The sequence below is a fragment of the Leuconostoc holzapfelii genome, from assembly GCF_012396485.1.
In the GTDB taxonomy this organism is placed as follows: Bacteria; Bacillota; Bacilli; order Lactobacillales; family Lactobacillaceae; genus Leuconostoc; species Leuconostoc holzapfelii.
In genome coordinates this window covers 1-57,671 of sequence record NZ_JAAXPO010000004.1, presented here as the reverse complement: position 1 = coordinate 57,671, position 57,671 = coordinate 1, and the positions used below count along the sequence as shown (strand labels likewise).

At 43.7% G+C, this 57,671-nt stretch carries 53 protein-coding genes, 2 tRNA genes, 1 pseudogene and 1 riboswitch (1 of these 57 running past the window's edge); of the genes and pseudogenes, 45 read left to right on the top strand and 11 right to left on the bottom strand.

The window, feature by feature from the left end:
- From HF966_RS04265 to dnaB, 3 genes and pseudogenes are all read left to right on the top strand, one after another.
- Positions 1-1,246, top strand: a pseudogene (locus tag HF966_RS04265) (DHH family phosphoesterase); it begins 782 nt to the left of the window's first position.
- A gap of 35 nt (positions 1,247-1,281) precedes the next feature.
- The gene (gene rplI, locus HF966_RS04260) at positions 1,282-1,734 is read left to right on the top strand and encodes a 50S ribosomal protein L9 (RefSeq protein ID WP_168676558.1); all 453 of its coding nucleotides are present in this window, start codon (positions 1,282-1,284) and stop codon (positions 1,732-1,734) included.
- A gap of 2 nt (positions 1,735-1,736) precedes the next feature.
- Entirely contained in the window at positions 1,737-3,203 is a 1,467-nt protein-coding gene (dnaB, locus tag HF966_RS04255; RefSeq protein WP_168676557.1) for a replicative DNA helicase, read from the top strand.
- A 34-nt stretch (positions 3,204-3,237) separates the two neighbouring features.
- Here the strand turns inward: dnaB and HF966_RS04250 are convergent, their stop codons facing one another.
- A complete protein-coding gene (locus HF966_RS04250; RefSeq protein ID WP_168676556.1) occupies positions 3,238-3,735 on the bottom strand; it encodes an aminoacyl-tRNA deacylase in 498 nt (165 codons plus the stop codon).
- A 79-nt stretch (positions 3,736-3,814) separates the two neighbouring features.
- Here HF966_RS04250 and HF966_RS04245 point away from each other — a divergent pair, with 79 nt between their 5' ends.
- From HF966_RS04245 to rlmH, 15 genes are all read left to right on the top strand, one after another.
- Complete coding sequence (locus HF966_RS04245) at positions 3,815-4,543, top strand: GntR family transcriptional regulator (RefSeq protein WP_168676783.1); 729 nt, start codon at positions 3,815-3,817, stop codon at positions 4,541-4,543.
- Between the two features lie 219 nt (positions 4,544-4,762).
- Positions 4,763-7,216: a phosphoketolase family protein gene (locus HF966_RS04240; RefSeq protein ID WP_168676555.1), complete on the top strand. Its 2,454-nt coding sequence runs from the start codon at positions 4,763-4,765 to the stop codon at positions 7,214-7,216.
- A 124-nt stretch (positions 7,217-7,340) separates the two neighbouring features.
- Positions 7,341-8,171, top strand: coding sequence for a histidinol-phosphatase HisJ (hisJ, locus tag HF966_RS04235; protein WP_168676553.1), 831 nt, complete (start codon positions 7,341-7,343; stop codon positions 8,169-8,171).
- Positions 8,158-8,823 (top strand): HAD family hydrolase, encoded by a 666-nt coding sequence (locus HF966_RS04230; RefSeq protein ID WP_168676552.1) that lies wholly within the window; start codon positions 8,158-8,160, stop codon positions 8,821-8,823. Before hisJ ends, HF966_RS04230 begins: the two co-directional genes overlap by 14 nt.
- Positions 8,820-9,338 (top strand): NUDIX hydrolase, encoded by a 519-nt coding sequence (locus HF966_RS04225; protein WP_168676551.1) that lies wholly within the window; start codon positions 8,820-8,822, stop codon positions 9,336-9,338. Before HF966_RS04230 ends, HF966_RS04225 begins: the two co-directional genes overlap by 4 nt.
- Before the next feature lie 111 nt (positions 9,339-9,449).
- Positions 9,450-10,682 carry an MFS transporter gene (locus tag HF966_RS04220; RefSeq protein WP_168676549.1) on the top strand — a complete coding sequence of 411 codons (1,233 nt, stop codon included), beginning with the start codon at positions 9,450-9,452 and terminating at the stop codon, positions 10,680-10,682.
- A 146-nt stretch (positions 10,683-10,828) separates the two neighbouring features.
- Positions 10,829-11,644: a Cof-type HAD-IIB family hydrolase gene (locus HF966_RS04215; RefSeq protein WP_168676548.1), complete on the top strand. Its 816-nt coding sequence runs from the start codon at positions 10,829-10,831 to the stop codon at positions 11,642-11,644.
- Positions 11,645-11,683: 39 nt separating this feature from the next.
- Positions 11,684-12,181, top strand: a complete 498-nt coding sequence (locus HF966_RS04210; protein WP_168676546.1) for a thiol peroxidase — start codon at positions 11,684-11,686, stop codon at positions 12,179-12,181.
- 143 nt (positions 12,182-12,324) lie between these two features.
- Positions 12,325-13,305, top strand: a complete 981-nt coding sequence (locus HF966_RS04205; protein ID WP_168676545.1) for a ribose-phosphate diphosphokinase — start codon at positions 12,325-12,327, stop codon at positions 13,303-13,305.
- A gap of 132 nt (positions 13,306-13,437) precedes the next feature.
- Positions 13,438-14,145 carry a response regulator YycF gene (gene yycF / locus HF966_RS04200; RefSeq protein ID WP_168676543.1) on the top strand — a complete coding sequence of 236 codons (708 nt, stop codon included), beginning with the start codon at positions 13,438-13,440 and terminating at the stop codon, positions 14,143-14,145.
- A gap of 94 nt (positions 14,146-14,239) precedes the next feature.
- A complete protein-coding gene (gene walK / locus HF966_RS04195) occupies positions 14,240-16,111 on the top strand; it encodes a cell wall metabolism sensor histidine kinase WalK (RefSeq protein ID WP_168676541.1) in 1,872 nt (623 codons plus the stop codon).
- Positions 16,101-17,420 (top strand): two-component system activity regulator YycH, encoded by a 1,320-nt coding sequence (gene yycH / locus HF966_RS04190; protein WP_168676540.1) that lies wholly within the window; start codon positions 16,101-16,103, stop codon positions 17,418-17,420. The genes walK and yycH overlap by 11 nt, the downstream gene beginning before the upstream one ends.
- Before the next feature lie 12 nt (positions 17,421-17,432).
- Entirely contained in the window at positions 17,433-18,209 is a 777-nt protein-coding gene (yycI, locus tag HF966_RS04185; protein WP_168676538.1) for a two-component system regulatory protein YycI, read from the top strand.
- A 62-nt stretch (positions 18,210-18,271) separates the two neighbouring features.
- Positions 18,272-19,411, top strand: coding sequence for a S1C family serine protease (locus tag HF966_RS04180; RefSeq protein ID WP_168676536.1), 1,140 nt, complete (start codon positions 18,272-18,274; stop codon positions 19,409-19,411).
- 653 nt (positions 19,412-20,064) lie between these two features.
- On the top strand, positions 20,065-20,544 hold the full coding sequence (gene rlmH, locus HF966_RS04175; RefSeq protein WP_168676534.1) for a 23S rRNA (pseudouridine(1915)-N(3))-methyltransferase RlmH: 480 nt from the start codon (positions 20,065-20,067) through the stop codon (positions 20,542-20,544).
- Between the two features lie 92 nt (positions 20,545-20,636).
- Here the strand turns inward: rlmH and HF966_RS04170 are convergent, their stop codons facing one another.
- A complete protein-coding gene (locus HF966_RS04170) occupies positions 20,637-20,780 on the bottom strand; it encodes a hypothetical protein (RefSeq protein WP_168676532.1) in 144 nt (47 codons plus the stop codon).
- 123 nt (positions 20,781-20,903) lie between these two features.
- Here HF966_RS04170 and mutY point away from each other — a divergent pair, with 123 nt between their 5' ends.
- The 7 genes from mutY to HF966_RS04135 all read left to right on the top strand — a co-directional run bounded on the left by mutY (position 20,904) and on the right by HF966_RS04135 (position 25,019).
- Positions 20,904-21,926 carry an A/G-specific adenine glycosylase gene (mutY, locus tag HF966_RS04165; RefSeq protein ID WP_168676530.1) on the top strand — a complete coding sequence of 341 codons (1,023 nt, stop codon included), beginning with the start codon at positions 20,904-20,906 and terminating at the stop codon, positions 21,924-21,926.
- Complete coding sequence (locus tag HF966_RS04160) at positions 21,926-23,029, top strand: AI-2E family transporter (protein ID WP_168676528.1); 1,104 nt, start codon at positions 21,926-21,928, stop codon at positions 23,027-23,029. The genes mutY and HF966_RS04160 overlap by 1 nt, the downstream gene beginning before the upstream one ends.
- 39 nt (positions 23,030-23,068) lie before the next feature.
- Positions 23,069-23,452 carry a DUF6508 domain-containing protein gene (locus HF966_RS04155; protein ID WP_168676526.1) on the top strand — a complete coding sequence of 128 codons (384 nt, stop codon included), beginning with the start codon at positions 23,069-23,071 and terminating at the stop codon, positions 23,450-23,452.
- A 50-nt stretch (positions 23,453-23,502) separates the two neighbouring features.
- Positions 23,503-23,584: transfer RNA gene (locus HF966_RS04150), tRNA-Leu, on the top strand.
- Positions 23,585-23,648: 64 nt separating this feature from the next.
- Positions 23,649-23,721 (top strand) — tRNA-Thr (locus HF966_RS04145).
- Positions 23,722-23,845: 124 nt separating this feature from the next.
- Positions 23,846-24,202, top strand: a complete 357-nt coding sequence (locus HF966_RS04140; protein ID WP_168676524.1) for a PadR family transcriptional regulator — start codon at positions 23,846-23,848, stop codon at positions 24,200-24,202.
- A complete protein-coding gene (locus HF966_RS04135; protein ID WP_168676522.1) occupies positions 24,180-25,019 on the top strand; it encodes a DUF1129 domain-containing protein in 840 nt (279 codons plus the stop codon). Before HF966_RS04140 ends, HF966_RS04135 begins: the two co-directional genes overlap by 23 nt.
- A 39-nt stretch (positions 25,020-25,058) precedes the next feature.
- On the opposite strand, the gene rlmD is transcribed toward HF966_RS04135, so the two are convergent.
- Positions 25,059-26,537 (bottom strand): 23S rRNA (uracil(1939)-C(5))-methyltransferase RlmD, encoded by a 1,479-nt coding sequence (gene rlmD / locus HF966_RS04130; protein WP_168676520.1) that lies wholly within the window; start codon positions 26,535-26,537, stop codon positions 25,059-25,061.
- 260 nt (positions 26,538-26,797) lie between these two features.
- Between rlmD and HF966_RS04125 the strand changes: the two genes are divergently transcribed.
- The 4 genes from HF966_RS04125 (at position 26,798) to HF966_RS04110 (ending at position 31,358) form a co-directional block, all read left to right on the top strand.
- Positions 26,798-27,031, top strand: coding sequence for a transcriptional regulator (locus HF966_RS04125; RefSeq protein WP_168676782.1), 234 nt, complete (start codon positions 26,798-26,800; stop codon positions 27,029-27,031).
- 79 nt (positions 27,032-27,110) lie between these two features.
- On the top strand, positions 27,111-29,237 hold the full coding sequence (locus HF966_RS04120; RefSeq protein WP_168676518.1) for an AAA family ATPase: 2,127 nt from the start codon (positions 27,111-27,113) through the stop codon (positions 29,235-29,237).
- A gap of 105 nt (positions 29,238-29,342) precedes the next feature.
- Positions 29,343-30,335: a nucleoid-associated protein gene (locus tag HF966_RS04115; RefSeq protein ID WP_168676516.1), complete on the top strand. Its 993-nt coding sequence runs from the start codon at positions 29,343-29,345 to the stop codon at positions 30,333-30,335.
- A gap of 84 nt (positions 30,336-30,419) precedes the next feature.
- A complete protein-coding gene (locus HF966_RS04110; protein WP_168676514.1) occupies positions 30,420-31,358 on the top strand; it encodes a DUF1810 family protein in 939 nt (312 codons plus the stop codon).
- 28 nt (positions 31,359-31,386) lie between these two features.
- Here the strand turns inward: HF966_RS04110 and HF966_RS04105 are convergent, their stop codons facing one another.
- Complete coding sequence (locus HF966_RS04105) at positions 31,387-32,382, bottom strand: ketopantoate reductase family protein (RefSeq protein ID WP_168676512.1); 996 nt, start codon at positions 32,380-32,382, stop codon at positions 31,387-31,389.
- 158 nt (positions 32,383-32,540) lie between these two features.
- Here HF966_RS04105 and trpS point away from each other — a divergent pair, with 158 nt between their 5' ends.
- A complete protein-coding gene (trpS, locus tag HF966_RS04100) occupies positions 32,541-33,557 on the top strand; it encodes a tryptophan--tRNA ligase (protein ID WP_168676511.1) in 1,017 nt (338 codons plus the stop codon).
- Between the two features lie 38 nt (positions 33,558-33,595).
- On the opposite strand, the gene HF966_RS04095 is transcribed toward trpS, so the two are convergent.
- Complete coding sequence (locus HF966_RS04095; protein WP_168676509.1) at positions 33,596-34,774, bottom strand: LCP family protein; 1,179 nt, start codon at positions 34,772-34,774, stop codon at positions 33,596-33,598.
- Positions 34,775-34,860: 86 nt separating this feature from the next.
- Here HF966_RS04095 and HF966_RS04090 point away from each other — a divergent pair, with 86 nt between their 5' ends.
- The 9 genes from HF966_RS04090 (at position 34,861) to HF966_RS04050 (ending at position 43,326) form a co-directional block, all read left to right on the top strand.
- Positions 34,861-35,628, top strand: a complete 768-nt coding sequence (locus HF966_RS04090) for a phospholipid phosphatase (protein ID WP_246586663.1) — start codon at positions 34,861-34,863, stop codon at positions 35,626-35,628.
- Positions 35,629-35,645: 17 nt separating this feature from the next.
- Positions 35,646-35,814, top strand: a riboswitch (Lysine riboswitch).
- 77 nt (positions 35,815-35,891) lie between these two features.
- On the top strand, positions 35,892-37,331 hold the full coding sequence (locus HF966_RS04085; protein WP_168676507.1) for an amino acid permease: 1,440 nt from the start codon (positions 35,892-35,894) through the stop codon (positions 37,329-37,331).
- 124 nt (positions 37,332-37,455) lie between these two features.
- Positions 37,456-37,677, top strand: a complete 222-nt coding sequence (locus HF966_RS04080) for a DUF1146 family protein (protein WP_168676505.1) — start codon at positions 37,456-37,458, stop codon at positions 37,675-37,677.
- A gap of 98 nt (positions 37,678-37,775) precedes the next feature.
- Positions 37,776-38,768, top strand: coding sequence for a rod shape-determining protein (mreB, locus tag HF966_RS04075; protein WP_168676503.1), 993 nt, complete (start codon positions 37,776-37,778; stop codon positions 38,766-38,768).
- 1 nt (position 38,769) lies between these two features.
- Positions 38,770-38,979, top strand: coding sequence for a DUF2969 family protein (locus HF966_RS04070; protein ID WP_168676501.1), 210 nt, complete (start codon positions 38,770-38,772; stop codon positions 38,977-38,979).
- Positions 38,980-39,043: 64 nt separating this feature from the next.
- A complete protein-coding gene (locus tag HF966_RS04065) occupies positions 39,044-40,261 on the top strand; it encodes an FtsW/RodA/SpoVE family cell cycle protein (protein WP_168676499.1) in 1,218 nt (405 codons plus the stop codon).
- Positions 40,261-41,268 carry a DUF2785 domain-containing protein gene (locus HF966_RS04060; RefSeq protein WP_168676497.1) on the top strand — a complete coding sequence of 336 codons (1,008 nt, stop codon included), beginning with the start codon at positions 40,261-40,263 and terminating at the stop codon, positions 41,266-41,268. The genes HF966_RS04065 and HF966_RS04060 overlap by 1 nt, the downstream gene beginning before the upstream one ends.
- Positions 41,269-41,326: 58 nt before the next feature.
- The gene (locus tag HF966_RS04055; RefSeq protein WP_168676495.1) at positions 41,327-42,460 is read left to right on the top strand and encodes a D-alanine--D-alanine ligase family protein; all 1,134 of its coding nucleotides are present in this window, start codon (positions 41,327-41,329) and stop codon (positions 42,458-42,460) included.
- On the top strand, positions 42,460-43,326 hold the full coding sequence (locus tag HF966_RS04050) for a helix-turn-helix domain-containing protein (protein WP_168676493.1): 867 nt from the start codon (positions 42,460-42,462) through the stop codon (positions 43,324-43,326). Before HF966_RS04055 ends, HF966_RS04050 begins: the two co-directional genes overlap by 1 nt.
- A 46-nt stretch (positions 43,327-43,372) precedes the next feature.
- Here HF966_RS04050 and HF966_RS04045 read toward each other — a convergent pair whose 3' ends face one another.
- From HF966_RS04045 to HF966_RS04025, 4 genes are all read right to left on the bottom strand, one after another.
- Positions 43,373-43,816, bottom strand: coding sequence for a universal stress protein (locus HF966_RS04045; RefSeq protein ID WP_168676491.1), 444 nt, complete (start codon positions 43,814-43,816; stop codon positions 43,373-43,375).
- Between the two features lie 371 nt (positions 43,817-44,187).
- Positions 44,188-45,471, bottom strand: a complete 1,284-nt coding sequence (locus tag HF966_RS04035; RefSeq protein WP_168676489.1) for a replication-associated recombination protein A — start codon at positions 45,469-45,471, stop codon at positions 44,188-44,190.
- Between the two features lie 25 nt (positions 45,472-45,496).
- Entirely contained in the window at positions 45,497-45,871 is a 375-nt protein-coding gene (locus tag HF966_RS04030; protein ID WP_168676487.1) for a YueI family protein, read from the bottom strand.
- A gap of 38 nt (positions 45,872-45,909) precedes the next feature.
- Positions 45,910-47,154 carry an MDR family MFS transporter gene (locus tag HF966_RS04025; protein ID WP_168676485.1) on the bottom strand — a complete coding sequence of 415 codons (1,245 nt, stop codon included), beginning with the start codon at positions 47,152-47,154 and terminating at the stop codon, positions 45,910-45,912.
- 110 nt (positions 47,155-47,264) lie between these two features.
- Here HF966_RS04025 and HF966_RS04020 point away from each other — a divergent pair, with 110 nt between their 5' ends.
- Positions 47,265-48,953, top strand: a complete 1,689-nt coding sequence (locus tag HF966_RS04020; RefSeq protein WP_168676483.1) for an ABC transporter substrate-binding protein — start codon at positions 47,265-47,267, stop codon at positions 48,951-48,953.
- Between the two features lie 61 nt (positions 48,954-49,014).
- On the opposite strand, the gene rpsD is transcribed toward HF966_RS04020, so the two are convergent.
- Complete coding sequence (rpsD, locus tag HF966_RS04015; RefSeq protein ID WP_168676481.1) at positions 49,015-49,626, bottom strand: 30S ribosomal protein S4; 612 nt, start codon at positions 49,624-49,626, stop codon at positions 49,015-49,017.
- Positions 49,627-49,939: 313 nt separating this feature from the next.
- Between rpsD and ezrA the strand changes: the two genes are divergently transcribed.
- Complete coding sequence (gene ezrA / locus HF966_RS04010) at positions 49,940-51,652, top strand: septation ring formation regulator EzrA (protein WP_168676480.1); 1,713 nt, start codon at positions 49,940-49,942, stop codon at positions 51,650-51,652.
- A gap of 46 nt (positions 51,653-51,698) precedes the next feature.
- Here the strand turns inward: ezrA and HF966_RS04005 are convergent, their stop codons facing one another.
- A complete protein-coding gene (locus HF966_RS04005; protein WP_168676478.1) occupies positions 51,699-53,099 on the bottom strand; it encodes an APC family permease in 1,401 nt (466 codons plus the stop codon).
- A 127-nt stretch (positions 53,100-53,226) separates the two neighbouring features.
- Here HF966_RS04005 and HF966_RS04000 point away from each other — a divergent pair, with 127 nt between their 5' ends.
- The 4 genes from HF966_RS04000 (at position 53,227) to HF966_RS03985 (ending at position 57,422) form a co-directional block, all read left to right on the top strand.
- Entirely contained in the window at positions 53,227-53,811 is a 585-nt protein-coding gene (locus tag HF966_RS04000; protein ID WP_168676477.1) for a nucleoside/nucleotide kinase family protein, read from the top strand.
- A gap of 310 nt (positions 53,812-54,121) precedes the next feature.
- Positions 54,122-55,318 (top strand): aminotransferase class I/II-fold pyridoxal phosphate-dependent enzyme, encoded by a 1,197-nt coding sequence (locus HF966_RS03995; RefSeq protein WP_168676475.1) that lies wholly within the window; start codon positions 54,122-54,124, stop codon positions 55,316-55,318.
- On the top strand, positions 55,311-56,303 hold the full coding sequence (locus HF966_RS03990; protein ID WP_168676474.1) for an NAD(P)-dependent oxidoreductase: 993 nt from the start codon (positions 55,311-55,313) through the stop codon (positions 56,301-56,303). Before HF966_RS03995 ends, HF966_RS03990 begins: the two co-directional genes overlap by 8 nt.
- A gap of 63 nt (positions 56,304-56,366) precedes the next feature.
- The gene (locus tag HF966_RS03985) at positions 56,367-57,422 is read left to right on the top strand and encodes a PTS sugar transporter subunit IIC (protein ID WP_168676779.1); all 1,056 of its coding nucleotides are present in this window, start codon (positions 56,367-56,369) and stop codon (positions 57,420-57,422) included.
- Positions 57,423-57,671 lie beyond the last annotated feature (249 nt).

Genomic DNA, 57,671 nt, shown 5'->3' with positions numbered 1-57,671 from the left:
GATTCGTGAGGCGACTGCCCAGCAAAACTCACCGGTGACCTTATCCATGGGGATTGCCTACGGTGAGCAAGATATTATTAAATTAGCCAAAATGGCGCAAACTAACTTGGATTTGGCCTTAGGACGTGGTGGTGATCAAGTTGTTGTGAAGTCTAATCAGGCTGCGGCCCGCTTTTATGGTGGGGCGACAAACCCAATGGAAAAGCGGACACGGGTGCGTGCCCGCATGATTTCACAAACAGTTGCTGAATTGATGGAACAAGCTGACAATATCATGATTGTCGGCCATGCCACCCCAGATTTGGATGCAGTTGGTGCGGGATTAGGCATCTGGCGGATGGCGCAAACACAAAACAAACCGGCCTTTTTGATTATTGATGAAAAGTCGGTTTATAGTGATATTACTTTATTGCTCGCTGAAATCCGTAAGAACCCACCAGAAATTGTGGCGCCAGGTTCTAATATTAATGATTCAATTGTTGATGAATCACGCGCCATGAAATTGGTGCGGGATAATACGTTGCTCATTTTGGTCGATCATGCGCAAGGGAGCATTACGAGCGCACCCAATCTTTTGGAACGCCTGGCCAATCGTGTGGTTGTCATTGATCATCATCGTTTGTCAGAACAAGGCTTAGATGAAAAGCCATTGCTGACGTATGTTGAACCCTACGCGTCATCAACTTCAGAATTAGTCGTTGAAATGTTGCAATACCAAGACCAAAGTCATGCACCAATTACGAAATTGGAAGCAACGGCTATGCTGGGTGGGATTCAAATTGATACCAAGAACTTTACGTTACGGACGGGATCACGTACATTTGATGCGGCGAGTTATTTGCGTGCTAATGGGGCGGACAGCAATTTGATTCAATCCTTTATGAAGGAAAAGTTTACCGATTTCAAGGCGCGGACGCACTTGATCAATTTGGCTGTCGTTGAGGCGAATCATGCGATTGTTTGTGGTGAAAATGATATGACCTATTCTGGTCTCATTACGGCACAAGCAGCGGATTAATTACTGCAAATTAGTGGTGTGGATGCGTCGTTTGTCATCACAAAACGCGCGGATGGCCGTGTGGGTATTTCTGCGCGTTCCACTGGGCAACGCAATGTGCAACGCATCATGGAAGCGATGGGCGGCGGTGGTCACTTGTCGAATGCGGCAACACAAATTGTTGATGCCACAACAGCAGAAGTTAATGCGCAATTGCTTGAAATTTTGGCAGAAAATGTCGATGAATAGCTGGTTTGAGAAACATATATTTGGAGGAGTAACACATGAAAGTTGTATTTTTAGAAGACGTTAAGGGCCGTGGTAAAAAAGGTGAAATTAAAGAGGTCCCAGATGGCTACGCCAACAACTTTTTGATTAAAAATAAGAAGGCTGAACCAGCTACTGGTAAAAACTTAGGGGCCGTCAAAGGCCGCCAAAAGGCTGAAGAAAAGGCTGCAGCTGAATTATTAGCAGAGGCACAAGCGTTAAAAACAACCATTGAAGATGACGCGTTTGTTGTCGAAATTAAGGGGAAGTCCGGCGCTGACGGCCGCTTGTTTGGTGCTGTTTCTTCAAAGCAAATTGCGGCAGCACTCGCCGAACAAAAGCAAATTAAAGTGGATAAGCGCAAGTTGGAATTGAACCAACCGATTCATGCTCTTGGTTATACAACCGTCCCTTTGAAACTGCACCGTGATGTCACGGCCGACTTGCGTGTTCATGTCAGCGAGGGATAAGTATGGACAACCCAGAAGCCTACGAGTATAGACAAGCCCCACAAGATGTCGATGCTGAACGTGCCGTACTTGGAGCCATCTTCTTTGACGTCAAATCTGATAATGCGATGGTGGCCGCTAGTGCCATTTTAGAAGCCGATGATTTTTATCGGCAAGCACACCAAACGATTTTTAAAGCGATGCAGCAATTGGTTGATGAGCAGCGCCCCATTGACATGCTCACGTTGCAAGATAAACTCAATAGTTTACAGCAATTAGACAATGTTGGGGGCATGGCCTATCTTGCTGAAATCTCTGAATCCTCAGCGTCGTCGGCTAACTTAAAACATTATGCTAACATTGTTCGCGAGAAGGCAATTTTGCGCCGTATGATTGAAACATTAACCCGCAGTATGTCATTGGCCTATGATGCCGCCTCGCCCAGTGAAGAGATTTTAGATACGTTAAGTCGTAATTTGGATAATTTGGCGGAAAACCGTGGCGATGATGATTTTCAAAAGATTAAAGACGTTTTGCAAGCCTTTCAAGCCAATCTCGATCAAGCAGTCGCCAACGACAATGACGTTGTTGGCTTGGCCACGGGCTATCCAGAATTAGATAAATTGACGCATGGCTTTCGTGAGGATCAAATGATTGTCCTCGGCGCACGCCCTGCGGTGGGAAAGACAGCCTTTGTGCTTAATATTGCTAAAAACGTTGCCAAGGCGGAGCAAGTGCCGGTGGTTGTGTTTAGCTTGGAAATGGGCGCCGTTGACTTGGTGACCCGTTTAGTCGCTGCGGAAGGTGCGATTGATTCAAATCATTTGACCACAGGTCAGATGACGCAAGAAGATTGGCAATCATTAACGTTAGCTATGCAGTCATTGGCGAACATGCAAATTTACATGGACGATACAGCGGGGATTAAAATTAACCAGATTAGTGCGAAACTACGCAAGCTGGAAAAGGATCTCGTGAATGATATGTCAGTTGACCAGCGGACCAATAATCCGCATCCTATCGGCATGGTCATTATTGATTATTTGGGTTTGATCGAATCTAATAACACTGAAAGTCGGCAACAGGCGGTGTCTGAAGTGTCGCGGTCGATTAAAAAATTGGCGAAAGAATTACACACACCAATTTTGGCGTTGGCCCAATTGAGCCGTGGTGTTGAACAACGCACAGACAAGCGGCCGGTGCTATCTGATTTACGTGAATCAGGCTCAATCGAACAAGATGCCGATATCGTGGCCTTTTTGTATCGTGATGATTATTATCGCAATGACGGTGGCGATGATGATGGTGATGCTGATCCACGTGATGAAGAAGAAGCGGTGCCAATTGAAATTATTTTGGAAAAGAACCGTGCCGGTGCGCGGGGCACGGCGACATTAATGTTTAATAAGCCAACCTTTAAATTTAGCCCGATGGCACCGTTATATCGTGATGATATGAATGCTGGTCCTAATGGCAATCCTGGATGGTAAAAAAGACAGTCTGCTGACTGTCTTTTTTGTTGGGCTAGTTTTCTAGTAAATCGACGAAAGGGGCGGCGACTAATTGCGCGAGATCAGTCGGGTTGATTTGGTCACTTCGGCCTAACTCACCAGCACTGACCAAAAAATAAGGGGCTGATTGTGCTGTTAAGTCAAGATAGATTGGAAAGTGTTTTGTGTGCCAAATCCCCACTGGATTATTGGCGCCATGAACATAACCGGTTGTTTGTTGCAATACTTTTTGGGGCAGCATGGTCACTTTTTTGTTACCAGAGGCGGCCGCTAATTTTTTCAACGAGAGGTGTTGGGTGATTGGGATAACAGCAATCACGGGGCCGGTTTTATCACCAGTGGCCGCCAATGTTTTATAGATGTCTTCGTGAGCAACACCGAATTCAGCGAGAATAGCATCGCGTTGCGCTGCCGTTTTGTCTAAAACATTGAGCGTCAGCGGTGTATAGGGCACGCCGTGTTTGTCCATTACTTGTTCGGGTAGTGTTTTTTTAATTTTTTTCTTTGCCATGATGTTTCTAGTTTAACATAAATTGGGGTAACCAAAAAGGATTGCGGTCCGACCAATTTGTGTTATACTAGTTTACATGATGTCAGAAGCGATTTATGTGACCGTGCAAGCGGATTTAAAACAGAAAATTTATAACGGCGCCTTTCCAGCGTTGAAATTACCAGATGAACGTACACTAGCAGAACAATACGGTGTGTCGCGTTCGTCCATTAAACGTGCGTTAAATGTGCTGGTACAACAAGGGGTGATTTTTAAAAAGCGTGGGAGTGGTACATTTGTCAATCCACTCTATTTAAAAAATCACGAATTGTTCCAACACGAAGGCTCTAATCTCGGGGTCTCCGATTCATTTCGTGTGGCCGGCCAAGCGCCAAGTATTGAGTTATTAGACTTTCAAGTCGTGCCAGCAACGCCAGTGCAACAGCAAGCGTTGTTTTTAAATGACGGTGATTTTGTGTATGAAATTAAGCGTCTGCGTCGCTTGGAAGGTGTACCGTTCATGATTGAACGTGGCTATGTACCAATTAACGTCTTGCCTGGGTTAAATAAGGAAATTGTGTCAGGTTCCGTGTATGAATACGTTGAAAATACTAAAAACCGGACCGTGACGAAATCCTTTATGACGATCATGGCTGAACCGTCAAACCAAGAAGATCAAGCCTTATTAGAACTCTCAGAAAAAGAGCCAGTTGGTATCATGGAAGGGATTTTCTTTATGGATGATGGGACACCGTTGGAATTTTCAACCATGCGTCTACACTATAAGTATTTACGCTATAATGCCTTTGTCAGTATTGATTCCGAATAAAAACGCCTGTTTGGGGGCGTTTTTTTATGTGTGATTAAGTTGTTGAATTATTGGACCGTACCAATAGTGGTTCTGCACCAACCAAAATTAAAAATAAAATCAACCAATCAAGCGTGCTGTCTTGAATAAATAACCATAATCGGTTATACTTGAAGAGTAAATAACGGAGAAAGATTCGTGGTTTACGATTCTCTCAAAAAATAAGGAGTACTTAATCTCATGGCAGATTTCGATTCAAAAGAGTACTTGGAACTTGTTGATAAGTGGTGGCGTGCAACCAACTATTTGTCAGCGGGGATGATCTTCTTGAAGAGCAACCCTTTGTTCTCAGTTACTAACACACCAATCCAAGCCGAAGACGTTAAAGTTAAGCCTATCGGTCACTGGGGAACAATTTCAGGTCAAACATTCTTGTATGCACACGCAAACCGTTTGATCAACAAGTATGACGTGAACATGTTCTATATCGGTGGTCCAGGACACGGTGGCCAAGTTATGGTTACTAACGCTTACTTGGATGGCGAATATACTGAAGATTACCCAGAAATCACACAAGATTTGGCTGGTATGAGCCGTTTGTTCAAGCGTTTCTCATTCCCTGGCGGAATCGGATCACACATGACAGCGCAAACACCAGGTTCATTGCATGAAGGTGGTGAATTGGGTTACTCATTGTCACACGCCTTCGGTGCTGTTTTGGACAACCCTGACCAAATCGCTTTCGCCGTTGTTGGTGATGGTGAAGCCGAAACAGGTCCATCAATGACTTCATGGCATTCAACAAAGTTCTTGAATGCCAAGAACGATGGTGCCGTTTTGCCAATCATGGATTTGAATGGTTTCAAGATTTCAAACCCAACAATCTTCTCACGTATGAGCGATGAAGAAATCACAAAGTTCTTTGAAGGTTTGGGTTACTCACCACGCTTCATCGAAAACGATGACATTCATGACTATGCTGCATACCACGAAATCGCTGCTAAGGTCTTTGACCAAGCGATTGAAGACATCTTGGCTATCCAAAAGGATGCCCGTGAAAACGGTAAGTATGAAGATGGTACAATTCCTGCATGGCCTGTGATTATTGCACGTTTGCCAAAGGGTTGGGGTGGTCCAACGCACGATGAAGATGGTAACCCTATCGAAGATTCATTCCGTGCCCACCAAGTGCCATTGCCTTTGGAACAACACAAGCTTGACACATTGCCACAATTCGAAGCATGGATGAACTCATACAAGCCAGAAGAATTGTTCAATGCTGATGGTTCATTGAAGGATGAATTGAAGGCGATTGCACCTAAGGGTGACAAGCGTATGTCAGCTAACCCAATCGCTAACGGTGGTCGTCGCCGCGGCGAAAAGGCAACTGATTTGACATTGCCAGATTGGCGTCAATTCACAAACGACATTACAAGTGAAAACCGTGGACATGAATTGCCAAAGACAACGCAAAACATGGACATGACAACACTTTCATCATACTTGGAAGAAGTTGCAAAGTTAAACCCAACTTCATTCCGTGTCTTCGGACCTGATGAAACAATGTCAAACCGTTTGTGGGATCTCTTTAACACAACTAACCGTCAATGGATGGAAGAAGTTAAGGAACCAAACGATCAATACGTCGGCCCAGAAGGTCGTATCATTGATTCACAGTTGTCAGAACACCAAGCTGAAGGTTGGCTAGAAGGTTACACATTGACTGGTCGTGTTGGAATCTTCGCATCATACGAATCATTCTTGCGTGTTGTCGACACAATGGTGACACAACACTTCAAGTGGTTGCGTCACGCTTCAGAACAAGCATGGCGTAATGATTACCCATCATTGAACTTGATTGCAACATCAACTGCCTTCCAACAAGATCACAACGGTTACACTCACCAAGATCCAGGTATGTTGACACACTTGGCTGAAAAGAAGTCTGACTTCATCCGCGAATACTTGCCAGCCGATGGTAACTCATTGTTGGCTGTTCAAGACCGTGCCTTCTCAGAACGTCACAAGGTTAACTTGATTATTGCTTCAAAGCAACCACGTCAACAATGGTTTACTGCTGATGAAGCTGATGTATTGGCTAACGAAGGTTTGAAGGTTATTGATTGGGCTTCTACTGCACCTTCAGGCGATGTAGATATTACATTCGCATCAGCTGGTACAGAACCAACAATCGAAACTTTGGCCGCTTTGTGGTTGATCAACCAAGCCTTCCCAGAAGTTAAGTTCCGCTATGTCAACGTTGTTGAATTGCTTCGTTTGCAAAAGAAGTCAGAATCACATTTGAACGACGAACGTGAATTGTCTGACGAAGAATTTAACAAGTTCTTCCAAGCTGACAAGCCAGTTATCTTCGGCTTCCACGCTTATGAAAACTTGGTAGAATCATTCTTCTTCGAACGCAAGTTCAAGGGTGATGTCTATGTTCACGGTTACCGTGAAGATGGTGACATCACAACAACATATGACATGCGTGTTTACTCACACTTGGATCGTTTCCACCAAGCTAAGGAAGCTGCAGAAATCTTGTCAGCTAACGGCACAATTGATCAAGCTGCTGCTGATACATTCATCGCTAAGATGGACGAAACTTTGGCAAAGCACTTCGAAGTGACTCGCAACGAAGGTCGCGATATCGAAGAATTTACTGAATGGAACTGGTCACCTTTGAAGTAATTCACCCTATGGGCAATCACCTTAAAGTTTATTCATTCAAAGCAAGCGAATCAGAGAAATCTGGTTCGCTTTTTTGTGTGCTTATCGGTAAAATAAAGATAACTATTGAGAGAAGGAGTCCGGTATGACGTTGCAAAAAAAAGATGGTCACACGCACACACCCTATTCACATCAAAATTCAAATGAGCCTTTTGATGCCTATATTGAACGTGCAATTGCCTTGGGGTTTGATACTTACACCATCACTGAACATGCCCCATTGCTAGGAGATTTAGCTTTACCAGAAGATTATGCTGTGGTGAGCGAGTACGATATTGCCCAAGTTAAGGCTGAAACGGCGCGCTTGATGACAAAATATGGTGATCAAATTCAGATTAAGCGTGGCTTTGAGGTGGACTATATCGTCGGCCATGAACGTGAAATGCGCGCATTCTTGCGTGAAAATCAAGATTGGGTGGATGAAATTGTATTGGCTGTTCACTTGCTGCCAGATGATAGCGGCCAAATAGCGCCCATTGATTATTCAGCAGCGCTGTTAATGACCCAATTTAACCAGATGCTCGTTAATCCTCAGGTCTTCTATCAACAATATTTCAAGGTTGTTGCACAAAGCATTGAAGCAGTTTTGGGTATTGATGTGCCTGTTAGGATTGGCCATTTGGGGCTGGTGAAAAAATTTCAAAAGGTATTGGCGCTGCCAGATTATGCCGATGATATCTATCAAATGATTGGGGATATTTTGCAGATTATGGCAGCACGCGGCTATGCACTTGAATTTAATGCGGCAGGACTTGGCGAAGTTGAAAATGGTGCAACCTATCCGGCGTTTGACATTGTGAATGCGGCGCAAGACATGGGCGTTGACATTGTTTATGGCTCAGATGCCCATCAGGTAAGTGATGTGGGGCGGTATTTTTCAGAACTTCGTGAGGTATTAGCAGATGACCAAGCCTAACTATCACGCTATATTTTTTGATTTCGATGGTACGATTGCAAATACTGAAAAGTTATCCGTTTTCGCCACGCAATCAGCCTTTGCCCAACAAGGCTTGCCAGTGCCATCAGCGGCAGAAATTGTGATGTATCAAGGTGTCCCAATCGAAACATCCTTCCCATTGTTGTCAGCAAATGTCTTGGATGAATCAGCGTTGCAAACCTTATTTCATGCGTTTCGAGCGGCGTATGCAGCCGGTGAATCGACAGCAACCATTCAAGCGTTTTCGGGTATGCCTGAACTTTTAGCACAGCTTGTGGACAATAAGCAGCAATTATTTGTGATGACGAGCAAAAAAACAGCCATAGCACAACGAAATCTCGCGATTTTAAAACTTGATCAGTATTTTACAGCGATTTATGGCTCCGACCGCGTGGTTGCTTATAAACCGGCGCCAGATGGGTTACTGCAAGCGCTTGCGGATTATCATTTGTCAGCCGATCGCGCAGCAATGGTCGGCGATGCGACGTTTGATATCGACGCCGGTAATGCGGCCGGCATGACATCGGTTGGCGTCACTTGGGGATCACATGAACCAGCGAAGTTGCGGCAAGCACAGCCCGATTATCTGGTGTCTACGCGAGCGGCCTTAGCGGAGGTGCTACTAAGATGACAACCACACGTGCTGATCAAATAGGTGAACTTTGGGATGTTTATGATGCGCAAAAAAATCCGACTGGACGTACCCATGCGCGGGGCGACCAACTTGCAGTAGGAGATTATCATCTCGTGACTAATGGCTTGGTGTTCAACGCACAAGGTGACATTTTATTGCAACAACGGGCGTTTGATAAGTTGAGTCATCCAGGAATTTGGACGGCGGATACCGGTGGTTCGGTGTTAGCCGGGGAGACAAGTCGCCAAGGCTTGGTGCGTGAATTATCTGAAGAGTTGGGCCTAGCCGTTTCACAAGAACAACTCCGTTTTATCACGACATTATCTTATGCGGATTGGCTTGAGGATTGGTACGCTTTACGTTTACCAGATGCGCCGATGACTTTTAAATTGCAAACCACAGAAGTGGTTGCTGTGCGGTGGGTCAGCCTTGCTGAAGCAATGGCCATTAACACGGCGAATGGCTTTGATGACAATCATTTGTTTGATGCGGCGAAATCCTTGTTATTTTAATGCGTTGTTAAACACGATGAAAGCTAGGAGAAATATGGCGAATTGCGCACGAGACTGGTGTGCTGCCATATTTCTTTTGTGTCTTAATTAAGAACAAAATAGGAGGGCCGAATGGCTGCATTTTTTAAATTGGATCGAAATATTCAACTCCGTATTGTGATGATGTTTATCACGGTGGCCATTGGTTCATCTGTTGGGCCCAACATGACCATCTATTATGTTGATTACTTTGGTGCTTTTTCGACAGGGATATTATTAGTCTTGGTGCAAATTGCCGGCTTTATTGCCGGACTTTACGGCGGTCATCTAGCTGATTTGTGGGGCCGAAAACACGTCATGGTGGTTGGTATTGCAGTCATGTCCCTGGGTTATCTATTAGCAGCCAGCATGAATTCACCGTTTTATATCAATCCCTATGTCACTTTTTTCGGATTTCTCATGGCCACTGTTGGGCTGAGTTTTGCTTCGCCGGCTGAGGAAGCGATGATGATTGATGTGTCAACGGTGAAAAATCGTAAATTTATTTACGCCATGATTTACTGGGTTATTAATTTAGCCGTGATGATTGGGGCAGGTTTAGGTGGTTGGTTCTTTAAAACAGCGCGTTTTCAATTGCTGATTGGCACAGCACTGGGGGCATTCATGAGCCTAGGCATTGTGATAGTGTGGATTACAGAGACATTTCCGAAAGAAAAGCGTCCGGCACATGGGCAGTCTGTCTGGGCTGCCGTTAAAAGCTATCGCACCGTATTTTCTGACCAACGTTATCTTAAATTTATGGTAGCCAGTATTGGGGCAACAATCATTTTTTCATCACCAGATTATTATTTGGCAGCCCATCTAGCAGAACAGTTTCACACCATTAATTTATTTGGCGTGACGATTTTTGGTCAGCGCATGTTATCAGTCGTGACGATTACCAATACTTTGATCATTGTGGTGTTGATGGGTTGGATGACGAAATTATTTGAACAATGGTCGGAAATGAAGGCCAGTGCACTTGGTACGGCACTGCAAGGTGGCGGATTTGCCGTGATGTTTTTGCTCACTGACTTTTGGCCACTGTTAATTGTTGCGGTGATCTTGACGATTGGAGAAATGATTGTCACACCAGCCAGTCAATCGTTACGGGCTGAAATGATGAATCCAGAAAAAATTGGTGCGTATAGTGGCTTTAGTGCGGCAACACGCCCTATCGGGGCGATTTTAGCCTCAGGTATTGTCAGTGCTTCAGTATTTGTGGGTAATGTTGGTGCGGCTTTGCTACTTTTAACGGCAACGGGGATCAGTATTTTATTCACGTATCTGGCTGTCCAAATGTTACGTGAAAATCGCACAAGATGATGTGTTTTGTCGTTGCGGTCTTTGATATAATATTATTAAGCATGACGTCAGGTTGAGGTAACCAGCAAATGACTAGTGTCGCGCTGATTTTAAATGGAGGGAAGCGGCAACAGGAGTAGTAGCGTTGTTGTAGAGACAGTAAATAAATGTCAGAAATTAAAATTGTGTCAATCGATATTGATGGCACACTCATCAATGATCGCCATGAAATCACCCCCGCAGTGAAGCAGGCCATTCAAGCGGCCATCGCGCAGGGTGTGAAAATTGTGATTACCACAGGCCGCCCATTGCCTGGGGTACAAGATATTTTATCAGGACTAAATATTACCGGCGCCAATCAATATGTGATTACTTATAACGGTGGCTTGGTCCAAACCGCAGATGGGCAAAAAACATTGTATCGGCAGCCATTAGCAGTATCAGAATTTCAAAAAATTAATGCCTTTATGACCGCTCAAGACACCTATGTGCAAGTAGAATCGCATGATGCAGCGTACACAACGCATCACCGCATTCATCCTTGGGCAAGCTTTGAAAATAGTTTAGTGAACTTGCCATTATATGTGCTTGATTCTGAAGCTGAGTTGGAAAATGTCGCTTTTATTAAGGCGATTGCCAATGCGGAAAGTGATGCCTTGGACGCCGTCCAAGCGGCAGTCCCTGCCGACATTAGTGACCATGTTAATGTGATTCGTTCAACGGCTAATAATCTTGAATTTATTGCACGACAAGCGTCAAAGGGGCATGCCTTACTTGCGTTAGCTGATGAGCTGGGCGTACCACATGCTGCCACGATGGCGATTGGTGATCAAGCGAATGATTATTCGATGATTGAACAAGCGGGTGTGGGTGTTGCCATGGGCAATGCGATTCCAAGCCTCAAGGCCATTGCTGATTTTGAAACGGCAAGCAATAACGACTCTGGTGTGGCACGCGCCATTGAAAAATTTGTACTCAATTAAGTGGCATAACTTAAAATAATAAATGCGGAGGTCGCAAAAATGGATGTTTTATTAGAAGGTGAAGTAACAGCCCTTGTCGGGGAACCCTTAAAGGTTGGTGAAACTTTGCCACACTTTAAGTTGGAAGACCAAAATGGTGATAAGGTTAAAACGGCTGACTTGGTTGGGCAATTGTTATTGATTTCGGTGGTACCTGATTTAAATACAGGCACTTGCACGTTGCAAACGCGCCACTTTAACCAAACAGTCGACCAATTTGAAGGGATTCAATTCTTAACAATCTCAACTAACACTGTGGCTGAACAAAGCGATTGGTGTGCTGCTGAAGGCGTTAAGAATTTGCGGATGCTATCTGATGAACAAGAATCATTTGGTTACGCTACAAAGCTTTACATTCCGTCACAAGGCTTTGATGCTCGTGCGGTTTATATTGTGGATTCAGAAGGTGTTGTGCGCTATGCACAAGTTGTGCCAGAAGTGTCAGAAGAACCTGATTACGACGATGCTTTGCGTGTTTTGCGCGAATTACAAGCTTAAAATTTAACTTCAAACAGGCCATAATGCAAGTGGGCCTGTTTTTTTAATCCCGTACATTCGGTTGACGGCTGGTGGCTTTTATGCCTTTTTTTTGATAAAATAAACAGGGACATTAAATTTACATAAAACATTTGGAGCCAAACATGCCAGAACCTAAACTGAAACTGTTTTCTTTAAGTTCAAATGAACCACTCGCACAAAAGATTGCTGAATCTGTGGGTGTGCCTTTGAGTGAAATATCTGTGAAGCGCTTTGCGGATGGTGAAGTACAGATTAACATTGAGGAAAGCATTCGTGGGGATAACGTTTTTGTTATCCAATCAACTGCTGCCCCAGTCAACGATAACTTGATGGAATTGTTGATTATGATTGACGCACTACGTCGTGCGTCAGCGAACCAAATTAATGTCGTGTTGCCTTATTACGGCTACGCGCGTCAAGACCGTAAGGCACGTTCACGCGAACCAATTACTGCTAAGCTTGTGGCTAACATGTTGGAACGTGCAGGGGCAACGCGTGTTTTGGCCCTTGATTTACATGCGGCCCAAATCCAAGGCTTCTTCGATATTCCAATGGATCATTTGCAGGGGGCCCCGTTGTTAGCAGATTATTTGATTGAGTCTGGTATTGCAGATAAGAAAAATGCGGTGGTGGTATCACCGGATCACGGCGGTATGACCCGCGCGCGTAATTTGAACAACATGTTGGAATTAGAAGCACCGGTGGCCGTGATTGATAAGCGTCGACCAAAGCCAAACGTGGCGGAAGTCGGTAGCATTGTTGGTGACGTACAAGGTAAGACAGCTATCATGATTGATGACATGATTGATACGGCTGGCACGATTACGCAAGGCGCCCAATTGATTATGGAAAATGGGGCTAAAGAAGTCTATGTTGTCGCGTCGCATGCTGTGTTCTCAGGTCCAGCAGTAGAACGCCTCCAAAACTCCGCGTTTACTAAGGTGATTTTGACAGATTCAATCAACTTACCAGAAGATAAGAAGTTTGATAAATTAGAAATTGTTTCAGTGGGTGAATTGATTGGTGAAGCGATTCGTCGTATCAGTAACAATGAAGCGATCTCATCACTATTTAAAAACCGTTTCCATCGTCGGTCGCATTAAGCTGTGGTTACTGCCGATAGGGTTGATAAAAGTCGATTATTCGGCTTTTTTTGTGCAATATATTACAAAATGGCATAAAAATGATATACTTAAAGATAAATAAACTAGTAAAGACGCGTGAGGAGCATGTCCATGAGTAAAATTTTGGTTGTGGATGACGAGAAACCAATCTCAGATATCATAAAATTTAATTTAACAAAAGAGGGCTATGATGTGGTCACGGCAGCTGACGGTCAGGAGGCCTTGACGCTGTTTAATGACGAGAAGCCAGATCTTGTTTTGTTAGACCAAATGTTGCCTGAAATTGATGGGGTAGAAGTCTTACGCCAAATTCGTTCAAAATCAGAAGTGCCAGTCATTATGGTCACCGCCAAAGATTCTGAAATCGATAAAGTGCTAGGCCTTGAAATGGGTGCTGATGACTACGTGACGAAACCATTTTCAAACCGTGAATTGGTGGCACGCGTCAAAGCTAATTTACGCAGTCGTAAGGCAGTGGCGCAACATACTGATGAAACGGTGGTCAACACTGAAGATATTGAGCTAGGTGATTTAACGATTCATCCTCAGGCTTATATGGTTTCAAAGTCGGGACAAGATATTGAATTAACCCATCGAGAATTTGAGTTGTTATACTATCTCGCCCAACACATTGGACAAGTGATGACACGTGAACATTTGTTGCAACAAGTCTGGGGCTATGACTACTTTGGCGATGTCCGCACAGTTGATGTGACCGTGCGTCGTTTGCGTGAAAAAATTGAAGACAACCCAAGTCACCCCAATTGGCTTGCGACACGTCGCGGTGTTGGTTATTACCTACGCCCTGAAGCGGAGTGAACAGCATGATCGTATCTCGTGCGAGTTATTTTGCTGCGACAAGGCCAGGGTGGTTGCGTAATAGCAAGGAGACAGACGTCAAACGTCAGTAACTATGAACAGTACGATTAACTTTTTTAAATCAATTCGCTTTCGCATCACCCTTGTTTTTGTGTTGCTAATGATTATCGCACTCGAACTTTTGGGTGCGTTTTTTGTACGTCAAATTGAACAACAAAACCTTGCCACTTTTCAGCAACAAATTACCTTGCCAAAGTATGTGACAGATCAAATCACCACCGCCTTAAAAAATCCTGACACCGATGCGGGTAATCATGCCATTCAAGATGTTTTATCTGGTCTCAATAATGGCAATTTACAAGAAGCGCAGGTGATTGACCGCACCGGCACCATCCGAGGCACATTGTCGGTCTCAGGTCAGCAAACGATTGGTCAGAAAACAACGGATTTAAATGCGCAAAAAGCCATAGCTGGTGATCAGTCGTTTTTAAAGTCACGCATGATTAATGATAATGGCGAGCGTAAGGAATTACTGACGACGCCGCTTGGGATTAGTTCAGGGCATGTGAGTGATGTGACGGGCGTCATTGTCGTCAAAGCGAGTTTGGCACCGGTCTATCAGCATGTCAATAGTGTGATGCAGCTCTTTATTATTGCCGGCTTGATTGCTTTAGTCGCCAGCATTGGTTTGGCGTTGTTTTTGGCCCACACCCTCACACGACCCATTGAACAAATCGATGAACAGACAACCAAAATTGCCAGTGGTGACTATTCCATGGTCAATCATATTTATGGCGCAGATGAACTTGGGCATTTGGCACAGTCTGTTAACGAATTGTCAACCCGTGTTGAAGAGTCTACAGAGACTGTGAACGCTGAGCGCAATCGTTTGGATTCGGTGCTGACTCACATGGCCGATGGCGTCTTGGCAGCTAATCGTCGTGGCGAGGTGACGATTATTAACCAAGCCGCGGCTGATTTTGTCGGGGTAGATCGTGAGACTGCCATTGGGCAACACGTGGTTGATTTGCTCCATTTACGCGGGAAGCGGACATTACGCGACATGTTGGAAAATCTAGATGATTTTCAGGTCGATTTATCTGATTCGGGTAAAGAAGTACTTGTCCAGGCTTACGTATCTTTGATTAAGCGGCAGTCTGGTTTTATTTCTGGTTTGGTGGTGGTCTTACATGATATCACCGAACAACAGCGGATTGATTCCGAACGCCGAATGTTTGTGTCGAATGTGTCCCATGAATTACGGACACCGCTCACATCAGTGCGCTCGTATGTCGATGCACTAGCTGAAGGTGCCATTGACGATCCGGATATGGCGAAAAACTTTTTGGGTGTTGTCCAAGATGAAACCCAGCGCATGATTCGAATGATTAATGATTTATTGGAATTATCGCGCTTGGATCAAGGCACGATGGATGTGAAACTTGAAGTCGTGAATTTAAATAGTCTGTTCAACTTTGTATTAAATCGGTTTGACATGATTATCGAAAATGATGCGAAAAACGCCGATACGCCCAATAAAAGTTATAATATCAAACGTGAATTTACGCATGAAGATGTGTGGGTAGAAGTTGACCCTGATAAGTTTACGCAGGTGCTAGATAACATAATGAACAATGCGGTCAAGTATTCACCTGATGGTGGGACCATTACCGCACGATTAATCAAAACCAAAACACGGGCCATTCTCAGTATTTCAGATCAGGGACTCGGGATTCCCAGAAAAGATTTGGACAATATTTTCAATCGTTTCTTCCGCGTGGATAAGTCGCGTTCACGCGCCCAAGGGGGGACAGGCTTAGGGTTAGCGATTTCCAAAGAAGTGGTTGAAAAGTTTAACGGCCGTATCTGGGTTGATTCAGTTGAGAATAAAGGTTCAACCTTCTATATTTCCTTGGCGTATGTCGATGATGCTGAGCTAGAGGAGGATGATTGGGATGCGGAATAAAAATTTTTTTGTGCAGCATACCATTTTGAATTTGCTGTTAGTCTTGGCCATTGGCATATCCGTTATCTTGACCGGTTTTACGTTTAAGTCATTTGGCCAAGCCGAAGCGCCAAGTCAAGCGGTGGCGCAGCAGTCCGATCAACAATTGTTAAAAGTCTTTCGACCAACACAATACGTGGTGACTCAAGCCAGTGGGCAACAAAATGTGATATTGAAGACGGATGCGGTGAACGTGAAAGATATCAAGAATGCGTTGACGTCAGCAGACTTTTCTGATGCACAAACCGAAACCGTCAGCACCGAACAAATTGAGAAAGTGCTACGCTTAAAGTCCTCGTTTACCTTACGCTATCCAGATGTGGTGCCATTGGCCTATTTTAATATGCGATATAGTCAACAGGTTGATCCTCAGTCCTTTAACTTCAATTACTTTGTGCTGGCGATGGATAATTCACATAACGGCTATTTTGTAAACACACAAAAAAGACAAATCATGTCTGTGAAAGTGAATAAACTCAACAATAATAAAGTGTGGCGTTGGGTGAATCAGTTGCCTAAAAGTGCCGTAGTGAATTTTAAGACCTATCAAGGCCAAGCGATGTTACGTTATACGCAACCTTTCAAATTACCGGTCTATTCGTATTTGGTCAATCGTCGCGATCCGAAAACGTATGTTTCGGCTTTGTTAGGGACCTTAAATCAATTAGTGATTTCGCAAGCGGGTGATAAAACAGTCTACACGAATAAGTTAAATCACCAAACGGTAACTTATGATCCAGATTGGGAAACGGTCACGTTTGAAGATCATAGCACCAAGAACAAGTTACCCAAATCTTACTTGGATCGTTTGAATCTGAGTTTTGCGCAGATGAACTTGTTGCAACTGAATTTGAATGACACCAGATTTTATGAAGCACAGGCTGGGGGCCAGCAAGTGACCTACCGGACTTATGTTGAAGGCTTTCCTGTATATTTCCAATCTGAAAGTGGTGCCATTCATATCGATATGGCAGCAGATGGGCGTCAAACCAGCACCTACTCACTCAATGAACTTGGCGTGCCAGTGCCTAATCAGCAACCAGATGTGACGCTACCAGCCACAGACGACGTATTGAAGCAGTTAGAAGCTGCCGGGGTGAAGCCTAGCGATTATGACTTTATTACACCGGGTTATGAATGGTTGATTAGTAAGGAAAGTCAAGCCGCTGTCAATATGGTGCCAACTTGGATGATTGAAACATCAGACGGCTGGCAAAGTGTTGATGGCTATTTGGCCAAACGCACGGGCCAAGCATCACCGACAAATTAAAAGGAGAAGACGATGCAGTTTAAACGCCTGAAAGTGTTAATGTTAGTCTTGTTTATCTTGCTCGATATTTTTCTGTTTAATTGGTGGCAAGCAGGCCGAGTGACGCCAAATCAAGTTGCGGACGCAAATGCCAGTATTATCTCAGAAATGCGCAAGCAAAATATTAAGCTAACACGCTACAGCACCACCATTAGATACAAAAGTTATCTGGCTGCTCAGCATGCTGATAAGCAAGCGATTACGGCGTTGCCAGAGGATTTAACTGTGACGGCAGCGGGAGACAACGAGTCACTTGTTGCGGAGTTTAAAACCAACCGCCTGATGGAAAAAGATGACAATAAACTAGTCAGTCTGACGCCAGCCGGTATCGCTAAGGCGGCTGGGTATCGCTTGAACCCGATTTTAACGGCGAATAAAACAAATGGGGATAAAGTTTACTCACAACAGCTCAATGGGCTGCCTGTGATGACGGACGCTGGGACCATGGTTTTTCAGTATGATAAAAATGACAAGCCAATACGCGTCGTGAAAAGGCAATTGATTCATAGCCAGAAGTTACGTGATGACCGGCCACTAATTTCAGAAGAAGAAGCGATTGTTGATTTGTATCGTTATAATGAAATTGACAGTGGGGATCGATTATCGGCTGGTGGCTTATATTACGATAAGACGCTCAGTGTCAATGGGTATGATATTTATTTACCAGTATGGGCCTTTGAGGCGTATAGTGGCCATGAAAAATACATTTTGAAGATCAATGCGTTTACTGGCGACAATTTATCGACCTAATTTAATTTAATATTAATTTACACTCGGTAAACTAATAAACAATCAAGAGATGGGTGAAACATATGGCAGATAAATCATTAACAAAAGTTATTTTAACCGGCGCAGTTGCGGGTGTTATTGGTGGCGGTGCGATGTTGTATGGACAACGGGGCATTGAAGATATGCAAGCCACACACCAAAAAGTGGCGACCAATGCGGTAAAGACCACCCCAATTGCTGCAGACACCACGGCGACTTCAGCTTATAACAAAGTGTCAGATGCAGTGGTCTCAGTTTTGAACTTTTCTCAAACTGGGAAAGACGCCTTTCAAGAAGCGTCTGAAGGGTCTGGCGTGATTTATAAAAAGGCTGGGGATGGTGCCTATATCGTGACCAATAACCACGTTATCAATGGCGCAGCACAGATTCAAGTTATGTTGCATGATGGGCAGAAAGTCAGCGCTACGCTGGTTGGAAAAGATGCGATGACAGATTTGGCCGTGTTGAAAATTGACCCATCAAAAGTCACTACGACAGCTGCGTTTGGTGACTCAAACAAGATTCAAGTCGGACAAAAGGTGTTAGCTATTGGTTCACCGCTAGGGTCGCAGTATGCTTCCTCCGTAACGGAAGGGATTATTTCAGCTAAAAAACGGTTAGTTGAAGCTTCTTCTGAAAATGGGCAAAATTATGGTGGGTCAACGGTTATTCAAACTGATGCGGCGATTAACCCTGGTAACTCAGGTGGCCCGCTGGTCAACTTTGCAGGACAAGTCATTGGGATTAACTCCATGAAGCTCTCAACATCATCATCTGGCACCAGTGTTGAGGGAATGGGCTTTGCAATTCCATCAGATCAGGTGGTTGATATTGTGAACAAGCTGGTGAAAGATGGCCAAGTTACGCGTCCCGCAATTGGTATTGGATTGGTGGAGTTGTCCGCAGTGACTGTTGATGATCAAAAATCCTTGTTAAAGATCCCAGAAACAGTGACGGGTGGTGTTGTGGTGATGAGCTTGACGCCAAACGGCCCAGCGGATAAGGCAGGCTTGAAAAAATATGACGTTATTACAGGTATTGACGGCAAGACAGTCAACGGGCAAGCAGATTTACGCGAAGAATTATACAAGCATAATCTGAACGATACGGTGACATTGACGTACTATCACCAAGCCGAAAAAAAGACCGTTAAGGTAAAATTGACCCAAAAACTCGCAAGCTAACATGTCAGTTAGCTTTTTTTCTTGACAAAATTGTTACAATTGGCTGGTCGTGAATTTTCTGAAAAATGTTGAAAAACCTGCTGAAAATGTTGATAAATAGGTGCAAAAGTCAATAAAATGTGGATAAGTCAAAGGGTCAGTGTTGAAAACTCACTGTAATATTTAATTTTTAGTTAAAAGGCAGTAAACCCGCCAGATTTGAGTCGCGTTTTTGTAAATATTTTATCCGAATGGCAGGCGTCGGGTTAATGTCCGGTTTTTGTCCGTCATTTGAATAACTATGACACAAATTTAAGGGACTATGGATAAAAAAGGAACATTCGGTCTGGATTTTAGCGGAACATTAAGGGAACAAATGTGCTTATCCACAATTGTGGATAAAAAGGTGGCAAACTGTGGATAAAGTCAGCAACATGGGACAATACTTGTCCAAAAACGGCATATGAGGCGTGGAAAAAGTTATCCACATTTTTGCAAAAATTGGTCTAAAATTGTGGATAAAAAAGGATGCGAACAAGCAGAATGCTGGTATAATAAGCTTATTGCGCGGTGTTATTTCAGCTGTTCGTGTGCATAACTGTGGATAAGTTCATGCAGACAAATGTTTGCATTGTGATAAAAAAGATTAAAAATATATAAAGTTGGTGAATATCATGAACATTAAATTAATAACAGTCGGGAAGTTAAAAGAAGATTATCTTAAAGCGGGAATTGCGGAATATACGAAGCGTTTATCGCGTTTTGCAAAAACAGAAATCATTGAATTAGCCGATGAGAAGACACCAGATAAGGCCAGCGAAGCGCAGAATCAACAAATTTTGGCTAAGGAAGGGGCGCGCATTCAGGAAAAAATTGGCGCGCGCGATTATGTGATTGTCTTAGCCATCGAAGGCAAGCAGCTCGCTTCGGAGGCTTTTGCCCAAAAACTTGCCACGGTTGCATTGGATGGTTATTCAGATATTACCTTCATCATTGGTGGGTCATTAGGGCTGGATCCAGCCGTCAAGCAACGCGCGGATATGAAGATGAGTTTTGGGTTACTTACGTTACCACACCAACTCATGCGACTCGTTTTGGTTGAACAAGTTTATCGTGCATTTATGATTCAACAGGGCTCACCTTATCATAAGTAAATTTATGGTGTCTGTTGCAAAGCGGCGGCCAGTACAAAACAGCAAACAAAAAAACCAGTACATTGTACTGGTTTTTTGTTAAGTCGATGAAATTACTTTGTTTCAGGTAATTCTTCTGACTTACCCTTTGCCCATTGTTGCAACTTTGCAATCGCAGTTTGACGTTGCTTCTTGGCTGAGTTGTGTCCGACCTTGCGAGCACGGGCGAATGAATTAAGCGGCTTCTTTAATGCCATGATGGGTACTCCTTTTTTAAATGTTTTACATACAAGATAGTATTATACGTTATATATCTTTAAAAAACAAGGCTTTCAAAGATGCTGTGCTAAATTAGGTGCAAGTTAGGGTACAATAGTATTATGGAAATATGGTCTGAAGCAACAATTAAAAATTTTCGTCGCACATTACTGGATTGGTATGATCAAGAAGGGCGTGCGACATTACCTTGGCGCATCAATCATGACCCTTACCGGGTATTGGTGTCAGAAATTATGTTACAGCAAACCCAAGTTGAGACGGTTTTGCCTTACTATGAGCGCTTTATGCAGGCCTTACCAACGGTGCAGGATCTCGCGCGTGCCCCAGAAACACAAGTTTTAAAATTATGGGAAGGGTTGGGTTATTACTCACGTGCCCGTAATTTACAAAAAGCAGCCCGCTTTGTTGTCGACGAGCTACATGGCCATTGGCCTGAAAGCGCGGATGATTTGCAAGAATTACCAGGGGTCGGGCCTTATACCTCAGCGGCGATTGCCTCGATTAGCTTTGGCGAAGTGGTGCCTGCGGTGGATGGGAATGCTTATCGCGTGTTTAGTCGGTTACTCAAGATTGATGCAGATATTGCCCAAACGAAATCACGTAAGATTTTCTACGATGCCATCTTACCGATCGTTGATCCAGCACGACCAGGGGATTTTAATCAAGCCATCATGGATTTGGGTTCCAGCTATATGACCGCCAAAAACCCAGATAGTGAAGGCTCCCCAGTGCGCGCATTTAATGCCGCTTATCGTGACGGGGTTGAAGCAGCGTATCCTGTTAAAACTAAGAAGCAAAAGCCAGTGAAACAACTATTCATGGCGACGGTATCAGAAGATGCCGGGCGATTGTTATTTGAAAGGCGCCCAGATAGCGGCTTGCTAGCTGGATTTTGGACGTTCCCACTTGAAGAAATTCAAAGTATTGATGAGATTGTTGGCGAACAACTCCATATTAAGCCGATCGTGCATGTATTCACTCATCGCCGTTGGGAAATTTGGCTGGTAAAACGCGATATTTCATTGGCAGAAAACTACGACTACTTATCACCAGCTGATTGGCAGCAGCGCTCTTTGCCAACTGTGCAACACAAACTACTTGATGCGTTGGAGGACTTGCAATAATGTTTCCAAATCCTAAGTTAAAACAACTCTTTTTTTGGACGATAGAGCTATTAGCGTTGGCTTTGCTCATTTATATTGTTGCTGGATTCGAGTTTTTAATGCAGCCAATTAGCGTATTTATTTCAACGGTCTTTGCACCGCTAGTGGTCGCAGGCTTTTTGTATTACATTTTAAAGCCTGTTGTTGCACTCATTCAAAAAGTGCAAGTACGTGGGCAAAACATACCGCATCAAGGGGCGGTGATTATCACATTTCTCACTTTCTTGGCGATTATTGCTGGGGCGTTGGTTGTGCTTGTCCCAACCTTGATACAAGAAATTTCTAACTTGGTTGATGCTTTGCCAAGCTTTGTCAAAGATGCCGAACAAGTATCGTCAAAGGTGGTCAATAGTGAGTGGTTTGAGACATTGCATTTATCTGTTGATGTCGACCAGGTCAAAAACGCCGTCGGAAAGTATGCCGCCTCGTTGTTGACAGTGACAGCGGGTACGTTAGGCACCGTTGCTTCAACCGTGACGACGGTGACGATTAATTTAATTACCATTCCAGTCATTTTGTTTTATATGTTAAGTGATGGGAATCGTCTGGTGCCTGCCATTAAAAAATTATTTCCAGATCGGCATGCTGAAAAAATATCCGAATTAACCACGCAAATGGACACAACCATTGAAAAATATATTTCCGGACAAGCCATTGAAATGGGCTTTGTTGGTGCGACAATGGCGATCGGCTATTTACTCATCGGGCAACCCTATGCTTGGTTGTTAGGCGTGCTGGCCGGCATTACAAACATTGTGCCATATATTGGTCCATGGATTGGGGTGGTGCCGTCGTTGATTGTCGCCAGTACCCAATCTTGGAAACAGGTCGTGTTGGTGTTAGTTGTCATGACGGTAGTTCAGCAGCTTGATGGTAACTTTATCTATCCCAATGTGATTGGTAAATCACTGGCCATTCATCCATTGACCATCATGATTTTGCTGATGGTTGCTGGTAACTTATGGGGAATTGTTGGGATGATCTTAATTGTCCCAGTTTATGCTATTTTGCGTGTGATCATTAAATTCGCCGTGGAGTTGTTTGTGCTGACAAAAAGTAAGTGACGTGTTATACTGGATGTTAGTATAACAGGGGGTTTTTAGATGCAAACATTCGATTTTGAAAAAAACATTGCCGTTTTGGCATCGGCTAAAGGACAACCCATTTCATGGCCAGCTGGCCCCTATCCAGCCTATCCGGTTGCCATTTTGGCACTTGCACAGAACTATTTTAAATCGGCAGAATTTGATCGCAACTTTGACCGGACCTTGCGACAACATGATTTTTATGAAGGGGTACCCGAAGCTGTTGTAGCCGAAATTGCTGCCTCATCTGATGACTATGACTTAGTGCGGGCAGTGTTGTCGGCGATTATTCGTGGTGAAAAATATACGCCTGGCATGTGGCAAGTGTTAGTCGAGAATGGTATCCTACTTGACTTGATGAGTAGGGCGTATCAATTGAAAAAAAGTGAAATAAAGTCTTGACGAAAGATAGAATTTAAAGTAAACTAATATAGTTGTCTAAGCAACTAAATGCGGGTGTGGCGGAACTGGCAGACGCGCTGGATTTAGGTTCCAGTGCCGCAAGGCGTGCAGGTTCGATTCCTGTCACCCGTACTAAGAGGACAGTTGTTCTCTGGGGTATCTAGTATAACTTGGGTATACTTGAGTACTTGGCGTTGCCGACTTAGCTCAGTTGGTAGAGCATCTCACTAGTAATGAGGGGGTCAACGGTTCGAATCCGCTAGTCGGCATCAGAAAAAGCAGTGATTTTATATCACTGCTTTTTATTTTGTTAACTAGTATGTTTTACAATATAGTAAAAATTTTATATACTACTAGTATGTTAAACAATATAGTTCTAAAGGTCGTATTCACATGAAGCAAAATATGTCGAGTCAAATGTTGAAAGGCATTCTACAAGGGATGATGCTCATCATTTTGTCAAGAAAACCCGATTATGGCTACGGCATTAGTAAACAAATGAATGACTATGGCTTAGAAGATATTCCAAAAGGGACAATTTATCCATTATTAGCTGCAATGGAAAGGCGTGGGTTAATTATTGGGAAAATGCAACCGTCTCAAGAAGGGCCAGACCGTAAGTATTACTATGTGACGCCAACTGGGGAAATTGAAAAGCAGGCATTTCTTTTGGAATGGGAGATTTTAGCCAATGTCGTTAATCGCATGATCGAGGGGGAGAAAGAAAATGAAAACGAATCAGATGATTGAAGAAAATAACCAATTACGGCGACGTTTGAATCATGACAACAGGGTGTACTATGAGGATTTGCTCCTTTATGTGCGATTCAAAAGTTTTGCGAAAAATGAGGCGCAGATTGAATCATTTCTACTTGATGTCTTGCAGGATCTCGTTGCTGCCCAAAAAGATGGCCGATCTGCGATCGATTACTTCGGGAAATCACCAAAAGATGTAGCAGATGCGTTTTTAGCAGAAGTGCCCCAAAATTTTTGGGAAATGGTTAAGCTGACTGGTATCGTCATCGGCAGTTATGCCATGAGTACAATTTTGCCATCATTGACTACAACGGGCAAGCCGATTGATTTGGGTGTCATGTTAATTGCCGGCATGTATGCGTTAGTAATGATTTTGTTGCTTTTTAAGTACTTGGCTGACACAATTTATCACGTGTCAACTTGGCGCCTTCATAAGGGGTTAGAGTGGGCGATGCTGTGGTTGTTGGCAGTCGTTGCATTGGCACCGATGTTTTTAATTCATTTATGGGTTAAAACCCCATTACGTGTATCGCTGGATGGTATTTGGGGCATTGGGGTTATCCTGTTAGTTTGGGTCATCGGTGGTATCATTTATCTCCGATTAACAGATAAACGGTTGTGGTTGCCTTTTGTTGTTGTGGCATTGCTTTTTGGCATGATGGGTATTATGGCAAGAATACCGCAATTTGCACCGTTACTTAATATAAAATTGGGTCGTTATCTATATGTGGGGTTAATGATAATTGGCATGATTGCCTTTTATATCTTGACTTATCTAGCGACGAAAAAATTGAAAAAATCAGCATCATAAAAACAGCCAGACCGGCAACGGTCTGGCTGTTTTTATCGTTTAATCACGGCGTGTTAATTTCACGACGCCTTCCCAACGGGCAGTTTGAGGGAACATATCGATACTTTGAATATAATCGACTTGATAGGCTTGTGCTAAGTCCACTAAGTCACGGGCCAACGTTGACGCGTTGCAAGAAATATAAACAAACTTTTCGGGTTTGGTGCGTAGGATTTCACGACGCAAAGCCGTATCTAAACCAGTACGCGGTGGGTCCACCACGAGGGCATCTGCGACCCAACCTTCTGCTTGCCACTTGGGAAAGAGTGCTTCTGCCGTACCCACTTCGTATTTGGCATTGGTGATGTGGTTAATTTCGGCGTTAATGTTGGCATCATCCACAGCTTCCGGAATGATTTCCATGCCACGGACTTCACCAACCTTATCTGCTAGACTCAGGCCAATTGTCCCAACACCAGCGTAAGCATCCACGAGCTTATCCGCGTGGGTTAAGTCAAGGGCGGTAAGGGCTTGGTGATAAACAACAGTCATTTGGGTGTAGTTTAATTGCATGAAGGCACGGGGAGATAATTGGAAAGTCTTGCCCATGATCGTTTCTTCGATGTAATCTTGGCCCCATAACTTAATTGTTTCCTCACCCCAAACAATGCTGGTGCGACCTGGATTGTAGTTTTGGAAAATCCCCGTGACTTCGGGGAGGGCTTTGTTAATGGCTTCAATTAAGGCCGTGTCACCAGGGAAGCCGTCCGTGTTGGTCACAAAGGTCAATTGGACGTCGCCGGTGGTATGTGACGCACGGGCAACGATGGTTTTGACAGTCCCGCGGTTCTTATCTTCGTTGTAAATTGACACGGACAACTTATCGAGTAGGTCACGCACGGTCCGCAAGACTTTCATAGTTGCTGGATCTTGCGTGTTGACAACGGGTAAATCAACCAAATCATGACTGCTGCGCTTGTACATCCCCACGCTCAGTTTGTCGCCAATTTTTCGCACGGGGAATTGTGCTTTGTTACGGTATTCATAGGGATTGGCCATCCCAATCGTGTCACGCAAATCATAAGTTGACCAGCCTTTGGGTTGGAACTTTTCTAAGGCTTGTGCAATGACATCTTTTTTGAAAGCCAATTGGGCTGGATAGGTCATGTGTTCCAATTCAAAACCGCCAACTTCATCGGCGTATTCATCACGTGGCTTGACACGATTAGGCGATTTTTCACGGATTTTTAACACTTTGGCTGCGATATATTTCGGCTGAACCTCTGTGACTTTGACCACAGCCACTTCGTCAGGCAACACCCCAGGCACAAAGACGATTTTGCGCTTAAAGTAACCAATACCTTCACCATTAATGCCAAGACGTTTGATGGTTAGTGGAAAATTTTGGCCCACCCGTACTGCGACACCATCTCCAGTGTTGTGGCGTTGAGGCTGACGGCGGGGATCAAACTTTTTGCTGCCTTTGAAGCCACCTTTTTTAGGGGGATAAGGCCTTTTGTTATTATTTTGTTCACTCATATTTTGATATGCAGGCTAGCAACGACTGCCTGCTTCCTTTCTGCAATGCAATGCCATGGTAACGTTGTGCTCTTTAAGTATAACAGCTCTAGGGATTTAAAATAGTTTACAAAAGTGAATGCTTTACACTTGTGTTATACTGCAGATGTGTTATACTAATAAATGTAAAGGAGATGTGGAAAAATGACACGAAGCATAAACTTTATCAACCACAATCATATTCATGTGCGTGGGCAAACAATAAGTTGGAGTAAACGATGATGAAATTTGATATTAAGGCGTATTTAGATGATAATTCGCTAACGATTTACCGTGTGGCGAAAGCATCTGGCTACGGCTATACAACGATTCATAAATCGTTTAATAAGACACAGTCAGATGCAACGAGTTTGAACGTCCGAGATTTAGATGCCTTGGCCAAGGCGCAACATAAAGCCATGTGGGAAGTGCTTCGAGATCTGGAAAAATTATACTTTAACTCTGATGAGCGTTGAATAATTGTTTAAGATCAGCGTTGAGGGGTTAAACGCAAACGTGAGTGATCGCACATAATTGTATAAAGGGGAATCAAATATGGCAAATAACAATTTTTTCAATGATCCATTTGGATCAGACATGAACGAAATTTTTAACAACATGATGGGGAATATGAACGGTTATAATACTGAAAACCGCCGTTACCTCATTAATGGACAAGAAGTGACACCAGAACAGTTTGCGCAATATCGCCAAACAGGTAAGTTGCCGCAAGGTTCAGGACAAGCCCAAGTGGCAGGCAATGGCCGGATGGCTGCACAACAACCAGGCCAAGTTAAGCAGGAGGGGATGCTTGCGAAGTTAGGACGTAATTTGACACAAGAAGCCCGTGATGGTCTGCTTGATCCTGTGATTGGCCGCAATAAGGAAATTCAAGAAACAGCGGAAATTTTGGGCCGGCGGACAAAGAATAATCCAGTGCTTGTTGGGGATGCCGGTGTTGGAAAAACAGCGGTTGTTGAAGGCTTAGCACAAGCGATTGTTAACGGTGAAGTGCCAGCTGCAATTAAGGACAAGGAAATTTACTCAATTGATATTTCAAGTCTTGAAGCGGGGACACAATTCCGTGGCGCGTTTGAAGAAAATGTTCAAAACTTAATGAAGGAAGTCAAGACCGCTGGGAACGTCATTTTGTTCTTTGACGAAATTCACCAAATTCTTGGTGCTGGTTCAACGGGCGGAGAAGATGGTGGTAAAGGCTTGGCTGATATTATTAAGCCGGCATTGAGCCGTGGCGAAATATCTTTGATTGGTGCAACAACGCAAGATGAATATCGCAATACGATTATGAAGAATGCCGCTTTGGCACGTCGTTTCAACGAAGTGACAGTCAATGCGCCTTCGGCAAAGGATACGCTTGCCATTTTGAAGGGGATTGCGGCTTTGTATGAAAAGCACCACCACGTCGAATTACCAGAGGAAGTGTTGAAGGCGGCCGTAGACTATTCCATTCAGTACATCCCACAACGCGCATTGCCAGATAAGGCGATTGACTTGTTGGATATGACAGCTGCTCACTTGAGTGCTAAAAACCCTGTCACAGATAAGGTAAGCCTTGAAAAGCAATTGGCTGAAGCCAAGGAAAAGCAAGAAAAGGCTGTCGCTGACGAAGACTTTGAGGCTGCATTGAAGCACAAGAACACGATTGCTGAACTGGAAAAGGCGATTACTGGCGCAGACGAAGCAGTCAAAGTGGTGGCCACAACAAATGATGTGGCGGAGTCAGTTGAACGGCTCACAGGCATTCCTGTATCACAAATGGGCGCCTCAGATATTGAGCGCCTCAAGACGATCGGTGAGCGTCTCGCCGGTAAGGTAATTGGTCAAGACGAAGCAGTTAACATGGTGGCGCGTGCTATTCGGCGAAACCGCGCTGGTTTTGACGAAGGGAACCGCCCAATTGGTAGCTTCCTGTTTGTCGGCCCAACTGGTGTGGGTAAGACAGAGTTAGCTAAACAGCTCGCTTTGGATATGTTTGGCTCAAAAGATAACATTATCCGTTTGGATATGTCGGAATATTCTGACCTCACCGCCGTTTCAAAGTTAATTGGGACAACGGCTGGCTATGTAGGATATGATGATAATAGCAATACATTGACTGAAAAAGTGCGTCGCAATCCTTATTCAATTGTGCTCTTAGATGAAATTGAAAAGGCCAACCCACAAGTGTTGACGCTTTTGTTGCAAGTCATGGATGATGGGCGTTTGACTGATGGACAAGGAAACGTCGTGAACTTCAAGAACACCGTCATTATTGCAACTTCTAATGCGGGCTTCTCAGACAAGAGCGAAGGCGAGTTGATGGCACGGTTGGCCCCATACTTCCGGCCAGAGTTCTTGAACCGCTTCAACGGTGTCATTGAATTCTCAGCTTTGACCAAGACAGATTTGAAGGAAATTGTCGACTTGATGTTAGACGATGTCAACCAAACATTGGCGAAGAAAGAATTGACGCTGCAAGTCGCTGATGACGTGAAGGACCACTTGATTGAAGAAGGCTATGATGAAGCCATGGGTGCACGGCCATTACGCCGTGTGATTGAACAACAAATTCGTGACCAAGTCACTGATTTCTACCTCGATAATCCTGGCGAAAAACATCTCAGTGCCGACTTAGTGGATGGTGAAGTTGTCATTTCAGCCGTGATTGAAAATAAAGCTTAAACATTAAAAGACTAGCAAACCGTGAGGTTTGTTAGTTTTTTTATGGCAGCAATCGTGCAAAACGGTCGTGATATAATGAGAATACGACACAAAAAGGATGAAATCATGATTCTTCAACATGCGATGCTACACATTTTAGATACTAATACTGGCAGTTTGATTGCCTCGCAAGGGGAAATGCCACTAGATAATGCTGGTGTACAAGCCTACATTGAAAAACTCGTGACAAAAGTCTTGTCTGGGGATGTTAAAAGTGGCACCTTAACCCCACAAGATACATTAGCGACGGCGCTGGCCAATTCTGACTTTTCTGAGATGACGGCGGGTTTTGCTACCCAATTATTTGATATCATTGCAGCGAGTGAGGCGGTGCCGGCAGGAGATTTGTTAAGTTTTTTGGCGACGACTGACGATGGCCCGATTTTTGGGATGATGAAGTTGAATTTTGCGCCACGCTACGCCCATGCGGTGGAATATATTGATGACCAAATGGTGAATAATTTAGTCTTAAATCAAACCGTCTTGCCAGCCAGTAGTCAAACAGTTGATGAAGCAATTATCGTCAATAAAACAACACTGCAATATCATTTATTGGAGAAGAAGTATGTGATTGACGGGCATCGTGTGGCGTATTTCTCTGAAAAATTACTTGCCTTAACGCCGCAAACTTCTATCAAAGAGAATCTCCAAACGATTAAGCGAACGGTAAAAGCTATCGCAGAAAAATTCGATGATGTGCCGGAACACGAGGTGTTAGCGATGACCCAAACGGCCATTTATGACAGCCTATCAGCGGGGCAAATTGATACCACTCAGATTGCCGAGCAAGTGTTTCCTGACAACCTCACAGCACAGACGCAGTATCAAGAAAAACTAGCCGCAAAAGCGGTTGCGCAGGTGATTCCGGTTGATAATACACCAAAGTACGAAAAGAAATACCGGGCTCAAAAGTTCAAACTGGATTCTGGGATAGAAATATCAATTCCAATGGCTGTTTACCAAGATCGTTCCAAAGTTGAATTTATCAATCATGCTGATGGGTCAACATCGTTAGTGATAAAAGATATCGCACAAATTGCCAATCAGTTCTCAGTCTGATACACCGATAAACTGCGGTATAATTAAGGGAAATATACCTAATATGAAAGGACTAAGTTAGCAATAGCTTGGATAGATAGCATCATGCCATATGAAGATTCTTATGTTGCTAAAATTCGTGCCCGGGTAGGGCATGATTTTGAACTTGTCATGCCGACAACAGACGTGGTCATTGAAAATCAACAAGGTGAGTTGTTGATGATTTATAATCGTGATTTTGCAGGCTGGGCCTTTCCTGGTGGTTACGTTGAACCCGAATTATCGTGGCAAGAGAGTGCCGCGCGAGAAGCCACTGAAGAAGCAGGTATTATTGCCGACCCAGCACAGTTGCAACTCATAGGCTCGGTTTCTGGTCGACAGTTTGTGGCGGCGTATCCTAACGGGGATCGGGCCAAACTTTATACCAATATTTTTTACCTCACAGATTGGGTAACTGAACAGCGTGCAATCGACGAAACAGAAATTGACGCCAAGAAATGGGTTGCGCCGCAGACAATTGACCATATGCATTTAACCTTTGCTGGGCAGGCCGTATACCGCTTGTATAAAAAATTTAAAGCCACGCAGACTGTGCAAGTGTTAACCCTTGATTCAGCACTACAGCGCTTTGTCGATGCCCAAAATGGTGAGATTGCGGGTGTGAACAGTTTTGCTGATGCGCAAACGGAAATCAGCCAAGGCCAAAAGCAAACACACTGGATGTGGTATGTGTTGCCACAGTTACGCGCGTTAGGACACAGTGAACGGGCAACCTATTACGGGATTGCTGACGCACAAGAGGCCCGTGATTATCTAGCAGATGAATTATTACGCACACGGTTGGAAACCATAGTTGGTTTAACGTTAACACTGCCAGGTAATGATCCAGTGGCAGTATTTGGTGCGGTGGACACACCAAAATTTCAAGCGTGTTTGACACTCTTTGACCAAATGACCGACAATACGGACCTATATCAAAGGGCATTAGATAAATACTTTGCTGGGGTGAAACATTCAGAGACTGTAGCATTACTAGCTCAATAAAAAGCATGCCCGCTGGGCATGCTTTTTATTACGCGCCGGTATAATCAGGGGCGAGTTTATTGACTGGTGGTGTGAATTCGCGCATTGACTCGGCCAAATGGACAAAGTTGGTTACAAGGTGATGGTTAGGTGCTGGCGTGCCGTGTTTGTCGGCGAGATCGGCGATCCAACCATTAATGTAATCTACTTCTGTGGGCCGGCCTTTAACAAAGTCTTGGTACATTGATGGGAAGTGGAGGGGGTTGGCAACGTTGGAAACGAAGTCAACTTGGGCCACCATATCATCGCGACTTTCGATGAGTTGAATACCTGCCGCTTCTGCTGCGTCGTAGGCTTCGTTGACAAGTGGGCGGGCAATTCCTTCAAGGAAACCATCATAGGCCATCAGTTGCCCCATCCGCGATTGGAACATGGTTGCAATAGAGTTTTCCACGGCATTGAAGAACACTTTAGTCAGTAATGTGCCCATAAAGTTTTCCGTATAGCTAGGATTCAAGTGTGCAGCTTTAAAGTCGACTAAGAGTGCGTCCATCGTGGCCGAGGGTTGTTCAGTCAGATTAGCGTAAACAGATGAGCCAGCACCCTCTGCGCCCATGAAATCCACGTCACCAAAATCATTGAGGACGGTGGCAATCATCGCAGTTCCGCCGATAATATGCGCATCATCAAAATAGTGTTGTAACTTTTCGATATGCCCCATACCGTTCATTGCCCCAAGTGCTGTTTGCCCAGGTTTGAACTTGGGAGCGAGGCGATCCAATGTGTCTTGCAGCTGCATTTGCTTCATAAAGAAAATCCAAACATCGGGGTCACCAGTATAAGATTCAGGTGAAAAAATATTGATTTTAATTTCATGTCGGTCCTGATGATCACGTGATTTCCAGACTTTATCGCCTTGGGCATGGATTTTGTCGAGGCTGGCTTGCGTTGGTTCAATAAAATCAACGGGGACACCAGCATTTTCTTGGAGGAGAATACCATATCGCAACCCCATCGCACCTGCGCCAACTACTGCATATTTCATAGTATGAATCTCCTATCGTTGTTTGATGATATAATTCTAATGTTTATCACATTTTAAGTCAAGGGTATTTTTAATCTTATAACCTATGAACAGCGCAAATTTTACCGTATAATAAGAGGTAGAGTGCGTGTGGCACGATTTTAATAAAGGAAGTTAAAATGTCTAAAGAAATTTATTTAACAGGTGATCGCCCAACAGGGAAGTTACATATTGGTCATTATATTGGCTCACTAAAAAACCGCGTCGCAATGCAAAATTCCGGTGCATTTGATCCCTTTGTTATGATTGCCGACACGCAAGCATTTACGGATAACGCCCGTAATCCAGAAAAGATTCAACAATCACTATCTGAAGTCGCTTTAGATTACTTGGCGGTTGGGATTGACCCGGCGAAAACCACAATTTTTGTGCAATCACAAATTAAGGGACTTTTCGAATTAACAGAGTACTTTATGAACTTAGTATCAGTTGCTCGGTTACAACGTAATCCGACGGTGAAATCAGAAATTTCACAAAAAGGTTTTGGCGAGGGCATTCCGGCTGGATTTTTAACTTATCCAGTGTCGCAGGCAGCCGACATCGCTATTTTCCGTGCCACCAAAGTGCCTGTCGGGGATGATCAGGAACCCATGTTGGAACAAGCACGTGAATTGGTTCGGTCATTTAACAACGCCTACCAATCAGATGTTTTAGTTGAGCCGGTTGGGGTTTTCCCACCAAAGGGTCAAGGACGTCTACCAGGGATTGATGGTAATGCTAAAATGTCAAAATCACTTGGTAACGGCATTTATATTTCCGATGATGCAGATACATTGGCTAAAAAAGTGAAAGCGATGTATACAGATCCTTTGCACATCAACATTGACGATCCTGGTCATGTTGAGGACAACGTGGTGTTTACCTACTTGGATATCTTTGATCCGGATCAGCAGCGTGTTGCTGATCTGAAGGCACAATACACGGCTGGTGGTTTAGGTGATATGAAGCTAAAAAAGCACCTAATCGAAGTGATGGAAGCCGAAATGGCACCAATTCGTGAACGACGTGCGATGTTTGCGCAAGACATGCCAGCAGTAATGGCTATGTTAAAAGCAGGTTCAGAGCGGGCTAACATTGTTGCAGAAGCGACAATGAAAGATGTGCGTCATGCGATGGGTATTGATTATTTTGGATAATGCATTATAAAAGCACCAAGCCATTTGGCTTGGTGCTTTTATTGTGCTGAGGTAGCCGCAGTGTCGGCCTCAACGGTACTATTATCTCCGACTGGGCGTAGTGACGCAGCAACATTGGCAAGACTTGGTGGAATTTTACCGCCATAGGGGCGGCCGGTTTTAGCCGATTTGAGACCAAGTGATTTTCTAGCAATGTCTGTGACACGTTGTTTTTCCGTTTGTGGAATGACTTCATAAGATACGTTGTTACCCGCAGCATCAGGGTAATTAGTGGTCACACCTTGCATGTGTTCGGTGGTAATGTGATTTTTAGCTTTAATATACTTGCTAGCCATCGTTGTCATATCACCAAAGGTGAGGTCAGTGCGTACGTTTTTAGAAATTGTCGCCATGAACTTGTCGTTGAGCAAACTCGACACATTGGCTGATTTTTTGATCAAGCCTTCCAACACAAGGCTTTGTCGCTGTTGGCGGCCGTAATCACCGGTCGGGTCATCATAACGCATGCGGGAAAAGGCGAGGGCAGCATCACCAGTCATGACGGTTTTTGATTCGGACCAAGTGACACCGTTATCGTCAGAATGCTCATATTTGTCACTGCCTTTATGGAAACGGTAAAGGTTTGGCCCATAATTATGGGCGGTTTCTTGGCTATACGTGAAATCAAGTGGCGACTTCACAGATATACCGCCTACTTGGTTAACCATTGTGGCTAAACCACCCATGTTAACGAGGGCGTAATAGTCAATTGGTATGTTCAAAAATGATTCCACAGTTTTAATTGAAGTAGCTGTTGAGCCGTAGGCGTAGGCGGCATTTAATTTTTGTGGGAAGGTGTCTTCGTAGCCAACGATAGACACCATGGCATCACGGGCCAGTGAAATGAGTGTTGTCTGTTCAGTTTTGGGATTAATGAGCAAAAGCATCATTGAATCGGTTCGGCCACGATAAGTTCGTCCCAATTCACCGGTGTCCGTACCGTAAAGTAAAATCGATATTGGTCGTCCGCTCTTAACGACATCAGACACGTTTCGCGACTTGGTTATGCCGGCACCGGCATATGATTTATCTATGACGCCTTTTGTGTTATGTATGGTTCGCCACACAAGCAACCCGACCACTAGTAAAACAACCGCCAATATAATGAAAATGAAATTGCGAAGTTTATGACTGGGGGATTTGTGGTGATGCGCGCGGGAATCGAACTGGGGATCCATGTGAATCAGTCTCCTAAATCTTGTTTTTTGATTTGGTTATCGTCAAAAAATCGTGTCTTGGGTATCGCAACTAAAGTAACATAATTATGACTGAAGATAAAGGGACGTTTAAAAAAAAGCCAATATTAATGTTTTTAAGAAATAATATTGGGCACAATGGTACAATTATCATGATCAATCGACAAGTGAGTGAATCCATGTTAATCGAACCAGATAAATTCAGAAAAGTCCTCATCCTTATTTTTAGCGGTCTGTTTTTAATCTTAGCAATACAGGTGCGTTTTAATCTATTGTTTATGCATGTGTTGGATGATGGCGCAGAATTGGCAGTCCGTCATCTTTTGCCGCAAACCGTGCAGTCGTGGGTTAGTTTGGCTGGCATATGTAATCATTATTGGTTGGCAGCGCTGTTCACTGTTGGACTGGCGTGTTTACTTTATTGGGTTAATTATAAAATAGCGATGGGTTGGTTGCTTGTGACCCAGCTGCTGGCGTTGTTTGTTGCAGCAGTGGTCACGGTGCTGTTACAACTGCAATGGCACAACGGCGTACATTTAGGTCCGATGGTGCCTGATTTATTATCGAGTTGGTGGTTGCAAATTTTAGCTGTGCTTTTTGTGATTTTTTTGCCACGCCTGATGACGCAGTTAAAGTGGCGATTGGTTGTACAAGGCTGCATCATCTTGTTCTGGTGTTTGCTAGCGCTGGCACGCATGCAACAAAATCACCTGTCGCTATCAAGTGAGCTCGGCGCCTTATTATTTGGGTACTTTTGGTGGCAATTGAGCGAACAACAGTACCGAAAGCATGCCAAACACTGGCGCGAAGTGTTGAAAATTGACACCTCAATTTAAAGATGATATGATAATCAAGTTATCAAAGAGGTTGCAACCAACATGAGTACCGTAAATGAGTTCGCCAAGAACAATGACTTTATGAGAAAGGGGCGGTTGCCGAAATTTTACGCAAGGCAGCGTAAAATTGGGCTAACAACGAATAGTTGTTAGACTGTCACGGCGACGTGGTGTGCTTTGAAAAGTTACGATAAAATGACTTTTTGAACCTCTTTCTATACAAGAAAGGGGCTTTTTATTTGCCCCAATAGGGAGAAATTTTCATGACAGAACATAATGGCGAAATGAAGCGTAATTTGAAGACGCGTCATGTGTCAATGATTGCCTTAGGTGGCTCAATTGGAACAGGGTTGTTTGTTGCTTCCGGGGCCACAATCGCTCAAGCGGGCCCTTCGGGGGCCATTGTAGCTTATCTAGCGATTGGCGTGATGGTGTACTTTTTAATGACCAGTTTAGGTGAAATGGCAACTTATTCACCAACATCGGGGTCATTTTCAGATTACGCCGGTAAATATGTGGATCCAGCGTTAGGGTTTGCGATGGGTTGGAACTATTGGTTTAACTGGGCAATTACATTAGCCGTTGATATTGTTGCGGTAGGGTTGGTTTCTAATTTTTGGTTCCCCCATACACCAGCATGGCTCTTTTCAGCGGCGGCCTTGATTTTAATATTTTTAATTAATCTCTTTTCTGTGGGTGCCTTTGGTGAAGCTGAGTTTTGGTTGTCGATGGTTAAGGTGGTCACAATCATTGCATTTTTGATTGTTGGTATTGCCACTATTTTTGGCATTATTCACTCAGATATCAATGTGATGAAGAACTTGTCGGTTGGGCACCACGGCTTTGTCGGCGGACCACAAGCAGTACTGTCAGTCTTTGTTGTGGCTGGTTTCTCATTTCAAGGTACGGAATTAATTGGGATTACAGCTGGTGAAGCAAAAGATCCAGACAAGTCAGTGCCAAAAGCAATTAACCAAGTTTTCTGGCGTATTTTGCTATTTTACATTTTGGCGATTTTTGTGATCTCGGCATTGGTTTACTATCAAGACCCACGTTTGTTGAGCGCGTCAACTGAGAACATCGCGGTGTCACCATTTACAATTGTCTTTAAGAATGCTGGCATTGCGTTTGCGGCGAGCTTAATGAATGCGGTGATTTTGACTTCCATCGTATCATCTGCCAATTCTGGATCTTATGCTTCAACACGGATGTTGTACGCGATGGCACGGAAAGGTGAAGCGCCAAAGATTTTTGCTAAAGTGTCAAAGCGCGGTGTGCCGGTGGCTGCCTTACTATTGACAACAGCTATTGGCCTATTGGCCTTCATTTCGAATACAAAAGGTGGTTCAGTGGCATATACTTGGTTGGTCAATGCCTCAGGCTTGACAGGCTTTATTGCTTGGGTTGGGATTGCCATTTCACACTATCGCTTCCGTCGTGCCTATGTGGCCCAAGGTAAAGATTTGAACGCGTTGAAGTACAAGGCCAAGTGGTTCCCCTTTGGGCCATTGGTCGCTTTGATTATCTCTATTGGTGTGATTATTGGTCAAGATCCAGCAAGCTTTGCCCACCTTAATTTAGAGAAAATTGCGGTGACTTATCTTTCAGTACCGCTGTTCGTTATATTATACGTTGGTTATAAAATCCGTCACAAAACAAAATTAATCAAGCTTGAATCAGTTGATTTATCACAAGAACAGTAGCAAAAGAAGTCGACCAAGGCATGGCCTAGGCGGCTTTTTTATCGGCTGGACATTGCTGGCCCATTAGCGGCTTATGTATTGGTATAATGAAGTACAAAGTATTTCAAACAATCAAGGGGGCATCATGAATCCAATAGTTATGCTCAGTCTCAACGTGCTGGCCATGTATTTTGTATTTTGGACCATCAAACCAATTAATTTCGCAAAATTCATGCCATATACACCCAAACAAGCTGCATTTTTAAAAATTATTTTAGCGGTTGGATTGGGTTATTTAGTGGCGAGTTTCTTTATTTCAATCACGAATTGGGTCTTAGCTATACCAGGGACAGTATTTGGAAAGTAGCTCAAAAACCAGTAACAACTGTGGTATAATTGACTAGATTATGTAGACAAGTCGGCGTTGTACGCCCGTTTATAAAAAATAAAAACTGGAGACGAAACATGGCAAAAGATATCGGCATTGACTTGGGAACAGCCAATGTTCTCATTTACGTAGAAGGTAAGGGGATTGTGTTGAACGAACCTTCTGTTGTGGCTGTTGATGACAAAACAGATCGTGTATTGGCAGTCGGCTCTGAAGCTTACCGCATGGTCGGTCGTACACCGGGTAATATTCGAGCAGTACGTCCTTTGAAAGATGGGGTGATCTCAGATTTTGATGTGACCGAAGCGATGTTGACATACTTCGTCAATAAGTTAAACGTCAAAGGTTTCATGTCAAAGCCCAACATCATGATTTGCGCGCCAACTAATATCACAGAAATTGAACGCAAAGCCATTATTCAAGCCGCCGAAAAAGCTGGTGGCGCTAAGGTTTATCTTGAATACGAACCAAAGGTCGCGGCAGTTGGCGCTGGGTTGGATATTTTCAAGCCCGTGGGGTCAATGGTGATTGACATGGGTGGTGGTACCTCAGATATTGCGGTGCTCTCGCTCGGCGATATTGTCGTCTCTGAATCAATTCGTGTGGCCGGAGACAAGATGAACTTTGACATTGTGGGCTACCTTAAGCGTCGCCACAATTTAATTGTTGGGGAACGCACAGCAGAAACGATCAAAATTCAAATTGGCTCTGCCTTGCCAGTCGATGAACCGTTGACGATGGAAGTGCGTGGTCGTGATAACTTTGAAGGTATGCCAAAGACGATCACAATTAATTCAAACGAAATCGAAGAAGCGCTGCATGATACTTTGCAACAAATTGTACGGGCTGCGCATTCCGTTTTGGCTAAGTTGCCACCTGAATTAGCAGCAGATATTATTGATCGCGGCATTATGCTCACTGGTGGTGGCGCATTGCTCCACGGAATGGATCAATTGCTATCTGATGCCTTAGAAGTACCTGTCGTTGTCTCAGACTCGCCGTTGGACAATGTTGCAAAGGGTGCTGGCGCATTGTTGGAACACATGAAATCAGGACGTAAGGGATTGTAACATGCGGAAAAAAAATCAAAATTTTAGTGTCGACTTAGTTGTCGTTGATGATCAAACACAGGTGCACATCGATAATAAGCAAATTGGGTATGTCGCACCAGCTGATCGCGGCTATGTGGGCTATTTTGGTAAACAAGCGGTGATCAATCAAGCTAAGACGCAAGATGAAGCAATCGAAGCTATTTTAGCGAGTTTTAATCTATATCAGTAAAATAGTTAAAAGCCCTTATCATGTATATGGTAAGGGTTTGTACATAAAAAGAGGTAACATCCACATGCAACGACCTTCACGACAAATGAGCAATCGTACTTCTGGTTCAGAACTGGACTGGGGCATTATTTTAACATTGTTGCTTTTCATGATTATTGGCTTAAGCGCAATTTTTCAAGCCGTGTTGCATTCACAATATGGCACCATGCAATCCGCTTTGCGGGCCACAATCGTGCAAGGCATATTCTGGATTCTGGGAACGATTATCATTGCTTTTTTGCTACGATTTGATGCGTCACAGCTTTGGCGCTTAGCACCAGTAGCCTACGGCTTAGGTGTGTTTTTGCTTGCTGCGGTCTTAGTACTGTATGATCGCAATATGGCGGCTTCTACGGGTGCAAAATCGTGGTTCGTTCTCGGCCCCATTACCTTCCAACCCTCAGAAGTTGTCAAACCTGCGTTTATCCTCATGTTGAGCCGTGTGGTAGCGCAGCACAATCGGCAGTATGAACATCACAGTACGCATTCTGATTGGCTGTTGTTAGGCAAAATGGCCTTATGGTTCTTACCAATTGCCGTCTTGATAGCACTCCAAAACGATTTAGGGACGTTGCTAGTCTTTATGGCGATTTTTGGTGGCGTCGCGTTGGTTTCTGGTGTGACGTGGCGCATTTTGGGGCCAGTAATTGGTGTTGTAGCCACGATTGGGATTACAATGTTGGTGCTGGTGACCTCTGCAACTGGGAAAACAATTTTAGATGCGTTAGGCTTCAAGCTGTACCAATTTGATCGTATTCAAACTTGGCTCCACCCAGACCAAGATACTTCTGCGTCTGGTTATCAAGTTTATCAAAGTCTCAAAGCAATTGGTTCAGGACAAATTACAGGCCAAGGATTTGGCCATTTGAAAGTTTATGTGCCTGTGCGTGAATCCGATATGATTTTTTCAGTCATTGGGGAAAGTTTTGGATTTATTGGTGGTGCTTTACTTATCGGTCTTTATTTTATTTTGATTTATCGACTGATTCAGGCCACGTTCAAAGCGCAAAACGCATTTTACGCTTATATTGCAACAGGTGTGGTGATGATGGTGCTTTTTCACGTCTTCGAAAACATCGGGATGAACATTGGCTTGCTGCCAATGACTGGTATTCCGTTGCCCTTCATCTCACAAGGTGGGTCGTCGTTGCTCGGTAATATGATTGGGGTTGGCTTAATTCTGACGATTGGTTATCAGCAACAGAACGCAACGTTCACGGAATCAACAGGATTTTCAATGTAATGATGACCTTAGCAGAATTACAAACACAATTTAAGACCTTGCGTCAGAAAACGCGTGACGGCGACATTTTCCAGTCACTCGGTGAGGCGATGGCTGAAAATATCCGTGGTTTATCACCGCAGCCAGTCACGGACGTGTCATTGCCGACTGATGGTGATCTGGCATTAACACGTATGCAATCATACAGCCAGTTGTTAGAGACCAAGGCACAAGATGGTGAGCATGCGGCGGCGTTGGATGTAGAGCCAATCGCTGATGACACACTAGCGTTGGTTGTTGCGCAATTAGCGAATCCATTACCGAAGTATCGTGATACTGGGGCGTTTTTTTTCTTGAGTGATGTCATTCAAAACCAGTTGATGACTGAAGCACAGATGCGCTGGGTCATGAGTTATTTAACGACTGACGAACAACTTTTTGATCATATTTTTGAAGGCAATAATGCAGCGATTTATCGTCGGTCTTTTAGCGTGTTAGTGATCTCGCTGCTTTTATTCACACATCGAACCAAGACCCCGTTCTTATCTGAGGCGCAGCTTGATCACGTTATTGATCAAGTGGCGCTATATGCGGCGCTCGAACGCGATGCGCGTGGTTTTATTGGCACGAATGGTTGGGCACATGCATTTACCCACATTGGGAATGCTGTCAACGAGATTCTTTTGATGCCAAATTTAATGCGCGCGGATAAATTATTTGTCCTAGCTAGCATGTTATCGGGGTACCGCGAATTACAACAGCCTCTCGTCATGGGTGAAACGAACCGCATTGTGGCGGTTGCCTTGCAATCGGCAAAGACACATGAAGTTTATCAGGACTATGTCCTGCTCACCTTAAAACTATGGCGAAAAGACTTGGTGACGCGACAACCGCCAGAATCGGAAGGCCGATGGCACCAACTCTATAATCGCACACGTTTCTTTCAGACTATTTTGTTACAAGAACGGCCAACCGTGCCGGATGCCATCTTTAAGTATGTCTCAGAAACCAAAGATTATTTGACTTAAAATATTTCTTGCATAATATTACCTCATTTTGATATAATAAATTCCGGAGTAAAATACAATGACAAAAAAACATGTGGCCCTTTTATTTGGTGGTAATTCTTCCGAACATGATGTTTCGAAGCGTTCTGCACAAAATTATTATCAAGCAATTGCAGCAAGCGGTAAGTACGACATTACGGTATTTGCCATTGCACAAAATGGTTATTTCTTAGATCCTGAAAGTTCAAAGCGTGTGTTAGCCTTGGAAGAGGAACAACCAATTGTTGATGCTTTTATGGCTAAAGTCGACACGCAGGATCCCTTGGCCCGCATTAGTGCGTTACGCGAAGCGGGTGATTTTGACATTTTCTTCCCAGTTGTGCATGGTAATCTTGGTGAAGATGGGACGCTACAAGGGTTGTTTAGATTATTAAATAAGCCATTTGTTGGTGCGCCACTTCGCGGACATGCGGTCAGTTTTGACAAAGCCATGACAAAAGAACTGTTGACTGTGAATCATATTCGCAATACGAATTATGTTGTTTTGGACGAAAAGACGGCTCAAGATTGGACTTGGGATAAAGTTGTTGCCACATTTGGTGACGTTGTTTTCGTGAAAGCAGCGAACCAAGGGTCATCAGTTGGTATTTCGCGGGCGACATCGGCTGAAGAGTTTGCGGCAGCATTGGCTGATTCGTTCCAATATGATTACAAAGTTTTGGTGGAGCAAGCTGTCAAAGGCCCACGTGAGCTTGAAGTCGGGGTTATTGGAAACGATGAGCCATTAGTCTCAGAAATTGGTGCCCACGCCGTACCGAACCAAGGTGATGGGGACGGTTGGTATGATTACAACAACAAGTTTGTTGACAATTCCGCTGTTCAATTTGAAATTCCAGCAAACCTACCCGCAGCAGTCACCAAAGAAGTGAAAGATATGGCATTGCAAGCCTATAAGGTCTTGAATTTGCGTGGCGAAGCGCGGATGGATTTCTTATTGGACGAAAACAATGTACCATATTTGGGTGAACCCAACACATTACCTGGCTTTACGAATATGTCACTCTTTAAGCGTTTGTGGGATTATTCAGATATTGACAATGTGGCGCTCGTTGAAAAGATGATTACTTATGGTTTTGAAGAATTCGAGAAGAATGCAAAATTGAGTTATCAATTTGTAACATTAGGTGAAGAAAAAATAGGGAAGTTTAACTAATGGTAAAAAACGGCAGAAATGACAGTTTTGACGGCAAGGCAATTCGCGCAGCACGTAAAAAGATGCGCTTGTCTCAAGTTGAACTTGCAGAAGGGATTACAACACAAGCGACAATTTCACTTGTGGAAAACCAAAATCGGGTGCCAAATGCCGATGTTTTGTTGGCAATTTTGGACCGTCTGAATTTAGACATGTCAGAGTTTGTCAGTGGTGATTTCTTAACGCAAAAAGCGAAAGAATTACTAGGCAAAGTTGTGTTGCAAATGAAGCATGAAGCTTTGCAAGAATTTGCAGAATTTGAAAAAGCTTTGAGTCAAAATGCACCAACCATTCAAGCTTATTATATTTTGAAAGCAGAAGAAGCTAGTTATCATCATGATGACTTTTCAAAGGTTGTGCATTATGCTGATTTGGCTGTCGATAAGAAAACGCCATCATTGGGTGACTTTTACTTGTTCTATGCTTACCGGCAAATGGCGACTAATTATTTCTTACAAGGAGATATGGTAGCGGCCAAAGAAAAGTTCATGTTAGCTTCTGAGCTTGAGCCAGATCTACTGACAGCCAATGATTTAGAATTCCATGTTGCCTTGCAAGCCCGCCAGCGTTATGTTGATTTCTTAATTAAGCGTGGTGACTTGGATAAGGCAGCGGCAATTTTAAATGACGCGCTCACAGCATTACACAAGCGTGTGGATCTGTTCTGGGTACCAGATTTGAGCGAATTGTTGGCAAAAGTGGAAGCACAACGTGGCAATGCCGCCGAAGCAAAGCGTCAATTGCATTACGCACGGGTTGCTGCTTACTTATCAAACCGTCAAACAGCCGAAAAGCGATTAGCAGAGCTAGATACAGTTGAATTTTAAACAAAAAAAATAAGCCATTCGGCTTATTTTTTGTTTATTTAATTGTTTAGCCACGAACGACCAAAACATCAACTTTAGCAGTTCGTGTAACGAATTCAGTGACTGAACCAATCACCAAACGCTCAACGGCGTTTAATCCTGTTGCCCCAATTACAATCAAATCAGCCCCAACTTCGTTAGGCACTTCTTTGGCAACTAATGCCTTAGGTGAACCATATTCGATCAGGTAATCAACATTTTTAACACCGGCATCAAGCGCTTGTTGCTTGTACTTTTCAAGGCTCTTACGTGTTTCTTCAGAAACAGCTTCAACCATTGTATCGTCAAAGCTCGCAACATTTTGGAAAGCACGCGTATCAATCACATTTAAGATTGACAAAACGCCTTGATCACCAGCGTCATTTGCTAATTCAATCGCACGAACGAGTGCTGCTTCTGATTCTTTTGAACCATCCATTGGCACCAAAATTTTGTTGTAGTTTGCTGTCATAAGAAATCTCCTTTAGTGTATTTATACACTAAGTATAACGCTTACATTGAAAAAATAATAGTATTTTGCTGTGATTCAGGTATAAAAAAAGCACCCACCGAAATGGATGCACGGGACATGCCCGGAACACTCGTGATACCGTTAACCGCTACGCAGATTTTCCTCGAAATTATCGAGGTGGATGGTGCATCAGGATTGTCAGATTACCGAATGAAAGGGCAGATCTTCTAAGTCAAGAATTCCCAACCGAGAAATAAAGGTTGTAAGGAAAAAACTGATGGTGTAGCAATGCGTATATCTGAGGAATTCAACAACTATTATACCGCTAAAATACGCGCACAACCAGTCTTGACATTTTAACCAGTAGCCAGTCATTGCAGGCCTTTTTGCTGTTGTGCTTTTAATGTCTTATAAATATCTTGGAATGATTGTTCAATTTTTGAGTTGCCTTTTGGTTGGAAATAAGTCACCTTGCGTAAGTTGTCAGGCAAATATTGCTGTGGTACCCAGTCGTTTTCGTAGTCATGGGGATAGAGATAGTCAGTCCCATGGCCCAAATCAGCCGCCCCTTGGTAGTGCGCATCTTTGAGATGTAGTGGGATGTCGCGGCTCTTGCCATGACGGACATCGGTCAGTGCGGCATCCATGGCAAGATAGGCGGCATTTGATTTGGGAGATAGCGCCAATTCAATAATCGCATTGGCAAAGGGGATACGTGCTTCTGGGAAACCCAGAGTTTGCGCGGCTTGAATGGCAGTCACAGCACGTTGGGCCGCACCAGGATTTGCTAGCCCGATATCTTCGTAAGCAATGACTGTTAAACGGCGGGCGAGAATGTTGATATCACCGGATTCGATGATACGGGCGGCGTAGTGTAAGGCGGCATCAACATCTGAGCCGCGAATAGACTTCTGTAGCGCTGAGATCACATCGTAGTGCGCATCGCCATCTTTGTCCGCTGAGAGCGCTTTCCGTTGCACGGTTTCTTCGATAATGGGCAAAGTGATATGGATCTGTTGACTGTCGTCTGGCTTGGTAGATAAGACAGCCAACTCTAAGCCGTTTAATGCGCTGCGTAAATCGCCATTTGTTGCACGTGCGAGTTGGTGGCGGGCGTTGTCGTCAAGGGTGACGGTGTAGTTGCCCAGTCCGTTTGCTTGATCGGTTAGTGCCCGATCTACGGCGGATAAAATATCCTGTTCGTTTAAGGGTTCTAACTGAAAGATTTGCGTTCGCGATCGAATGGCAGGGGTGACATTGATATAAGGGTTTTCCGTGGTGGCGCCAATTAAAATAATGGCCCCAGATTCCAAATAAGGTAATAAGAAGTCCTGCTTGACCTTATTTAAACGATGAATTTCGTCTAAGAGCAACACGACAGCGCCAGACATTTTCGCTTCTTCAGCGACAATTTGTAAATCTTTTTGACTGTCTGTGGCGGCATTGAGCATGCGAAAGGCGTATTGGGAAGAACCAGCAATCGCCGATGCGATGGAGGTCTTACCAATACCCGGCGGGCCATATAAAATCATAGAGCTTAAGCGCTTTGCTGCCACCATACGCCAGATAATTTTACCTTCGCCGACAAGATGCTGTTGCCCGACAATTTCTTCAATTTTAGTTGGACGCATACGATATGCGAGTGGTTGTTGCATAGAGCGCGCAGCCTTTCTGGTTAGTTTAAGTGAAATAAATTTGGTCGATGTTAACGGCTTCATCGGCAGCTAGTAAGACGGCAATGGGATCGTCTTGTGTGGCTGACGTTGCGACGTGTGATAGCAGCGTGAAAGGATGATTGGTCCGTGCAGCTATCGCGACATAGGCTGTAAAGCTTGCGCCTGCTAAGTCTTGGTTAATAAGTATTTTTCCAATTGGTTGTGCTTTGAGTGCGGCTTCAAATTGTGACTGAATGTTAGTTTGGTTGACTTGAGATGCTTTAACAGCCACAATAACACGTTCCCGAAACGTGCCAAGATACCGACGTTGTTCATCAGGGTTGATTTGCGGTTGGCCGCCACCAAGTTGTTCGTTTTGCAAGCGTTCATTGATGTCCATTGTTATTCTCCGATACGTTGTAATAAGTCTATTATACGTTATCTTTGGTTTTGTTTCGAACCTTGATCGGTCACGTGAGTAGTATGTAGACCTAGAAGCGTGAAAAAAATGGCACCACAGCCCAATAGGAGAATCAAAAAACTGATGATTAGTGGGCTTAAAAATGGTGCCCCGACTAACATTAGGCTAGCCAATATTTTGCTGATTTGAAATGTTGCGCCATTAAACGCGATATATGCGCCACGTTGTTGTGCTGGCATAAGTGTCGCCAGTTGTGTTTGGCGAATTGGTGTGCAAAGTAATTCGCCAAATGACAAAATGATGCTGGATAATAGTAACCAATAAAAATGGGTTGTACTGGCTTGGATCGCGAAACCGCTGGCGAAAATGATAACCCCGACAATAAAAAGGAGCTGTTGATTGTGTCGATTCAGCCACAACGAAAAGGGTGCGGTAAAAAGCACAATAATTAGTGTGTTCGTTGTTGTCAAAAGGCCAATCATCTTTGTACCATCAATCGAAATGGCGCCTAATCGAAAAGGCACAAAATTTTCTGCGAGGTGGACGGCAATGAAATTGTTGCGTTGAAACTCGATGCTGAGTAATAAGATACCGCCAATTGTAAAAAGTACGAAAGCAGTATCTTTTAAGACAAGTTGATAATTTTGTAATAAGGCGGACAGACCGAGTTTGCGATCACTTACTTTGCGCTGTGGCTGTGTTTCAGTAATTAATTGTGTTGTGAAAAACCAAGAAATACTGTTAATGAACATTAATCCAGCTGTTAACACGATGAAGTAGTCTTGAAATAGCCAACTACCAATCATTGTGCCTAACATTAATGATAGATTGCCTGCCCAATAATTTATGGCATACATGTACGTACGCGTTTTCTCTGTGGAAACGTCAACGAGCATCGCTTCGCTGGCTGGATTGATTAAGCCGCTGGCAATGTTACCGATGGTTAGCATCAAAAAAGTTAGATCTGGAAAATGATAGACTGGCAAGTTCGCACAAAAAATGCCAATGGCAACTACTAGTTTTATGGTTTCACCAACGCACAACAAAAGGCGTCGACCCAAAATATCTGTGAGATACCCACCGTAGATGCCGGCGAAAAAAGCGACAGTAATATTGCATAACATCAATATACCAGCGATTTGAGCGTCGTAAGCATGGGTGAGATAAATCGCCATGAATGGAAAAATGAGTGAACTGCCAAAACGACTTAAAAATTGTGTTTTGATGCGCGTTCTAATATTAGGGTGCAAACTATGCCACATACGCCTAACCTGCCTCTCTTTGTGTATGGTAAGATTATAAAATAGACGTAATATTGTTAAAATGGACAACTTTTCTAAAATATGTCCACTTTTAAAAAGAGGTAAGGTGTATGTTAAAACGTGAATATATTGAATTACGTGTGCGGTACTTAACCCGAGGACAGGTTATCACAGTTAGGACACAGGAGTTAGCGACATTTTGGCACATTTCAAATAAACAGGTCCAACGCCGTTTGCATTTTTATGAATCTAAAAAATGGCTTACATATGAGCCGGGACATGGTCGTGGTCATGTATCACGTCTCACTTTTTTACATGATTTTCGTGAGGAAATTGTAGCGGAGTTGGCGGATGCCATGCGTTATTCAGATCATGCAAGGATACTCTACTTAATGCAGTTGGCGGTACCCTCAAGTTGGTTGGCTGACTACCGACAAACATTCACAAATTTTCTTGGGGTACAGACCACGCCAGCGAACAAACGTGTTTTGCGTCAGATTATGACACGGCCGATTACGACGCTTGATCCGGTTGCGGTATCAATTTATCATGAATATCGTTTGGTTTTACAGTTAGGTGATACACTGCTTAACTACGACAAAATTTTGAAACCGGGGTTGGCGCATCATTGGCAGTCCGATGATGCGAAAAAGGTGTGGACATTTTATTTAAGAAAAGGCGTACCATTCCATAATGGTAAAGTCATGACGGCAATCGATGTGAAAAATACGTTTGAACGCGTGCGGCGACAACTCGGAGAAGCATACTGGCAATTGGCAAATCTCAAGACGATGACAGTGATTGGCTTGGATGTTATTCAATTTGAGTTTAAAGAACCGGAACCGACGTTTCCACGATTTATTACTGATGCCAAATATGTCATTATAGATTGTGATGTGCCGTTTGACATAGTGAATTGGGTGGGCACTGGTGCGTTTCAGATAAGTGAAAAAACAGCGACAACATTGAAGCTGCAAGCGTTTGATCATTATTATGGTTTGCGGGCGATGATTGATGAAGTAGAATATTTGATAACTGATAATACGCATATTGCTGAGCAGCTGTTTAATCCCGAGGATTATGGTTATTTTAATTACATTAAGACAAAACGGCTTGTTCCAGGCGCAGAATTTATCATTGCTAACCTGCAAAGAAAAAGTGTGATTCAAAACCAACGCGTACGTGCAGCTTTATATGATGTGATTGATATGCGTTTTTTTGACCAGAAAACTGGGACAATAGCCAGTCACTATGACAAATTAGATACTGTGGTAGATACTGAAAAATCATTAGAGCGCGCCAAAAAGCGATTAAAACAAGCAAACTACGCCAATGAACCGATTGTTTTAGCGACACTTGCTCACATTAAACCAGCACAGGATATGGCAGATTGGATTCAAAAGCGTGCGCGACAGGTTGGCATTAACTTACAGGTGATAACGTTTAATTTTCATCAAGATTATTATACTGATTTTTTGGAAAAAGAAGCCGATCTCGTGATGTTAGCAGATATTCCGATGAATCCTGATGTGTTTTCGTACCTTGAATTTATCACTAATCCAACTTTACTCATACAAAAGATGTTACCAGCTGCGCAACGTGCAACATTGCAAGACATGGTGAGGCTTTTTAAACGCGCTAGCAGTGCAGAAGAACAACACGGTATTTATCTGCAAATTGACAATTGGTTAGTAGATCAAAATATACTGATTTACACGATACATGCGGTCCGCGATGTTTATATCCATCAATTTTTGGCTAATGATGCATATGAGTTTGATTACAAGAATGCTTGGTAAAAAGACAATAAAAAAACACCACCCGAAGGTGGTGTTTTTTAACCAAATTTGGTTTAAGAGATTAACCCAAACGGTTGTAGTATTCGACGATCAAAGCTTCGTTGATGTCGGCATCTAATTCTTCACGTTCTGGCAAACGTACCAAAGTACCTTCAAGCTTTTCAGCATCGAATGATACGAATTGTGGACGTGCAACAACTGATTCAACTGCAACTTGGATAGGCACGATGTTCTTTGACTTATCGCGAACAGAGATCACTTGACCAGGTGTTACGTTGAATGAAGGAATGTCAACACGCTTACCATCTACCAAGATGTGACCATGGTTAACCAATTGACGTGCTTGTTGGCGTGTTGTTGCCAAACCAAGACGGTAAACAAGTGAATCCAAACGTTGTTCCAACAAGATCATGAAGTTTGTACCGTGAGTACCCTTACGGATCTTACCAGCTTTGTTAAACAAAGAATGGAATTGACGTTCTGTCAAACCATATGTGAAACGCAACTTTTGCTTTTCGCGCAATTGCATACCATATTCAGAAACCTTGGCGCGGCGTCCGGCACCGTGATCACCAGGTGCGTATGCACGACGTGACAATTCCTTACCAGTACCTGACAATGAAACACCCAAGCGGCGTGAAATGCGCCACTTTGGACCTGTATAACGTGACATATATATGTCCTCCAAAATGTATTTTGTCGTACATTTGAGGGTAAGCACCAGATGCGTGCAGCGCCAAACTTGACGTTTCTCAGTGCCAGTAGCTATGGCCTTACTAACGATTTGGGGACGCTGTTGACGCGCTTCTTTACTTACTGCTACTCAATATAACAACTTCTCCCAATATACCAGAAATTGCTTAAATTAGCAAGTTATTAAGAAAATTGTAAACGAATTGAGATTTAGCAAAAAACAAACGGAAAAACTGCACAAGCAAAACTGGCGTGATAGAATTGGGGTATCAATAAAACTGGGATAAGCACACATGAATTTAATTATATTAGCAATTGTTTTGGGTATCGTTGTCATTGCCTATTTGGGCATCTTTGTGATGCAGCGGGCAACGGTCAAAAAAGTCACGACCTTTAAGGATAGAAAAGCACAGTTAATGTCTCTCAAGGTACGCGAAGAACTGGTTGAAGGTCGCAAGTTGGCCTTAACTGGTCAATCTTTGAAAGAGTATCAAAATCTTGAGAGCCGTTTTAATGATGTCAAAAATAATAAGTTTTTAAAGATTGACCAACAGGCTAATTTAGTTTTGTTTGAAGTGCGTGGGATTAATTTTATTAAGACGCGCCATGAACTTGCCCGTTTAGAGGCCATGGTTGATGACACAGAACAAACGATTCATGATGTCCGCAGCGGCTTGGTCGAACTAAAGAAAATTAACGAAGCACATCGCGAAGCCATTAATGATTTGAAGAAAAAGTATGATGATTTGCGTAAGCGTTTATTAGCAGAAAACTTCAAATTTGGCCCAGCCAATGCAGCTTTGGATCAATTTCTAAAGCAACTCGAAGCAGATTATGACGAATTTACACGATTGACTGAAGCCGGTGATCATGCAACGGCTTCAGACATCTATGAACAGCTTGCCATGGAAACCACGCAAATGGAAAAAATGATGACGGATATTCCGGCATTGTTTGAAAAATTGAATACAGTTTACGTGGACCAATTAAATGAATTGGCACAAGGGCATGATGAATTGGTTGCCCAAGGCTATGTTTTCCCTAACGATACGTTGCAGCAAGAATTAGAAGCAATTGACCAACAGCGACAACAGGTGTTGAAATTGCTGGGTGAGTTAAAGCTAAAAGAAGTAACCGAGCAAAATGGGTATATCGAACGCCGCATTGATACGCTTTATGACATGATGGAATCAGAAATCAGTGCGCGTCAGCAAGTTGTAAAGTATGCGGATCAACTATCTTCTGATTTATTGCGTTTACGTGAACAAAATAGCACACTGGCCATTGAATTAGACCGCTTAGGTCAAAGCTTCCAATTCAACCATCGTGAACTGGAAACACGGCGTGTCCTGCTTGAACAAATTAACGCTGCTGAGGAGCAAGTGAATTATAATGATGATTTGTTAGAATCCTCAGAACTGTCATATAGTGAATTACGTGCGAAGCAAGAAGCTTTGCTCAAGCACTTCTCGGAAATTGAAACACAACAAATTGATATCTGGGAAAAAATTTCAGGTTTGGAAAAAGCACAACGTTCAGCGCGGCAATTTGGCGGTGAATACCAACAAGAAATTGAAAAAATTAAGCATGCGGTTGAGCGCATGAATCTGCCTGGATTACCAGCCATTTATCTGGAATACTTCTTTGCGGTAACAAATGAACTCGGCCGGCTTGCGAAATCCCTCAAAGCAGATCTCGTTGATATGGATGAAGTGCAACGGCAATTAAATATTGTTTCTGCAGATATTGATACGTTGAAAGAAAAGACTGATAAATTGGTTGATCAAGCTGCGTTAACCGAGCAATTGTTACAATACGCTAATCGCTACCGCGCATCCAACGAGCGGGTGGCTGCTGCAAGTGAACAAGCGCGTATGTTTTACGAAAGAGATTACAACTACGGTAAAGCACTGGATGTTTTGGGACCAGCGCTTGATAGCGTGGAACCTGGTGTGTACGAAAGGTTAGTTGACGCCTATATGCGTCGCAAGACACCACTCTTATAAGTTAGCACAATAAAAAGGACTGCATCCATCATAGCAGTCCTTTTTATTATGATAACTTTGAATGTTTAACACCGTACATGATGTACCAAACAATCCCAGCGACTACCCAGATGCTAAAGAGCATTAAGGTGTTGGCTGGTAACTTCGCGATCAAAAGTAAGCTAATCACGCCTGCGATAAACGGTATAACTGGATAACCAGGCACTTTGAAACCGTCATGTGCTAAGTCTTTTCGGCGACGTAAGATCAAAATACCGAAGTTGATGAAGGTAAAGGCCAACAAAGTACCGGCATTAATCAGACTGGCTAACGTGCTTAATGGAATGAGTCCAGCAAAGACCGATTCAACAACGACAGCGATGATTAACGCATTGACAGGAAGGTGTGTGCCGGGCGCAATTTTACCCAAGCCCTTTGGTAATAAGCCGTCACGACCAAATGAATAAGTGAGTCGCGATGAGGCGTAGACTAAAGCCAAGATTGCGGTAAACATACCAATCAACGCGCCGACTGTAATCACAACCGAGAATTGCGTTTGATGAATAGCTTGTAAAGCAAAGGCGGCCGGATCATCCACACCTAGCGATTTGTAATTTACAATACCAGTGAGGACGACTGAGAACAAAACGTAAAGTAAGGCTGAAATTAAAACGGTGCCAATGATGCCGCGTGCCATGGTCTTTTGCGGGTTTTTAACTTCAGCAGCGTGTGCTGCAATTGTATCAAAGCCCAAGAAAGCGAAGATAATACTAGCAGTAGCGGCCCATATGCCATTTAGTCCACCAATTCCAGAATGGAATTCTTTTGGATAAAATGGCACATAGTTGGTGTGCTTAATAAAGAAAGAACCGCCAATGATGAATAGTCCTAAGATGGCAACTTTCAAAATAACAGCACCGTTTTCCACCCTTTTAGAAGTGTTCAATCCGCGGGATAGAATCGCAGTGACAAGCAAGATGATCAGAACAGCAAACAGGTTCACGACACCGCCTTCTAGTGGTCCAGCCATGAGGCTTTTTGGCATGTGAATACCAAAAATTGTGAGCAGGTCACCCAGGTAGGCAGAAAAACCAGTCGCAATGGCGGAAACTGCTAAAAAGTATTCCAATATCAGCGACCAACCCAACAACCACCCGATCACTTCACCATAAATGACACTACCATAGGAATAAGCAGAGCCTGCTACCGGCATTGCTGATGAAAATTCAGCAAAGGCCATCCCGGATAATCCTGAAAACACAGCGGCGATTAAAAAGGCGACGGATACGGCCGGTCCAGCGTGTTGCGCTGCCTCGTGGCCGGGTAGGATGAAAATTCCCGTACCGATCACGGTGCCGACACCAAGGCCAATCAGGTCACGTGTCGTCAAGACGCGGGTCATATGAGAATCTGCTTTAATGTAATTATGAACAGATTCTCGTCTGAATGCTCTTGTGAAGATAGACATAATATTTCTCCCATATTATTTTAATTTAAACATAACTATTATTTTAACAAGTTGACGCGTGAATGTCTAACGTTGCTTGTAAAGATACGATACAATAGTAGTAACAATGAATCAGGATACAGGATATATGAAAGAGAATAAAGTATTTGTGATTACTGGGGCAACTGGCGTCGGCAAAACAACCATTGCACGATATTTACAAGATAATTTTCGTATGCCTCGTGTCATAACGCACACGACTCGTCCACCACGTGATCGTGAAATCAATGGTGTTGCTTATTATTTCGAAGACGATGCTTCCTTTGAAAAAAACCATTATCTTGAACGGGTGAACTATGCGGGTGCGCAGTATGGCTCATCTTATGAAGGTTTGCAACGTGCATGGGATAAGCATCCCTTTATTACGATTGTCTTGGATACGGCTGGTGCGATCACTTATGCACGTGAACTAGGTGAACAGGCTGTCATTATTTTTGTCACGGTGACGAGTCCAGATGTACTGGTAGAACGGGTTCAGGTCCGCGGCGATGACCCAACTGCGATTAAGCACCGCGTCGCCTCACCAGAATTTTTACGCGACGTTGTCCTACCAGACGCTTTAAAAGGGATTGCCTACGAGTTAGATAATGATGATTGGGCAAGGACAAAGCGCCAGCTTGATCGGTTTGTGCAGGATATCATCAACGGTCGGCGGCGGTCAAAAAATTACTGATGCAAAACGATATGATAAAAAAATAATAGATTACTTGACAATTCGGTTTAATGAGATTATGATTATCTCATAAATAGTGAAGGTTTTTTAACAAATGGCAATCAAACACATCAAACATGCAGATCAATTTTACTTTTGGTATTTCGGATAAATAGCCGACTGCCAAAAGCGTTTTGCGTTGGTGTTCGGATGATCTACTTCCGGATGCCAAATACGTTGTGTGTCAGATCCAACCAGCGTACATCCGGTCGATACCGGATGTACGCTTTTTTGTTAAACCACGTCGTAAAAAGGATATGAGGAGAAATTTATGCCACACGCAAAACCAGCCTTGTTGTCATCGTTCAACCAGCGCTTAGACTTGGTGCAGCCCAGTGCGATTCGCGCTTTTGATAATGAAGTCAGCGCGATTCCAAACATTTTGAAGCTCACCTTAGGGGAACCGGATTTTAATGTGCCTGAACATATTAAACAAGCCGCGGTCAAGTCGATTACTGATAATGATTCACATTACGCGGCATCAAACGGTACGTTGGCTGTCCGTGAAGCGGCGGCGGGTTTCTTAGCTGATCGTTATGGTTTGGCGTACGATGCTGCGAGTGAAATTATTGTGACCGTGGGCGCAACGGAAGGCATTTACACGGTAGTTACCTCCCTGCTTAATCCAGGGGACAAAGTGTTATTGCCAACACCGATCTTTCCTCTTTATATCCCGGTCACCCTTGTTGGTGGTGGTGAACCAGTGTTTATCGACACATCAGCCAATGATTTTGTGTTAAGCCCAGACATGTTGCGTGCGGCGATTGCAGCACACGGGGATAAGATTAAGGCCATTGTGTTAAACTTTCCGTCTAACCCAACCGGTGTGACATATAATGAAGCGGAAGTACAAGCTTTGGCTGAAGTGTTGCGTGAGACAGATATTGTGGTCATTTCAGATGAAATCTATTCTGAATTAACATATGATGCATCGCATGTCTCAATGGCTAAATATTTGCCAGAACAAACGATTTTGCTCAACGGTGTGTCCAAGTCGCATGCGATGACAGGTTATCGCATTGGTTTGCTTGCTGGGCCGGCTGAACTGGTTGCTAAGTTAGGCTTGATACATCAATTCACAATTACAACCCCAACGAACTCGGCTATGGCCGCCGCTGCGGAGGCTTTGGGTACGGCTGCGGGCAAAGCCGACACACTAGCGATGAAGTCGGAGTATCAAGCCCGGCGAGACTTTGTTTATCAAACAATGACGGCGCTAGGATTTGAGGTGCCAAAACCAGCTGGGGCGTTTTATATTTTTGCCAAGATTCCGGCTGACTTTACCCAAGACGACGTTGCTTTTGCCCGCGATCTGGCTGAGAAGAATCAGGTGGCTTTTGTCCCGGGTTCAGCGTTTGGTCCTGGTGGTGAGGGGTATGTGCGTTTGAGCTACGCGGCGTCGATGGCAACTTTGCAAGAGGCAATGTCGCGGTTAACGGCTTATATTTTGGCGGGTCGCGATGACTAAAATATTGATGACGAGTGTTCGTGCGGATGAAGAACGGGCGATCCAAGCATTTGCACAAACCCACGATCTTGACATTACCCTATCACGTGAACCGCTTCATCCAGATAATATGACTGATTTTAGTGCCTACGATGGTTTAATTGTGCAACAAACGGCCAAAATCGGTGGCGATTTGGCCTTCTATCAGCATCTCGCGCAGCAAGGTTTAAAACAAATTACAACGCGAACGGCCGGTTATGACATGATTGAAGTGGGGCTTGCTCAAGCAGCAGGTTTAAAGGTGACTAATGTACCAGCCTATTCACCGCGTTCAGTAGCCGAAATGGCGTTGATGCAGATTTTTCGATTATTACGCCGCACATGGGCTTTTGATCATCGTGTTGCTGAAAATGACTTTCGCTGGGCCGGCCTACAAGCGCGCGAAATTCATACGGTTACTGTCGGTATTATCGGTGCTGGCCGTATTGGCGGTACGCTCGCGCAATTGCTTCATGCCTTGGGTGCACGTGTATTAGCCTATGATACACAACCGCAAGATAAACACCGCGCGTATTTAACCTATGTGGATAAAGCAACGGTATTGTCTGAAAGTGATGTCATCAGTTTACATGTCGATTTAAATCCGTCATCGGTGGGTTTGTTACGTGCGGCAGATTTTAAACAAATGCAGTCGCATGCAGGTCTAGTCAACGCATCAAGGGGTCAGGTAATTGATACGACCGACTTAATTGCGGCGTTGCAAACTGGTGAAATCGAATCGGCCGCGTTGGACACGGTGGTGGGAGAATCAGCAGTCTTTAATCAGGATTTACGCACCCAAGGTGTGGCGGATACACAGATTCAAACATTATTAGATCTGCCCAATGTGATTCTGACACCACATGTTGCATTCTATACGAATTTAGCAATCCAAAACATGGTTGAGACAGCGTTAACTGATGTGCTACGCATTATCAACGATTTGCCAGCGGAAAATGAAATTTAATCAAGCGCTTTTGCGCGTACATATATAGGTAGTTAACTGCGATATACTAACGGGAGAATCATGATGAAGCAAAATATTAGTCAACGTCAAAGGGTCAAGCAATTCATTGTCACTGTTTTAAATGGGATCAGTCTGGGGATCGTGATTACACTGATACCCAGTGCGTTAGTGAGTCAACTTGTCTTGTTATTCCCAGATAATGTACTTGCCAAAGACATTAGTTTTATGACGACTTTAATTCAAAGCACACTACCGTTAGTTGCAGGCTTTGCGGTTGGCCAATTATTCAAGCTCTCTACCATTGATGCTGGTGCGATTGCGTTAGCAACCTTTGTGTCGTCAGGTGTCGTGATGAAAACACCAACGGGGATGGTGATCAATGGCACAGGGGTTATTTTAAACATTGTGCTAGTTGTACTGTTGGCAACGGCTTTAACCAGATTGACTACGACCATTTTTGGTCACTTTAAGATGTTATTGCAGCCACTTTTTGTTGTGATTGTAGCGGGTGGCTTGGGGTTAATGACATTAATGCCATTACGCCTAGTGCAAACATTGATGGGCACGGCGGTCGCTGCTGCAACACATCTGACACCAGTGCTAATGGGCGCAGTTTTGGGGGCTGTGTTTGCTTTCTTAGTCGTTTCGCCGCTATCTTCTGTCGGCATTGCCATGGCTATTAATTTATCGGGCGTTGGTTCGGGTGCAGCAAATGCGGGAATTGTTGTGGCGAGCTTCACTTTGGCGGCGATGGGGGCTCGTGTGAATCCGATTGGGGCCACATTGGCCCATTTTATCGGATCACCTAAAATTCAGATGGCTAACATGCTCATGAAGCCAAAGCTATTTATCCCGACCACGATTGGTGCAGTCATCATGGGGATGGTGGCGAGTATACTGTCGATTAAGGGGACGCCATTTTCTGCAGGATTTGGCTTTTCAGGTTTAATTGGTCCGTTAACTGCCTATACATACTCTGATAAGACGCTGTCAGCAGGGATTCAAATAATCCTTGTTTTCGTGATTTTACCTGGCGTGTTAGCATTTGCGCTCAAGTGGTTGTTTATTGATAAATTGCACCATATACAACCAGATGATTTAAAGTTAACGCTACAGTAAAAGAATAAAGCAAACGGCACGAGAAAAGGGCAAGGGAAAAACGAGTAAAAAGCGAACGGCAAAAGTGAAGAAAGGGGGTGATAAAGGGGATAAACGAACGTGTAAAATAGAAGACAAAAAAAGGTTGACTGAGGGGAAGAAAGGCGGTATATTAGTATATGTTCTAACGGCGGCGCAAAAGCAAGGCATAACTTGAAGGAGCGATTCGTAAGAGTTGCGTAAAGAAGTAGTTGACAAGTGATTAGCAAC

Excerpts from the sequence above, each read along its gene's own strand:
- rplI (WP_168676558.1), top strand. The coding sequence starts at position 1,282 with ATGAAAGTTGTATTTTTAGAAGACGTTAAGGGCCGTGGTAAAAAAGGT.
- dnaB (WP_168676557.1), top strand. The coding sequence starts at position 1,737 with ATGGACAACCCAGAAGCCTACGAGTATAGACAAGCCCCACAAGATGTC.
- HF966_RS04250 (WP_168676556.1), bottom strand. The coding sequence starts at position 3,735 with ATGGCAAAGAAAAAAATTAAAAAAACACTACCCGAACAAGTAATGGAC.
- HF966_RS04245 (WP_168676783.1), top strand. The coding sequence starts at position 3,815 with ATGTCAGAAGCGATTTATGTGACCGTGCAAGCGGATTTAAAACAGAAA.
- HF966_RS04240 (WP_168676555.1), top strand. The coding sequence starts at position 4,763 with ATGGCAGATTTCGATTCAAAAGAGTACTTGGAACTTGTTGATAAGTGG.
- hisJ (WP_168676553.1), top strand. The coding sequence starts at position 7,341 with ATGACGTTGCAAAAAAAAGATGGTCACACGCACACACCCTATTCACAT.
- HF966_RS04230 (WP_168676552.1), top strand. The coding sequence starts at position 8,158 with ATGACCAAGCCTAACTATCACGCTATATTTTTTGATTTCGATGGTACG.
- HF966_RS04225 (WP_168676551.1), top strand. The coding sequence starts at position 8,820 with ATGACAACCACACGTGCTGATCAAATAGGTGAACTTTGGGATGTTTAT.
- HF966_RS04220 (WP_168676549.1), top strand. The coding sequence starts at position 9,450 with ATGGCTGCATTTTTTAAATTGGATCGAAATATTCAACTCCGTATTGTG.
- HF966_RS04215 (WP_168676548.1), top strand. The coding sequence starts at position 10,829 with ATGTCAGAAATTAAAATTGTGTCAATCGATATTGATGGCACACTCATC.
- HF966_RS04210 (WP_168676546.1), top strand. The coding sequence starts at position 11,684 with ATGGATGTTTTATTAGAAGGTGAAGTAACAGCCCTTGTCGGGGAACCC.
- HF966_RS04205 (WP_168676545.1), top strand. The coding sequence starts at position 12,325 with ATGCCAGAACCTAAACTGAAACTGTTTTCTTTAAGTTCAAATGAACCA.
- yycF (WP_168676543.1), top strand. The coding sequence starts at position 13,438 with ATGAGTAAAATTTTGGTTGTGGATGACGAGAAACCAATCTCAGATATC.
- walK (WP_168676541.1), top strand. The coding sequence starts at position 14,240 with ATGAACAGTACGATTAACTTTTTTAAATCAATTCGCTTTCGCATCACC.
- yycH (WP_168676540.1), top strand. The coding sequence starts at position 16,101 with ATGCGGAATAAAAATTTTTTTGTGCAGCATACCATTTTGAATTTGCTG.
- yycI (WP_168676538.1), top strand. The coding sequence starts at position 17,433 with ATGCAGTTTAAACGCCTGAAAGTGTTAATGTTAGTCTTGTTTATCTTG.
- HF966_RS04180 (WP_168676536.1), top strand. The coding sequence starts at position 18,272 with ATGGCAGATAAATCATTAACAAAAGTTATTTTAACCGGCGCAGTTGCG.
- rlmH (WP_168676534.1), top strand. The coding sequence starts at position 20,065 with ATGAACATTAAATTAATAACAGTCGGGAAGTTAAAAGAAGATTATCTT.
- HF966_RS04170 (WP_168676532.1), bottom strand. The coding sequence starts at position 20,780 with ATGGCATTAAAGAAGCCGCTTAATTCATTCGCCCGTGCTCGCAAGGTC.
- mutY (WP_168676530.1), top strand. The coding sequence starts at position 20,904 with ATGGAAATATGGTCTGAAGCAACAATTAAAAATTTTCGTCGCACATTA.
- HF966_RS04160 (WP_168676528.1), top strand. The coding sequence starts at position 21,926 with ATGTTTCCAAATCCTAAGTTAAAACAACTCTTTTTTTGGACGATAGAG.
- HF966_RS04155 (WP_168676526.1), top strand. The coding sequence starts at position 23,069 with ATGCAAACATTCGATTTTGAAAAAAACATTGCCGTTTTGGCATCGGCT.
- HF966_RS04140 (WP_168676524.1), top strand. The coding sequence starts at position 23,846 with ATGAAGCAAAATATGTCGAGTCAAATGTTGAAAGGCATTCTACAAGGG.
- HF966_RS04135 (WP_168676522.1), top strand. The coding sequence starts at position 24,180 with ATGAAAACGAATCAGATGATTGAAGAAAATAACCAATTACGGCGACGT.
- rlmD (WP_168676520.1), bottom strand. The coding sequence starts at position 26,537 with ATGAGTGAACAAAATAATAACAAAAGGCCTTATCCCCCTAAAAAAGGT.
- HF966_RS04125 (WP_168676782.1), top strand. The coding sequence starts at position 26,798 with ATGAAATTTGATATTAAGGCGTATTTAGATGATAATTCGCTAACGATT.
- HF966_RS04120 (WP_168676518.1), top strand. The coding sequence starts at position 27,111 with ATGGCAAATAACAATTTTTTCAATGATCCATTTGGATCAGACATGAAC.
- HF966_RS04115 (WP_168676516.1), top strand. The coding sequence starts at position 29,343 with ATGATTCTTCAACATGCGATGCTACACATTTTAGATACTAATACTGGC.
- HF966_RS04110 (WP_168676514.1), top strand. The coding sequence starts at position 30,420 with ATGCCATATGAAGATTCTTATGTTGCTAAAATTCGTGCCCGGGTAGGG.
- HF966_RS04105 (WP_168676512.1), bottom strand. The coding sequence starts at position 32,382 with ATGAAATATGCAGTAGTTGGCGCAGGTGCGATGGGGTTGCGATATGGT.
- trpS (WP_168676511.1), top strand. The coding sequence starts at position 32,541 with ATGTCTAAAGAAATTTATTTAACAGGTGATCGCCCAACAGGGAAGTTA.
- HF966_RS04095 (WP_168676509.1), bottom strand. The coding sequence starts at position 34,774 with ATGGATCCCCAGTTCGATTCCCGCGCGCATCACCACAAATCCCCCAGT.
- HF966_RS04090 (WP_246586663.1), top strand. The coding sequence starts at position 34,861 with ATGACTGAAGATAAAGGGACGTTTAAAAAAAAGCCAATATTAATGTTT.
- HF966_RS04085 (WP_168676507.1), top strand. The coding sequence starts at position 35,892 with ATGACAGAACATAATGGCGAAATGAAGCGTAATTTGAAGACGCGTCAT.
- HF966_RS04080 (WP_168676505.1), top strand. The coding sequence starts at position 37,456 with ATGAATCCAATAGTTATGCTCAGTCTCAACGTGCTGGCCATGTATTTT.
- mreB (WP_168676503.1), top strand. The coding sequence starts at position 37,776 with ATGGCAAAAGATATCGGCATTGACTTGGGAACAGCCAATGTTCTCATT.
- HF966_RS04070 (WP_168676501.1), top strand. The coding sequence starts at position 38,770 with ATGCGGAAAAAAAATCAAAATTTTAGTGTCGACTTAGTTGTCGTTGAT.
- HF966_RS04065 (WP_168676499.1), top strand. The coding sequence starts at position 39,044 with ATGCAACGACCTTCACGACAAATGAGCAATCGTACTTCTGGTTCAGAA.
- HF966_RS04060 (WP_168676497.1), top strand. The coding sequence starts at position 40,261 with ATGATGACCTTAGCAGAATTACAAACACAATTTAAGACCTTGCGTCAG.
- HF966_RS04055 (WP_168676495.1), top strand. The coding sequence starts at position 41,327 with ATGACAAAAAAACATGTGGCCCTTTTATTTGGTGGTAATTCTTCCGAA.
- HF966_RS04050 (WP_168676493.1), top strand. The coding sequence starts at position 42,460 with ATGGTAAAAAACGGCAGAAATGACAGTTTTGACGGCAAGGCAATTCGC.
- HF966_RS04045 (WP_168676491.1), bottom strand. The coding sequence starts at position 43,816 with ATGACAGCAAACTACAACAAAATTTTGGTGCCAATGGATGGTTCAAAA.
- HF966_RS04035 (WP_168676489.1), bottom strand. The coding sequence starts at position 45,471 with ATGCAACAACCACTCGCATATCGTATGCGTCCAACTAAAATTGAAGAA.
- HF966_RS04030 (WP_168676487.1), bottom strand. The coding sequence starts at position 45,871 with ATGGACATCAATGAACGCTTGCAAAACGAACAACTTGGTGGCGGCCAA.
- HF966_RS04025 (WP_168676485.1), bottom strand. The coding sequence starts at position 47,154 with ATGTGGCATAGTTTGCACCCTAATATTAGAACGCGCATCAAAACACAA.
- HF966_RS04020 (WP_168676483.1), top strand. The coding sequence starts at position 47,265 with ATGTTAAAACGTGAATATATTGAATTACGTGTGCGGTACTTAACCCGA.
- rpsD (WP_168676481.1), bottom strand. The coding sequence starts at position 49,626 with ATGTCACGTTATACAGGTCCAAAGTGGCGCATTTCACGCCGCTTGGGT.
- ezrA (WP_168676480.1), top strand. The coding sequence starts at position 49,940 with ATGAATTTAATTATATTAGCAATTGTTTTGGGTATCGTTGTCATTGCC.
- HF966_RS04005 (WP_168676478.1), bottom strand. The coding sequence starts at position 53,099 with ATGTCTATCTTCACAAGAGCATTCAGACGAGAATCTGTTCATAATTAC.
- HF966_RS04000 (WP_168676477.1), top strand. The coding sequence starts at position 53,227 with ATGAAAGAGAATAAAGTATTTGTGATTACTGGGGCAACTGGCGTCGGC.
- HF966_RS03995 (WP_168676475.1), top strand. The coding sequence starts at position 54,122 with ATGCCACACGCAAAACCAGCCTTGTTGTCATCGTTCAACCAGCGCTTA.
- HF966_RS03990 (WP_168676474.1), top strand. The coding sequence starts at position 55,311 with ATGACTAAAATATTGATGACGAGTGTTCGTGCGGATGAAGAACGGGCG.
- HF966_RS03985 (WP_168676779.1), top strand. The coding sequence starts at position 56,367 with ATGAAGCAAAATATTAGTCAACGTCAAAGGGTCAAGCAATTCATTGTC.